This is a genomic window from Kocuria sp. HSID16901, from assembly GCF_003989425.1.
Taxonomy (GTDB): Bacteria; Actinomycetota; Actinomycetes; order Actinomycetales; family Micrococcaceae; genus Rothia; species Rothia massiliensis.
The window spans coordinates 1-56,701 of sequence record NZ_RBLM01000006.1 but is presented as its reverse complement, the minus strand read 5'-3'; the positions used below and the strand labels follow the sequence as shown (position 1 = coordinate 56,701).

At 62.3% G+C, this 56,701-nt stretch carries 51 protein-coding genes, 1 pseudogene and 1 riboswitch (1 of these 53 cut by a window edge); of the genes and pseudogenes, 32 read left to right on the top strand and 20 right to left on the bottom strand.

Annotated features, from left to right (window positions below):
• The 3 genes from D8M21_RS08815 to D8M21_RS08805 form a co-directional block, all read right to left on the bottom strand.
• On the bottom strand, positions 1-351 hold the 5' end (the start) of the coding sequence (locus D8M21_RS08815) for an acyl-CoA dehydrogenase family protein (RefSeq protein ID WP_238651236.1). The gene continues 735 nt to the left of window position 1, outside the view; only the first 351 of its 1,086 coding nucleotides appear in the window; its start codon is at positions 349-351; its stop codon lies off the left edge, out of view.
• A 990-nt stretch (positions 352-1,341) separates the two neighbouring features.
• The gene (locus tag D8M21_RS08810) at positions 1,342-1,878 is read right to left on the bottom strand and encodes a DUF4242 domain-containing protein (RefSeq protein ID WP_048681505.1); all 537 of its coding nucleotides are present in this window, start codon (positions 1,876-1,878) and stop codon (positions 1,342-1,344) included.
• A gap of 259 nt (positions 1,879-2,137) precedes the next feature.
• The gene (locus D8M21_RS08805) at positions 2,138-3,613 is read right to left on the bottom strand and encodes a peptide MFS transporter (protein ID WP_048681502.1); all 1,476 of its coding nucleotides are present in this window, start codon (positions 3,611-3,613) and stop codon (positions 2,138-2,140) included.
• Positions 3,614-3,834: 221 nt separating this feature from the next.
• On the opposite strand from D8M21_RS08805, the gene D8M21_RS08800 reads away from it, so the two are divergent.
• On the top strand, positions 3,835-5,538 hold the full coding sequence (locus tag D8M21_RS08800) for an ATP-binding protein (RefSeq protein ID WP_048681499.1): 1,704 nt from the start codon (positions 3,835-3,837) through the stop codon (positions 5,536-5,538).
• Here D8M21_RS08800 and pgm read toward each other — a convergent pair.
• Both pgm and hutG read right to left on the bottom strand, forming a co-directional pair.
• The gene (pgm, locus tag D8M21_RS08795; RefSeq protein WP_048681497.1) at positions 5,535-7,169 is read right to left on the bottom strand and encodes a phosphoglucomutase (alpha-D-glucose-1,6-bisphosphate-dependent); all 1,635 of its coding nucleotides are present in this window, start codon (positions 7,167-7,169) and stop codon (positions 5,535-5,537) included. The two genes, D8M21_RS08800 and pgm, sit on opposite strands and share 4 nt — an antisense overlap.
• 65 nt (positions 7,170-7,234) lie before the next feature.
• The gene (gene hutG / locus D8M21_RS08790; RefSeq protein WP_082156790.1) at positions 7,235-8,257 is read right to left on the bottom strand and encodes a formimidoylglutamase; all 1,023 of its coding nucleotides are present in this window, start codon (positions 8,255-8,257) and stop codon (positions 7,235-7,237) included.
• Positions 8,258-8,488: 231 nt separating this feature from the next.
• Here hutG and D8M21_RS08785 point away from each other — a divergent pair, with 231 nt between their 5' ends.
• Genes D8M21_RS08785 through D8M21_RS08775 form a run of 3 tightly spaced genes read left to right on the top strand, consistent with a single transcriptional unit; the run spans position 8,489 to position 10,119 of the window.
• The gene (locus D8M21_RS08785) at positions 8,489-8,818 is read left to right on the top strand and encodes a rhodanese-like domain-containing protein (RefSeq protein ID WP_048681492.1); all 330 of its coding nucleotides are present in this window, start codon (positions 8,489-8,491) and stop codon (positions 8,816-8,818) included.
• 13 nt (positions 8,819-8,831) lie between these two features.
• Positions 8,832-9,752, top strand: a complete 921-nt coding sequence (pheA, locus tag D8M21_RS08780) for a prephenate dehydratase (RefSeq protein WP_048681489.1) — start codon at positions 8,832-8,834, stop codon at positions 9,750-9,752.
• Positions 9,753-9,795: 43 nt separating this feature from the next.
• Entirely contained in the window at positions 9,796-10,119 is a 324-nt protein-coding gene (locus D8M21_RS08775) for a hypothetical protein (protein WP_126855814.1), read from the top strand.
• Here D8M21_RS08775 and D8M21_RS08770 read toward each other — a convergent pair.
• Complete coding sequence (locus D8M21_RS08770) at positions 10,116-11,267, bottom strand: diacylglycerol/lipid kinase family protein (protein ID WP_048681483.1); 1,152 nt, start codon at positions 11,265-11,267, stop codon at positions 10,116-10,118. The genes D8M21_RS08775 and D8M21_RS08770 overlap by 4 nt on opposite strands.
• 98 nt (positions 11,268-11,365) lie before the next feature.
• On the opposite strand from D8M21_RS08770, the gene serS reads away from it, so the two are divergent.
• The 4 genes from serS (at position 11,366) to D8M21_RS08750 (ending at position 15,366) form a co-directional block, all read left to right on the top strand.
• Positions 11,366-12,673 carry a serine--tRNA ligase gene (gene serS / locus D8M21_RS08765; RefSeq protein ID WP_048681479.1) on the top strand — a complete coding sequence of 436 codons (1,308 nt, stop codon included), beginning with the start codon at positions 11,366-11,368 and terminating at the stop codon, positions 12,671-12,673.
• Between the two features lie 144 nt (positions 12,674-12,817).
• A complete protein-coding gene (locus D8M21_RS08760) occupies positions 12,818-13,675 on the top strand; it encodes a Cof-type HAD-IIB family hydrolase (protein ID WP_048681476.1) in 858 nt (285 codons plus the stop codon).
• A gap of 64 nt (positions 13,676-13,739) precedes the next feature.
• Positions 13,740-14,540 (top strand): carbon-nitrogen hydrolase family protein, encoded by an 801-nt coding sequence (locus D8M21_RS08755; RefSeq protein WP_048681473.1) that lies wholly within the window; start codon positions 13,740-13,742, stop codon positions 14,538-14,540.
• A gap of 133 nt (positions 14,541-14,673) precedes the next feature.
• Positions 14,674-15,366: a hypothetical protein gene (locus tag D8M21_RS08750; RefSeq protein ID WP_048681472.1), complete on the top strand. Its 693-nt coding sequence runs from the start codon at positions 14,674-14,676 to the stop codon at positions 15,364-15,366.
• Here the strand turns inward: D8M21_RS08750 and D8M21_RS08745 are convergent.
• Both D8M21_RS08745 and D8M21_RS08740 read right to left on the bottom strand, forming a co-directional pair.
• Positions 15,363-17,042 (bottom strand): BCCT family transporter, encoded by a 1,680-nt coding sequence (locus tag D8M21_RS08745; RefSeq protein WP_082156789.1) that lies wholly within the window; start codon positions 17,040-17,042, stop codon positions 15,363-15,365. The two genes, D8M21_RS08750 and D8M21_RS08745, sit on opposite strands and share 4 nt — an antisense overlap.
• Before the next feature lie 180 nt (positions 17,043-17,222).
• On the bottom strand, positions 17,223-17,825 hold the full coding sequence (locus D8M21_RS08740; protein ID WP_126855813.1) for a helix-turn-helix domain-containing protein: 603 nt from the start codon (positions 17,823-17,825) through the stop codon (positions 17,223-17,225).
• Positions 17,826-17,890: 65 nt separating this feature from the next.
• Here D8M21_RS08740 and D8M21_RS08735 point away from each other — a divergent pair, with 65 nt between their 5' ends.
• Both D8M21_RS08735 and D8M21_RS08730 read left to right on the top strand, forming a co-directional pair.
• Positions 17,891-18,628 (top strand): AzlC family ABC transporter permease, encoded by a 738-nt coding sequence (locus tag D8M21_RS08735; protein WP_048681467.1) that lies wholly within the window; start codon positions 17,891-17,893, stop codon positions 18,626-18,628.
• Positions 18,625-18,969, top strand: a complete 345-nt coding sequence (locus tag D8M21_RS08730) for an AzlD domain-containing protein (RefSeq protein ID WP_053089988.1) — start codon at positions 18,625-18,627, stop codon at positions 18,967-18,969. The genes D8M21_RS08735 and D8M21_RS08730 overlap by 4 nt, the downstream gene beginning before the upstream one ends.
• Before the next feature lie 9 nt (positions 18,970-18,978).
• Here D8M21_RS08730 and D8M21_RS08725 read toward each other — a convergent pair whose 3' ends face one another.
• A complete protein-coding gene (locus D8M21_RS08725; protein ID WP_048681465.1) occupies positions 18,979-21,129 on the bottom strand; it encodes an AMP-binding protein in 2,151 nt (716 codons plus the stop codon).
• A gap of 453 nt (positions 21,130-21,582) precedes the next feature.
• Here D8M21_RS08725 and D8M21_RS08720 point away from each other — a divergent pair, with 453 nt between their 5' ends.
• The 3 genes from D8M21_RS08720 to D8M21_RS08710 are packed head-to-tail and all read left to right on the top strand — an operon-like array spanning position 21,583 to position 24,442.
• Positions 21,583-22,797: a thiolase family protein gene (locus D8M21_RS08720; protein WP_193389225.1), complete on the top strand. Its 1,215-nt coding sequence runs from the start codon at positions 21,583-21,585 to the stop codon at positions 22,795-22,797.
• Positions 22,798-22,799: 2 nt separating this feature from the next.
• Positions 22,800-23,573 (top strand): enoyl-CoA hydratase/isomerase family protein, encoded by a 774-nt coding sequence (locus D8M21_RS08715; protein WP_048681457.1) that lies wholly within the window; start codon positions 22,800-22,802, stop codon positions 23,571-23,573.
• The gene (locus tag D8M21_RS08710; RefSeq protein WP_048681455.1) at positions 23,570-24,442 is read left to right on the top strand and encodes a 3-hydroxyacyl-CoA dehydrogenase family protein; all 873 of its coding nucleotides are present in this window, start codon (positions 23,570-23,572) and stop codon (positions 24,440-24,442) included. The genes D8M21_RS08715 and D8M21_RS08710 overlap by 4 nt, the downstream gene beginning before the upstream one ends.
• Positions 24,443-24,450: 8 nt before the next feature.
• Here D8M21_RS08710 and D8M21_RS08705 read toward each other — a convergent pair whose 3' ends face one another.
• The 4 genes from D8M21_RS08705 to D8M21_RS08690 form a co-directional block, all read right to left on the bottom strand.
• A complete protein-coding gene (locus tag D8M21_RS08705; protein WP_238651234.1) occupies positions 24,451-25,377 on the bottom strand; it encodes a hypothetical protein in 927 nt (308 codons plus the stop codon).
• A gap of 213 nt (positions 25,378-25,590) precedes the next feature.
• Entirely contained in the window at positions 25,591-26,343 is a 753-nt protein-coding gene (locus D8M21_RS08700; RefSeq protein WP_048681450.1) for a pyrimidine reductase family protein, read from the bottom strand.
• A gap of 6 nt (positions 26,344-26,349) precedes the next feature.
• Complete coding sequence (gene folP, locus D8M21_RS08695; protein WP_238651231.1) at positions 26,350-27,174, bottom strand: dihydropteroate synthase; 825 nt, start codon at positions 27,172-27,174, stop codon at positions 26,350-26,352.
• Between the two features lie 123 nt (positions 27,175-27,297).
• Positions 27,298-27,762: a hotdog fold thioesterase gene (locus tag D8M21_RS08690; protein WP_048681445.1), complete on the bottom strand. Its 465-nt coding sequence runs from the start codon at positions 27,760-27,762 to the stop codon at positions 27,298-27,300.
• A gap of 97 nt (positions 27,763-27,859) precedes the next feature.
• Between D8M21_RS08690 and paaZ the strand changes: the two genes are divergently transcribed.
• On the top strand, positions 27,860-29,983 hold the full coding sequence (gene paaZ, locus D8M21_RS08685) for a phenylacetic acid degradation bifunctional protein PaaZ (RefSeq protein WP_082156788.1): 2,124 nt from the start codon (positions 27,860-27,862) through the stop codon (positions 29,981-29,983).
• A 704-nt stretch (positions 29,984-30,687) separates the two neighbouring features.
• Here the strand turns inward: paaZ and D8M21_RS08680 are convergent.
• The 3 genes from D8M21_RS08680 to paaI form a co-directional block, all read right to left on the bottom strand.
• Complete coding sequence (locus D8M21_RS08680) at positions 30,688-31,326, bottom strand: TetR/AcrR family transcriptional regulator (protein WP_082156787.1); 639 nt, start codon at positions 31,324-31,326, stop codon at positions 30,688-30,690.
• A 162-nt stretch (positions 31,327-31,488) separates the two neighbouring features.
• Positions 31,489-32,829: a phenylacetate--CoA ligase family protein gene (locus D8M21_RS08675; RefSeq protein WP_174229719.1), complete on the bottom strand. Its 1,341-nt coding sequence runs from the start codon at positions 32,827-32,829 to the stop codon at positions 31,489-31,491.
• 5 nt (positions 32,830-32,834) lie between these two features.
• Positions 32,835-33,245: a hydroxyphenylacetyl-CoA thioesterase PaaI gene (gene paaI, locus D8M21_RS08670; protein WP_048681438.1), complete on the bottom strand. Its 411-nt coding sequence runs from the start codon at positions 33,243-33,245 to the stop codon at positions 32,835-32,837.
• Between the two features lie 147 nt (positions 33,246-33,392).
• On the opposite strand from paaI, the gene paaA reads away from it, so the two are divergent.
• Positions 33,393-34,412 (top strand): 1,2-phenylacetyl-CoA epoxidase subunit PaaA, encoded by a 1,020-nt coding sequence (gene paaA, locus D8M21_RS08665; protein ID WP_048681436.1) that lies wholly within the window; start codon positions 33,393-33,395, stop codon positions 34,410-34,412.
• Positions 34,409-34,717, top strand: coding sequence for a 1,2-phenylacetyl-CoA epoxidase subunit PaaB (gene paaB, locus D8M21_RS08660; protein WP_048681432.1), 309 nt, complete (start codon positions 34,409-34,411; stop codon positions 34,715-34,717). Before paaA ends, paaB begins: the two co-directional genes overlap by 4 nt.
• On the opposite strand, the pseudogene D8M21_RS11645 reads toward paaB, so the two are convergent.
• Positions 34,704-34,769: pseudogene (locus tag D8M21_RS11645) on the bottom strand (hypothetical protein); the annotation flags it as partial. The gene paaB and the pseudogene D8M21_RS11645 overlap by 14 nt on opposite strands.
• On the opposite strand from D8M21_RS11645, the gene paaC reads away from it, so the two are divergent.
• From paaC to D8M21_RS08625, 7 genes are all read left to right on the top strand, one after another.
• The gene (gene paaC / locus D8M21_RS08655) at positions 34,750-35,550 is read left to right on the top strand and encodes a 1,2-phenylacetyl-CoA epoxidase subunit PaaC (RefSeq protein WP_353954385.1); all 801 of its coding nucleotides are present in this window, start codon (positions 34,750-34,752) and stop codon (positions 35,548-35,550) included. The pseudogene D8M21_RS11645 and the gene paaC sit on opposite strands and share 20 nt — an antisense overlap.
• A gap of 5 nt (positions 35,551-35,555) precedes the next feature.
• Positions 35,556-36,134: a 1,2-phenylacetyl-CoA epoxidase subunit PaaD gene (gene paaD / locus D8M21_RS08650; RefSeq protein ID WP_082156786.1), complete on the top strand. Its 579-nt coding sequence runs from the start codon at positions 35,556-35,558 to the stop codon at positions 36,132-36,134.
• Between the two features lies 1 nt (position 36,135).
• Positions 36,136-37,338: a 1,2-phenylacetyl-CoA epoxidase subunit PaaE gene (paaE, locus tag D8M21_RS08645; RefSeq protein WP_048681427.1), complete on the top strand. Its 1,203-nt coding sequence runs from the start codon at positions 36,136-36,138 to the stop codon at positions 37,336-37,338.
• Positions 37,339-37,360: 22 nt separating this feature from the next.
• Positions 37,361-38,131: an enoyl-CoA hydratase/isomerase family protein gene (locus tag D8M21_RS08640; RefSeq protein ID WP_048681422.1), complete on the top strand. Its 771-nt coding sequence runs from the start codon at positions 37,361-37,363 to the stop codon at positions 38,129-38,131.
• Positions 38,132-38,226: 95 nt separating this feature from the next.
• A riboswitch (SAM riboswitch) is annotated at positions 38,227-38,348 on the top strand.
• Between the two features lie 119 nt (positions 38,349-38,467).
• Positions 38,468-39,955 carry an LLM class flavin-dependent oxidoreductase gene (locus D8M21_RS08635; protein ID WP_126855811.1) on the top strand — a complete coding sequence of 496 codons (1,488 nt, stop codon included), beginning with the start codon at positions 38,468-38,470 and terminating at the stop codon, positions 39,953-39,955.
• A gap of 171 nt (positions 39,956-40,126) precedes the next feature.
• Positions 40,127-40,777, top strand: a complete 651-nt coding sequence (locus tag D8M21_RS08630; RefSeq protein WP_053089986.1) for a TetR/AcrR family transcriptional regulator — start codon at positions 40,127-40,129, stop codon at positions 40,775-40,777.
• A 152-nt stretch (positions 40,778-40,929) separates the two neighbouring features.
• Positions 40,930-42,660 (top strand): MDR family MFS transporter, encoded by a 1,731-nt coding sequence (locus D8M21_RS08625; protein WP_238651245.1) that lies wholly within the window; start codon positions 40,930-40,932, stop codon positions 42,658-42,660.
• A 120-nt stretch (positions 42,661-42,780) separates the two neighbouring features.
• On the opposite strand, the gene D8M21_RS08620 is transcribed toward D8M21_RS08625, so the two are convergent.
• On the bottom strand, positions 42,781-43,473 hold the full coding sequence (locus D8M21_RS08620) for a biliverdin-producing heme oxygenase (RefSeq protein WP_048681628.1): 693 nt from the start codon (positions 43,471-43,473) through the stop codon (positions 42,781-42,783).
• A 205-nt stretch (positions 43,474-43,678) separates the two neighbouring features.
• On the opposite strand from D8M21_RS08620, the gene D8M21_RS08615 reads away from it, so the two are divergent.
• From D8M21_RS08615 to D8M21_RS08590, 6 genes are all read left to right on the top strand, one after another.
• A complete protein-coding gene (locus tag D8M21_RS08615; RefSeq protein WP_048681417.1) occupies positions 43,679-46,264 on the top strand; it encodes an HtaA domain-containing protein in 2,586 nt (861 codons plus the stop codon).
• 112 nt (positions 46,265-46,376) lie between these two features.
• Complete coding sequence (locus D8M21_RS08610; RefSeq protein ID WP_238651229.1) at positions 46,377-47,600, top strand: heme/hemin ABC transporter substrate-binding protein; 1,224 nt, start codon at positions 46,377-46,379, stop codon at positions 47,598-47,600.
• A gap of 83 nt (positions 47,601-47,683) precedes the next feature.
• Complete coding sequence (locus tag D8M21_RS08605) at positions 47,684-48,685, top strand: FecCD family ABC transporter permease (RefSeq protein ID WP_082156784.1); 1,002 nt, start codon at positions 47,684-47,686, stop codon at positions 48,683-48,685.
• Positions 48,676-49,467 (top strand): heme ABC transporter ATP-binding protein, encoded by a 792-nt coding sequence (locus D8M21_RS08600; protein ID WP_048681415.1) that lies wholly within the window; start codon positions 48,676-48,678, stop codon positions 49,465-49,467. Before D8M21_RS08605 ends, D8M21_RS08600 begins: the two co-directional genes overlap by 10 nt.
• Positions 49,468-49,515: 48 nt before the next feature.
• Positions 49,516-49,872, top strand: a complete 357-nt coding sequence (locus tag D8M21_RS08595) for a type II toxin-antitoxin system VapB family antitoxin (RefSeq protein WP_048681412.1) — start codon at positions 49,516-49,518, stop codon at positions 49,870-49,872.
• Between the two features lie 74 nt (positions 49,873-49,946).
• Positions 49,947-50,621 carry a TetR/AcrR family transcriptional regulator gene (locus tag D8M21_RS08590; RefSeq protein ID WP_048681617.1) on the top strand — a complete coding sequence of 225 codons (675 nt, stop codon included), beginning with the start codon at positions 49,947-49,949 and terminating at the stop codon, positions 50,619-50,621.
• A 91-nt stretch (positions 50,622-50,712) separates the two neighbouring features.
• Here D8M21_RS08590 and D8M21_RS08585 read toward each other — a convergent pair whose 3' ends face one another.
• Positions 50,713-51,528, bottom strand: coding sequence for a hydroxymethylpyrimidine/phosphomethylpyrimidine kinase (locus D8M21_RS08585; RefSeq protein ID WP_048681409.1), 816 nt, complete (start codon positions 51,526-51,528; stop codon positions 50,713-50,715).
• 135 nt (positions 51,529-51,663) lie between these two features.
• Between D8M21_RS08585 and D8M21_RS08580 the strand changes: the two genes are divergently transcribed.
• Entirely contained in the window at positions 51,664-52,428 is a 765-nt protein-coding gene (locus D8M21_RS08580; protein ID WP_082156783.1) for a queuosine precursor transporter, read from the top strand.
• Here the strand turns inward: D8M21_RS08580 and D8M21_RS08575 are convergent.
• Positions 52,425-53,291, bottom strand: coding sequence for an MBL fold metallo-hydrolase (locus D8M21_RS08575; protein ID WP_048681406.1), 867 nt, complete (start codon positions 53,289-53,291; stop codon positions 52,425-52,427). The two genes, D8M21_RS08580 and D8M21_RS08575, sit on opposite strands and share 4 nt — an antisense overlap.
• A gap of 155 nt (positions 53,292-53,446) precedes the next feature.
• Between D8M21_RS08575 and D8M21_RS08570 the strand changes: the two genes are divergently transcribed.
• Positions 53,447-54,853: an amino acid permease gene (locus D8M21_RS08570; RefSeq protein WP_048681404.1), complete on the top strand. Its 1,407-nt coding sequence runs from the start codon at positions 53,447-53,449 to the stop codon at positions 54,851-54,853.
• Between the two features lie 173 nt (positions 54,854-55,026).
• Positions 55,027-56,701, top strand: a 1,675-nt coding sequence (locus D8M21_RS08565; RefSeq protein ID WP_126855810.1) for a GH25 family lysozyme, incomplete at its 3' end; no start/stop codon positions are given.

The window sequence follows — 56,701 nt, the reverse complement described above, 5'->3', positions numbered from 1 at the left end:
GTCAGCCAGGCCATCCGGCAAGGAACGGCCGACGGCGTCGAAAAACGTGATGGTGGACCGATGCGCCCAGAGGGAGAAGGCCGTGGACATGCATTCGGTCGCCAGGTCATAGATCACGGCAGCCTGCGGGAGCAGTGAGCCGTGACGTCCCTTCGTCAGCAGGCCGAGTTCTCCCAAACGCCGCAGGGTCTCGAACGGGGAGGCCTCGTCGGCGTCCACGCTCGCGGCCTGTTCCGCGGCCAAATTCAGCACGGTTGCGCGTTCGGGGTATTCGACCAGCGCGGGGACCTTGCTGTGTGACTCCGCGGTTTCGGAAGAGGTTCGGGACTGGATGCTCGGCGTGGCGGTCATGGTGTGGCTCCTAGCGATGGCCCGGGGTGTGGTTGTGGGGCCCGTTGGGTGGTGGTTGGCCGGTTGGTTGGGCGGCGGGAAGGGGCTCTTTAGTGGGGGTTACCCGGCTGGTGGGCGTTTGCCGGGGCTGGTCGGTGGCGGGAAGCGCCTATCAGGTGGCGGTTTCCAGATTGGCGTGGCGTTTTGTCTCGCTGGTCGGTGGTGGGAAGCGCCTATCAGGGGGCGGTTGCCCGTCGGGGGTTGCTGGTCGTCCTCGGTCTGGTTGGCGGGAAGCGGCTATCTGGTGGGGTTTCCCTGGTGATGTGGTGTTTACCCGCGTTGTTCGTTGGCGGGAAGCGGCTCTCAGGTGGCGGTTTCCCGGGTTATGTGGCGTTTACCCGCGTTTGGCGGGCGGCTGGGCGACGTCGTTCGGTGGTGGTTTCCCGCCTCGGGTGGCGCCTACCGCTATTAGGTGGTGCTTTAACCGTCACCTAATAGCGGTGGGCCCCTCCGAATCGGGTAACCGCCACCGAACCGGGTAACCGCCACCGCCGAGCGAGGCAACCGCCACAGGATGGGGCCGCCACCACCGCGCGAGGCAACCGGCACCGGAACGGGTCACCGCCACCGGATCTGGTCGCCACCGCCGGGCGAGGCAACCACCGCGGAATCGGGTGACGGCCCAGTTGGGCAACCGCCACGAAGGGGGCTGGGGGAGACGCCGTCTGCGCACCGCGCGTCACGCACCGGTCCAAACCGTGCGTCACGCGCCACGCCACCCCGAACGCCACACGTCCCAAGCGAAACCGTCTGCACCCCTGAAACGCCGACGTCGGCCCGTGCGCAGACACCCGGCAACCGTAGCGCTACCTCCACCGATCTTCACCGACCAGCGCAAACACTGAAGCCAACCCCGAAAATCCAGGACACAGCGAAGCGCCGGAACCCGAAACGCTCACACCCGCCGATTCGAGAAGACCGATCGAGCACGCGCCCCAGACAATGAGGGCGTTACGCGTCCAGCTTGTGCAGGCGGTCGATCGGCGTCGAGACCGCTGCGCGGGCGCGGGTCACGGCGTCTTCGTCCGGTGCGTCGTAGAAGCACAGGCACTTGACGGTGTCTTCACGCACGTAGGTGCGGAGGAACGAAACCTCCGGGACCTCGGCGTACTTGGGCGAATTGGCCTTCTTGCGGGCGAGGTACTGATCCATCGTGATCTCAGCGGGGATGTCCCACTCCACGAGGTAATCGGCGTTCTTCTTGAGCTTCTTGATGTCCTCAAGCTCGGCGCCGACCAAGCGCACGGGGTCGGGGCCGGTCACCTTTGCGCGCTCGGCGACGGCCGACTCCACAGCGGGGGTGATGGCCTCAGCCGAATCGGCCTCGACGATCACGAAGACCTGTGCGTGGTCCGCGGTGACCTGAGATTCGATGAATTCGGCGGCGACGTCGTCGGCACCCAGGGCACCCGAGACCCGCTCGATGATCTGGCCGGCCTCATCCTTGGAGGGTTGTTGCGGGGCGATTTCCAGGAGGAACAGTGACATGTGGATCCTTTCGGTTGGGGAGGCCGCATGGTGGTTCAAGCGGTCCTCCGGCTCGTTCTGCTGTTCAACCTAGGACCGCGCCGGAAAGCATTCCAAGCCTCGCGACACATAACTCAATGTTGCCTCGGCCCGTCACAGAACCCTCGGCGAGGCTTTTCTCCGCAATGTCGCGCCAGAGACGACGAACGGGCGGGACCCCGTGTGGAGTCCCGCCCGTTCGCTCTCCGGAAAGGTGCCTCGGCGACCTTGCCCGTGAGGGTTACCGCAGTCCGCGCATCATCGTGAGAATCGGCTTGCGGAAGAGCCACAAGATGATGCCCGCGATCACGCTGATCAGACCCATGGTCGCGAAGTACGGAACCTCATTGGGCTCCGAGTAGTACTTGGCGAGGAAGCCGGACAGCGCCGTGCCCATGGCGACGGAGGTCCAGTACCACGCCATCATCTGCGACTTGTGGGCCTCCGGCGAGAACCGCGTGGTGGCTGACGTTCCCGTGGGGGACAGCGTGAGCTCGGAAATCGTGCACACGAACAGGATCAGCACCAACCACCAGAGGCTCACGATGTGATGCCCGGCGGGTAGCAGGAAGATCAGGAAGGCGATGCCTACGCCGACCATACCCAGCGCAAACTTGGTCACCGTGGAGGGCTGCCGGTTGCCCAGCTTGGTCCACAGGGTCGCGAAGACGGTTCCCAAAAGAATGATGAACACCGGGTTGATCGACTGGAACAGCCCCGGCTTGAACTCCATGCCGAAGAGGTGCCAATCAAGGCGCGAATCCGAATAGACGGCCATCACCGTGAACTGCTGCTGGTAGAGGGCCCAGAAGACGGCGTTGCCGATCCACAGCGGGATGAACGCCAAAACGCGGGAGTGCTCGTCAGCGGTGGTCTGCTTGCTGCGGACCAAAATGACGCACAAGATGATCGCGCCGATCAAGGTGACACCGATGACCCAGTTGGAAATGTTGTCCGGGGTAATGAGGCCGACGGCGCTCAGGATCAGCACCAGGGCCACGATCACGACGACGGCGCCCACGAACAGCGACTTTTGCCGAGTGCTGGCCGGGTTGTTCACATAGTGCACCGATTCGGGCAGATTCTTGCGGGTCATCCAATACTGGAGCAGACCAAAGGCCATGCCGATCGCCGCGAGAAGGAAGCCGAAGTGGAAGCCGAGGGCTCCCCAGCCGAAGTTGGTCAGCAGCGGACCGAAGAGTGCGCCGATATTGACGCCCATGTAGAACACCGTGAAGCCGGCCTCGCGGCGCATGTCTTTGGTGTCGTAAAGCGAGGCGACGAGGACCGACGCGTTGGTCTTCAGGCATCCCGAGCCGACGGCGATCAGCACCAGGCCGATGATCACACCGGCGAAGTTCGGAATCGCGGACAGTGCCAAATGGCCAAACATGATGGCGATGGCGGAGTAGAACAAGGTCTTTTCGGGGCCGAAGACTCGGTCGCCGAGATACCCGCCCACGATGGCCATGAGGTAGACCATGCCGCCGTAGGCGCCGATGATTCCGGTCGCTGCGGCCTGGTCAAAACCCAGGCCTCCGTCGGCGGCCGAATAGTAAAGGTAGTACACGAGGATGCCTTGCATCCCGTAGAAGGAGAAGCGCTCCCACATCTCGACGGAGAAGAGATTGGCGAGCATGCGCGGATGGCCGAAGAAGGTCTTGCCGCTCGGATTCCGAGGGTCAACCTCCGTGCCTTCAGCGATGTGACTGGACATCGGATTGCACCGTTCATGAATAGTTGAGAATTATGCCGTTGGCAACTCTAGCTCCAATATGTGATCCGACGCATAATCGGATGACCTGCCGGTCAGCTGGTCACAACAGTTAAATCTGAAATGACCTTTACTCTCGTGCCGTGAAATACCGCCTGATCGTTGCCTCATAGTCACCAAAAATTTGGGTGACGATGAGGGACTATGTGACTAGCATCATGACTATGAAGAGCACCAAACAGCTCGTCAAGGAACTAAGAGCCGCGGGATCCGAGTCTACCGAGGTTGAGGTGAAGTCCGGTCTGCACGGGTTCCCCAAGTCCGCTCTGGAGACCATGAGCGCCTTCGCCAACGGTTCGGGTGGCACGATTTTATTCGGCCTCACGGACCAAACTTTTCGCCCCGTCAAGGGCTTCGATGCTCAGCGGGTTCACGACGCCGTCTCCAATGCGGTGCGTGCCAAGCTCACTCCTCATCCGGCCGTGGAACTTTCGGTGGAGGAGTTCGAGGGAGGTCGGGTGGTGCGGGCCGACGTCGAGGAAATGCCCTACTTCGACAAGCCGTGCTTCGTCGGCAGTAAGGGCGCCTATGGGGGTTCGTACATTCGGATCGGCGAAGGAGACCACAAACTCTCGGAGTATGAAGTCTCGCAACTGCGCGATAATCGCGTCCAGCCCGGGTACGACCGCGAACCCGTGGAAAACGGTAACCAAGAGACCTTGAATCATCAGGCCGTGGAAACCCTCTTGGACAAGGCTCGGGCGCGCACGCCGTCGGCCTTTGCTGGGGTTGAGCCGCGGATCGCCCTGAAAAGGCTGAACGTCACCACCGAAGCCACCAAGAGGGCTCGTCCCACGTTGGCCGGTTTGCTTGCGCTGGGTGTCTATCCGCAGGAATTCTTCCCGCAGCTCAACGTGACCTTCGTGGCCGTGCCGGGAACGTCCCTCGGCGAGGTGGATGCGGGCGGCGTCGCGTTCACGGATAATCAGTCCTTCAATGGGCCCATTCCGGCCCTGATCACCGCCTCCGTGGAGGCCGTACGCCGGAATTCGAATCGTGCCGCGATTATCACCGGCGAAGGGCGGACCGATGTGTACGACTATCCTGACGTCGCGGTCCGGGAAGCCATCACCAACGCCCTCATGCATCGGGACTACAGCTCGTACGCCCGGGGGATACAAGTGCAGATGGAGATGTACTCGGACCGGCTCGAAATTCGGAACCCCGGTGGTCTCTACGGCGGCGTGCGGGTCGAAGAATTGGGCCGCGTTTTCACCTCGTCGTCCCGTAATGCCGCGCTGGCCAAGCTCTTGGAAGAAGTCGAGATGCCTCGAACGGGATCATCGGTGTGCGAAAACCGTGGGTCCGGCATCGCGCGCATGGCCTTCGCCATGGAACAAGCGGGTAAGGCCGCCCCGGAATTCCGGGTGACACCCACCTCCGTGACCGTCATTCTGCGCCACGCGCCGGTACGGTCGCGGCGTCGGGAGCCAGCGTGGTCCGGCGTGGAGGAACGTGAGCCTGCGGTGGCCCCGGTCCTCGCACATGAGGTACGTGGGGCGTTGGTTTCCGTGGAGGGCGGGTATGACGACGAGCGGTCGGTCCAGACGGTCAGGCCGGCCGCTCGACGTCGCCTCCGACCGAGGGGCAGCGGAGCCCGAGCGCGAGAGGCAACACCGGTGGACCCGGGGGACTACGCGCATGAGCACGAATTGCTCGAGCTCATGAGTCGATGGTCCGGACCGGTTACGAGCCATCGGGTCCAAGATGCCTTGTGCCTGTCGCAGTCGGCGGCGAATCGGTTGCTCCGCAAAATGATCGACGCCGGACACGTGAAACCGACCGCTCCGCCGCGCAGCCACCGCCGCGCCTATGTCTTGGCTGACCCCGCCAAGGTGCGGGCCGCCCGTCGCAGCGCCGCGTTCTAGCCTAAGACGCCGTCCACGAGGGTTTTCGCCTGGTCCTGAACCTGCGCGAGGTGCTCGTCCCCGCGGAAGGATTCGGCGTAGATCTTGTAGACGTCTTCCGTACCCGAAGGGCGAGCCGCAAACCAGGCGTTGTCCGTGACCACCTTGAGCCCTCCGATGGGTTCGCCGTTGCCGGGGGCCTCAGTGAGCGTCGCCGTGATGGGGTCGCCCGCGAGTTCTGTGGCCGTGACGTCGGACGGTGAGAGCTTCTTGAGCTGTGCCTTTTGCTCCCGGTTGGCCGGTGCGTCGATCCGGGCGTAGCTGGGGGCGCCGAATTCCTCGGTCAGCTCGGCGTACCGCTGGGACGGCGTCTTGCCCGTGACGGCCGTGATTTCCGAGGCCAGCAGCGCGAGGATGATGCCGTCCTTATCGGTGGTCCACACCGAGCCGTTCTTTCGGAGGAACGAGGCGCCCGCTGATTCTTCTCCACCGAAGCCCAGGGAGCCATCCAACAAACCGGGGACGAAGTATTTGAAGCCGACCGGCACCTCCACGAGCCGACGGCCCAGCGAATCCGCAACCTTGTCGATGATCGAGGAGGACACCAAGGTCTTGCCGATTCCGGTCTCGGGGTTCCATCCGGAACGATTCCGGTAGAGGTAGTCGATGGCCACGGCGAGGAAGTGGTTTGGATTCATCAGACCCGCGTCGGGGGTGACGATGCCGTGCCGGTCGGAGTCGGCGTCGTTGCCAGTGGCAATGTCGTAGCTCGAACGGTTGGAAATGAGGGAAGCCATCGCGTTCGGGGAGGAGCAATCCATGCGGATTTTCTCGTCCCAATCGAGGGTCATGAAGCCCCACTGAGGGTCGACTTCCGGGTTGACCACGTTCATGTTCAGGCCGAAACGCTCGGAAATGGTGATCCAGTATTCGACGGAGGCGGACCCCATGGGATCGGCGCCGATGCGTAGCCCGGAATTGCGAATCGCGTCCAGATCGATGATCTCGGGTAATTCGGATACGTAGGACGCCATGTAGTCGAAGAGCCCCGTGGTGTCCGCCGTCTTGGCTTGGGCGAGGTCCACGCGCCGCACCCCGCGGAGACGGTCGGACAGGAGCTCATTGGCGCGGTTGGCGATCCAGGTGGTCGCGTCGGAATCGGCCGGGCCGCCGTGAGGTGGATTGTATTTGAAGCCGCCGTCGGAGGGCGGGTTGTGGCTCGGGGTGATGACGATGCCGTCTGCACGCGGGGCATCGGGCTGGGCGTTGTGCTTGAGGATCGCGTGCGAGAGCGCGGGGGTTGGCACGTATCCGGCATTGGAATCCAGGAGTACGGGCACGTGATTGCCGGCGAGCACCTCGAGCGCGGTGTCTTGTGCGGGCCCAGAGAGTGCGTGGGTATCCCGACCCATGTAGATCGGACCCGTATACCCTTGGTTGGCGCGATACTCGACGATCGCCTGCGTCACCGCGGCAATGTGGGCCTCGTTGAAGGATCCCTTGAGTGAACTCCCTCGGTGCCCCGAGGTCCCGAACACGACACGCTGATCGGGGTTTTCCGGGTCGGGTGCCACGGAATAGTAGGCATCGATCAGGGCATCCAGGTCGACGAGGTCTTCAGTCTGGGCGGGGGTTCCGGCACGGCTTTCCATACGTCTAACCTATCCCGAATGCGCCTCTTCGCGCGCCCACACCGTGGTGGGCGCGCGAACCATCTTTAGAGGCCGCGGGAATGCAACGCCTCCTCGCGTTGAGCCAAGACGTCCAGCTCTTCTTGGTTTCCGGCGTCGGGCGACGGACGGTTGAAAGCCTCGAGTGTGGCCCGTTCGATGAGGCGTGCACCGGCTCGAGCCGTTCGATCGTCGAGGTCCAGCTCCGGGATGAGTCCGACGACGTCCATCATGAGGAGCTTGCCGCTTTGAGCCACCTGCGTGACAACCTCTTCGGCGATGATCAGTGGAACGCCCAGACTCGACGGGACGCTGACTCCCGGAGCCTGATAACCGGGCAAGACGTCGAGGTCCAGGCTCAGGTAGATGAGGTCGAGACCGGCGATCTGCTCGGCCACAAAGGCGGCGACGTCGGCGGACTTGGTCTCCTGGCACTCGGTGTCTTTGAGGTAGCTGGCCCCAAAATTGATGGCGTGCTCGAACTGAGCGCGGACGTTGTCTGCGGTGTTGATGCCAAGAACGCTGTAGTGGAAGTCTCGGCCAGCCTTCTTCTCGTCCGCGAAAATCTGACGCACGCACGTGACCTCGCTGGGTTTGGGCGTGTTGCGCATGGCGAAGTGTGCATCCAGGGAAATAACGCCCCAGGTTTTCGCCGAGTCGAGGGCGCCGGAGGCAGCCAATCCGAGGTAACCGGCGTAGGTGGTTTCGTGTCCTCCGCCGAGCAGCACCGTCATGCGATGCTCCGGAATGATGTCGGCCAGTTTCTTCCCGGCCGCGGCTTGAGCGGACTCCATGTCGTGGTCCGTGACGGTCACGTCCCCGCGGTCGTGCACGATCTGGCCACCGTGAAAGGCGAGCTGAGCCAGAGCATGGCGCAGGTTATAGGGCCCCTTGTTCGCTCCGGGACGGCCTTGGTCGCGAATTGTTCCTTCGTGGGATGCGAATCCGCAGATCGCCAAGCCCTTGGGCTCATGCTGCCGTTGAACCTGTCCCGCATAGACCATGTGGTGCCAGCGGGTATGAACGGCCCCCGGACCTTCGTCGCGTCCCATCCACGGTGTCGTTTCCATGGTGTGTCCTAACTGTTGAAATTGGGCCCTTGTGCTTGTTGAACAAGTAACACCTTCGGGAGCTCTGTGGCAAGGGACACACGCTGGATTCCCTTCGAAAGTGGATATTCGGGGGTCGAAAGACCAGATATCGGAATCCTGTGGAGAACTTCGTTCGGTGATGCGATGCGCGGTAAGTTGTGGAGAAGAAGTACGACGAGCCGTTCACCGGCCGCTATTCAGGAGGTACCCATGGACGAGAACGTTCCCAACGTCAAGGTCGACGACATTCCGGAAGGCGCCAAGATCCTCGACGTCCGCGAAGATTACGAGTGGGAAGAAGGCCATATCGCTGGTGCTCAGCACTTGCCGTTGGATCAGGTTCCCGCACGATACGGTGAGGTCCCGTTGGACGAGGACGTCTACGTCATCTGCCGTTCCGGTGGCCGGTCCCTGCGGGCCACGGCGTACCTGAACCAGTACGGATTTGATGCGTACAACGTCGTGGGCGGAATGGGCGCCTGGCAAGACGCCGAAAAACCGATGGTGTCCGAAAACGGCCAGACCCCGCAGGTTCGGTAGGCCGGCTGCCCTCATGAAGTACACCTATTTGGGCCCGGAGGGAACTTTCTCCGAGGCCGCGTTGCTCTCCGTCCCGGAGGCGGCCGAAGCCGAACGCATTCCCTCGCATTCGGTGCCTGCTGCACTCAGCAAGGTCCGTCAGGGGGAGGTCGACGCCGCCATGGTGCCGATCGAGAACTCGGTCGAGGGTGGGGTCACCGCAACTCTCGATGCCATCGCCGCGGGCGACGACCTCCGCATCGTTGGAGAAGTTCTCGTGCCGATTCGCTTCATCCTCGTGGGTGCGCCCGGCATCCGTCTGGATGAGGTGCGCGTGGTCTCGACGCACTCCCACGCGTGGGCCCAGGTGCGCGGCTGGATGGAAGAAACTCTTCCGGGGGCCGACTACGTTCCGGCCAGCTCGACGGCCGCCGCCGCCGTCGCCCTGCTCGATGGAACCCCCGATTACGACGCCGCCGTGTGCTCTCCCATCGTGGCCGACCATCACCCCGAATTGAACGTCTTGGCGACCGATATCGGCGACAACGCCAATGCGATCACGAGGTTCGTCCTCGTGACCGCCGTAAAGGGAGGATTGCCGACGCCGGCACCCACCGGCGCGGACAAAACGACCGTGGTCATTCCACTCCCCAAGGATCGCGCTGGAGCCCTGATGGATCTGCTCGAGCAATTTGCCGCTCGAGGTGTCAATCTTTCGCGCATTGAGTCCCGTCCCACAGGCGAGGCCCTTGGCATGTACTTCTTCTCGATCGACGCCGAAGGTCATGTGGACAACTTGCGGATGCGTCATGCCTTGCGTGGGCTTCATAGAGTCTCACCCGGAGTGAAGTTCCTCGGTTCTTACCCCCGGGCCGATGGGCGCAAGCCGATTGTCGATCCGCACCACACGGACGAGGCCTTTGCCCGTGCGAATGCCTGGGTCGACGGCCTCTGAGGCCATGTTGACCCATGTGGGCCGATCCTGAACACTTAAGCTGATGAACGACTTTGGAGGCGGAATGCGGGTACCCGGTTGGCTGCAGGCGGGCGTGATCATGCTCGTCTTGGGCATTTTTGTGGGTGGCTACGGTCTCGGCATTTGGGCTCTCGAGCTTGGCCACGATACGGAAGCCGATAGCGGAGCCAAGATCGCTTCCCCCATCATGATGCTAGCGGGCATCCCCTTGCTCATCCTGGGACTCATCATGACCATCTCGGGGCTCGTGGGTGAAAAACGCGCTCGCGATCAGTTGATCGAGAAGCGGATGCAGGAGGCTGCTCAGACGTCGTCGTCGGAGAAGTCGCCTTCCCTACCGGCCTAGCGGCGCACGAGACGCCGCCAATTCCACCCGGAGCGTGAATTGCCTGCGGACTTGCTGAGGTTCGCCAAGCTCCGAAATGGAGTCATGGTTTCGGGGTAGGTATTGATGCTGAGCGTCGCGGGGAGTACCTCCGCAACCAGCCGCTCAGCGGTTCCGATGAGGTCGCCGTCGATTTCTACCGGCTGGGGATGATGACCGAAGTCGAGTACCGCTCTCGAGCCGTGAAGATGCTCGATCACCGGTAGTCCGCTCCGATTGCGCATAATGACCTGACGGGTGAGGGACGCCCACCCAATCAGGTTCCGCGGCGTCATCAAAATGAGTTCGAGCTGGCCGTCGTCGGCGGTGGATCGCGAGGCCAGGTGAATTCCGGCGGTGATTTCGCCGCAATTGGCCACAAGAACCGACTGAATCTTGCGTCGGATGGGCCGTTCGTCGTCCATTTGAAGAGAGACGGCGCTTCGAGGCGACACGAGATTCCGCAATCCCGCCTCCACGTAGGCCAACCATCCCCATCGGGACTTGAGGTCTTCGCGGGTGTCCGTCATGACCTGTGCGTCGAAACCTGCGCCGCCCATGACCAGGAACGTCGTCTCGTCGGAGGATTTGTCCGGTCGACGCACGTTCAAGCGAATTGTGTCGATCCGCCGAGGTCGACCGTGCAGGGCCGTGTCGATGGCCGAATGCAGATCCGAGATCGGCAATTCCAAATTCCGTGCCAAAAGGTTGCCGGTGCCGAGGGGCACAATGCCCAAGTTCGCCGTGGTCCCCTGAAGGACCTCTGCAACCTGCCGGACTGTACCGTCTCCACCCATCGCGATCAGGAGGTCACAGCCATCGGCCAGTGCCTGCTGGGCCATGCCGCGCCCCGGATCGTCCTCGGTGGTCTCGTAAAACCGTGGCGTCGGCCAATCGGCGCGACGTGTGGCGTGGGTCAGGGCGTCGCACGAAAAATGCGCCAGGGACTTGGTGGGGTTGTACACGACGCCCACGTAGCGGGGCTCGCCCGGCTCGAGCCGGGGACGCCACGGAACCGCTTGGGTCAAGAGGGGAGGACGACCTCGTGAAGTCGTGATGACGCTGGCCGCTGCGGCGACGGCGAGCCCGACGAAACTCGCGATGCCGACGGCTTTTCCGGGAAGGCGCATATACCCAGGTTACCGGTCGCCGTGGTGATTGCCGTGACAACGCCGGTGTGCCTCGAACCGCGCGTGGCACTTCCCCGGCGGTGCGGTAAGTTAGGGGCGTGATCGACATTAACCTGCTGCGCGAAAATCCTGACCTCTTCCGGGCTTCACAGCGAGCCCGCCGATCCGACGTCGAACTCGTGGACCAAATCCTTGAGGCCGACGCTCATCGGCGCCAATCGGTGAGTGATTTCGAGTCTTTGAGAGCCGAACAGAAGTCCTTCGGCAAGAAGGTCTCGCAAGCTCAGGGCGAGGAAAAGCAGAATTTGCTCGCCGAGGTTAAGGACCTGTCCCAGCGCGTCAAGGCCGCTGAAGCTGCCGCAAACGAGGCACAGGCGACTCAGGACGATCTCCTGTCCCGCATGGAGAACCTCATTATCGACGGCGTCCCCACCGGCGGCGAGGACGATTTCGTTACCCTCAAGACCGTTGGCGAACCTCGGGACTTCAGCACGGAGGGGTTCGAGCCGCGGGATCATTTGGAAATCGGTGAATTGGTCGACGGCATCGACATGGCGCGCGGCGCCAAGGTCTCCGGTGCCCGCTTTTACTTCCTGAAGGGAGCCGTCGCTCGCCTCGAACAGGCCCTGCTCTGGATGGCCCTCGATCAGGCCACCAAGGCCGGCTTCACCATGCTGACCTCGCCCACCCTCGTGCGTCCCGAAACGATGGCCGGAACCGGATTTAACGTCAAGCACGACGACGAAATCTACCGCCTGGAACGCGACGACCTTTACCTCGTGGGAACCTCGGAGGTTGCCATCGCGGGGTATCACGCCGACGAAATCATCGATTTCGAGAAGGGCCCGAAAAAGTACCTGGGGTGGTCCAGCTGCTACCGCCGCGAGGCGGGCTCGGCCGGCAAGGACACCCGCGGAATCATTCGCGTTCACCAGTTCAATAAAGCTGAGATGTTCGTGTATTGCCCGGTCGAAGAGGCCGAAGGCATGCACGAGAAAATGCTTGCGTGGGAAGAAGAGATGCTGGCCAAGTGCGAGCTCGCGTACCGCGTGATCGATACCGCCGCAGGGGACTTGGGGAGCTCCGCGGCCCGGAAATTCGATTGCGAAGCGTGGATCCCCACGCAAGGCACGTATCGCGAGCTGACCTCCACCTCGAATTGCACGACCTACCAGGCCCGTCGATTGAATATTCGCGAGCGTAAGCCGGATTTCGTGGACGGACAAGGCAAAACGAAAAAGGGCGGCACTCGCACGGTCGCCACCCTCAACGGGACGCTGGCGACCACGCGCTGGCTTGTCGCGATCCTGGAGACCCATCAGCAGCGGGACGGATCGGTTCGCATCCCCGAGGCGCTGCGACCCTACATGGGCGGCATGGAAGTTCTCGACGTCGTCGGCGAGTAAGAACAGTCGTTAAACCGCCCGGCCTCGCGGGGCGCGGTTCAGAACTCGAAGAATTCGCTTCCACGACGCAGTTTTTGCCGTGGGTTCACCGCGACGTCGCCGAAATGGCGTTGTCCCGTTAGGGCGGGCCTGTCGGATGAAAGCATGGAACTTATGACAGAAGAGATGATTCACCCGCCGGTGCAAGGGCACTGGCACCAAGAAGCAGGGGTGAAGTACCTGGTGGCCCTTGATGTCGACGGAACACTCGTCGATCATGACGGCCACATGAGCGACGCGGTCCGGCAGGCCGTCCAAGACGTCGCCCGCGAGGGGCACCATGTGGTCGTGTCTACGGGTCGATCGAAAGGTGCCACCCTCCCCATTGTGGAACTCACCGGGATCGAACGCGGATTTGCGGTGAGCTCGAATGGCGGTGTGACCGTGGAGATCGGCCCGGATTTTCGGGAGGGATACCGCGTGGTGGACGCCGTAACCTTTAAGCCTGCCAAGGCGCTCGCGGCCCTCGGAGACCGTCTGCCCGGCGCGAAGTTCGCGTTGGAGGCCGCCGACGGCTCTTTTTACTCCACCGCGCAATTTCAAGATCGCAGTTTTGGCATGGAGGCGCAGCAGGTTTCCTTCGAGGAGCTGCTCAAGCTCGAGGCCGTGCGTGTGGTGGTCTTCTCGAGTGAAATCGATCTGGGGACCTTCTCCGAGATCATCGACGAGGTGGGTTTGCACGGCGTGACGTACGCCGTTGGCTGGACGCCGTGGTTGGATATTGCTGCGAGTGGGGTCTCTAAGGCCTCTGCCCTTGAATTGATTCGTCGCCAGCTGGGTGTGGACCCGGCCCATACGATCGCGATGGGCGACGGACACAACGACGTCGAGATGCTCCAATGGGCCGCGCGCGGAGTGGCCATGGGTCAGGCCCCGGAAGAGGTCATCGCGGCGGCCAACGAAGTGACCGAATCGGTGTACGACGACGGCGCGGCCCGAATTCTCCGCACCATCCTCGCCTAACCGGTTCCTCCCTGGCGCGCGCACGCCGTAGTCTCGAGTGAGAACAACGGACCGGGGAGGATTCATGAAGGTAGCGATTGCGCAGATCAACAGCAGCCACACGGTGGCCGAGAACCTGACGAAGGTTCAGGATTACGCGCGACGTTCGGCCGAGTCGGGGGCCGACGTCGTCGTCTTTCCCGAAGCCACGATGACGGCGTTTGGTTCCGATCTTGCCGCGGCCGCACAGGAGCACGGCGAACACTGGAAGACCGAGTTGCAGTGGCTCGCGGCCGAAACGGAGATCACCGTGATCGTGGGCGAGTTCGCCCCCGCGGAGGACGGCAAGGTGCGCAATATCCTGGCGGTGTACACGCCGTCAGGGGAGCGGCTGGACTACGCGAAAATGCACCTTTACGACGCGTTCGGGTTTACCGAGTCCGAGACCGTGTCAGCGGGTCAGGACGTGGTGGTCGTCAACATTGCTGGGGTCAATGTGGGTCTGAGCTTGTGCTACGACATTCGCTTTCCCAAGTTGTACGCCGAACTCTCCCGGCAGGGCGCCGATGTTTGCGTCGTGAGTGCGTCGTGGGCTGGCGGAGAGGGCAAGGTCGAGCAGTGGGAGACCTTGGCGAGGGCGAGAGCTCTGGATAGCAACACTCTTGTGGTTGCGGTAGATCAGGCCGACCCCGCGGCTTCCGGGATCTCGGTGACCCCCGGCGCGCCCACGGGCGTTGGGCACAGCCTGGTCTCGGATCCATTCGGTCACGTCCTTCACAGTTTCGGTGAGGATGAGCAGTTGCGCGTCATCGAGCTGGATTTGGACGTGGTGCGTCGTGCCGAGAAGTCGATTCCGGTGTTGGAGAACGCGAAGCTGGGGTACTAGTCGGAGACGTCCAGCGTGCTGGATGCCTGTGGTGCCACGGATGGTGTTCCGAATCTTGGTCAGACCATTGACGAACCCCTGATCGATTGGAATTCTCAATGACAAGAGACGGGAAGGGCCGGAGGAGGAAGCCATGATGGACCGCTCCGTGATGGTGGGCAGATTCATCGTGTTGGCGGTGGTGGCCGTTCCGCTGATGGTGGGGTGCACCGAACCTCCCAGCGATTCGACGGTCGTCTCTCCGAGTGCCGAACCCACGGGCGCGGCACATTCTGCCTCGTCATCGGGGTCAGCCTCGTCCTCCGGGAAGTATCAGCAGCTCAGGGTCATTGACGACCCCTGCCACGACTACTGCGTGGAGGGCGGCAGCGTCGAGGTCAAACATCCCCGTTATGGACCCATGACCGTGGTGTCCTATTGGGACAAGCGTTCTGAAGGTGACGGGCCGCCGCGGGGCAACGCGGCCTACGCGCTGTACCAGAACGATAAGCCCATTGGCTACGTTGAGGACACAGACAAAGATCTCCTCTGGTTCGGAACCCGACCGGCCGAAAGCCCGACGTCCGAGAGCTGGAACGTGGAGAACGGCTCCAACGTGGACAAGTACGGCAATGTCTACCTGAGCTACAGCGGCGGCGTCACTGTTTTGACGCCCACCGACCAGGGATACAACTCCTATAACTCCATGCCCAGCGGGGTTAACGCCTACCGGAACACGGACCTTCACATCACGCCCGAGGGCGAACCCACCCTCACGGTGGAGAAGAACGGCAAGAAGACGCTCATGCACTGGGACGGCAATCAGTTCGTGCCCCAGCAAGCCTAGCGATCGACCACCTCGGGGCGATCCTGGTGTGCCTTGGGCGTGTGTCCGGGTTCGTGATCTTCGCGGAGGGCTTTGATGAGAGAGATCCCAAGGGCGGCGACGACGAGCGCGAACGGTAGAGCGGAGAGCATCGCCGCCTGTTGGAGGGCCTCCAACCCACCCACCAGGAAAAGGACGATGGCGCTGAGACCGGTGACCACACCCCACGTCGTGAGGACAGGTCGGCTCGGCTCGAGCGCCCCTCGCGAGGTCAGCATGCTCAACACGAAGGTGTTGGCATCTGCACCCGAAACGAAGAACAGGACCACGAGGAGGATTGCGACGATCGAGGTGACCGTGACCCACGGCATGTGAGCCAGGGTTTCGAAAAAAGCCGAATTAAGGTCGGTGGTCGCCGCTTTGCCGATCCCGGCGTCACCGTCCATGTCGAATTTGATCGCGGTGCCGCCGAAGATGGTGAACCATGCGAAGAATACGATGCTGGGAACCCCCAACACACCCGCCACAAACTGACGAATCGTGCGACCTCGCGAGATCTTGGCGAGGAAAACACCGACGAAAGCGCCCCAACTCAACCACCAGGCCATCATGAAGTAGGTCCAGGACTGGTACCACTGCACGTCGGCGTCGTTAGTCGGCGTCATCAGGCTGACCTTGAGGAAGTCATTGAGGTACTGCCCCAAGGACCGGAAGAACAAGTTTCCTAGGAATCCGGTGGGTCCGACAACCACCACGAAGGCCGCGAGAAAGACCGAAAGTATCGCGGTGATTTGGCTGATGTACCGGATCCCGCGGTGGACTCCCGAGAGAGCCGAAAGCGTAAAAACGACGGTGATGCCGACGATGATCGCGATCTGCACGACGGTTCCATTGGGCAAGCCAAAGACGCGTTCGAGCCCCTCGGATATTTGGGAGGCGCCGAGCCCCAGGGACGTGGTGGTGCCGAAGAGCGTTGCGATCACGGCGAGTATGTCGACGACGTGACCGGCCCAGCCGTCCATGGCTTTTCCAAACACGGGTCGCAACATCGGTGAGATGAGTCCAGTATTGCCACGTCGGTGGGTCGAATAGGCGATGGCTAGGCCAAAGACGCCAAAGACCGCCCACGCGTGGGGACCCCAGTCGAAGAACGAGAACTGAAGGGCCCGCACCGCGGCCTCGGAGGTTCCCGGTTCGGCGAGACCGTGTGGAGGCTTGGTGAAGTGCATGATCGGTTCGGCCACGCCATAACTGATGAGTCCGATGCCCATGACCGCCGAAAGGATCATGGCCAGCCAAGCCCAGGTCGAGTATTCGGGCCGGTCTTGCTCTGCACCCAGGCGAATTCCGCCAAAACGGCTCACAGCCAAATACAGCAAGAGCAGAATGCACCCAAGGGTGACGACGAGGTACGTCCAGCCAATATTTCCGGCCGCCCAGTCCATGACGGTGGTCATCGAGGTGCTGAGCGAGCTGGGGGAGAGGCCGGCCCAAAGAACGAAAACGGCTACTAGGCCTAGGGAACCCCAGAACACGACGCCCGGGCGTTCACGTAGCTTGTGGGCCAAGAGCTGATCCGGTGTCTGGCCCATGCCGAGTCTGTGGCTATCGGCGGAAGACGGCGGAGCAAGGGTCGTCGGAACGTCGGAAATTTCAGGGGTGTCGGTGGAATCCGTGGAGGGCGGCGTACTGGTCATGGGGTCCGTTTCAGGGGCTCCCGAAGCGTGGGCGGTTAGCGGGCGAGGCCGCTCGAATGCCCGGGGCCGTCCGGGCCTGGCCGGGGCCCGACGCTTCAGTCAGGGGGTGGGGCACCTACGTTAGCGCAAAACTGAACTGTGTGATGTGTATGACGACGCCGCTTGGCCGTGGTGGGCCGGTTAACTATCGATCACTTCGATGACCATCGTGCCGGGTTCGAGGGCCTCGAAACTGTGCTCGATGTCCCCGGCGTGAGTCAGGAATTCGCCCGGTTCGAGGACCACGGCCTCGCCGTCGCAGATGACGCGCGCTCGTCCCGACGTCAGGAGCAGGTGCTCCACGGTTCCGGGAGGGTGGGGTTGAGATTTCCGGGCCGGGCCGGGTTCGGCCGTAATTACATAGACATCGCGTCGCATGCCGGTGTGACCTGGGGATAGCAGCGCGGCGGAGTAGGAGGCCGAGGACGACGGCAACTGCGGAAGGTCCTTGAACCGCACCCGCGAAACCTTGGCTCGCGGCGGCTCCAAGAGCTGAGCGACTTGCACCCCGTACGCGGTGGCCAAGGCCCACATGGTTTCGATGCTGGGGTTGCCGGTTCCCGTCTCCAACTGGGAGAGCGTGGACTTACTCACCCCGGCCCTTTTCGCGGCCTCGCTGAGGCTCAAGCCCAGGCGAGCCCGTTCACGTTGCAAGGCCTGCGCCATACGAAGTTTGTGTACTTCGGGTTCCTGGTCCGCTTGCGGCTCGAGTGGGGCGTTGTTCGGAGCATAGTCGGCATCCATGTGTTCATTATATTGGAGAATCGTCTTTCTTGACGAACGATTCGACAGACGGCACTATAAAGGACATGCGTTCGTTATATAGAACGGTCTCCGGGAGGTGGCCGGAATCCCTCACGCGGGCCCATTTTCGGGATGCGGCCGCGATTGCCCTGACCATCGGCGCCGTCGGCATTTCCTATGGCACGATCTCGCAGGCATCAGGATTCGTGATGTGGCAGACCGTCCTCTTGGCCGCCCTGGCCACGAGTGGTGCGGCCGAACTAACCTTCGTCGGCGTCATCGCGGCCGGCGGTGCCCCGATTTTTGCCGTGCTGGGCGGGTTGCTGGTGAACTCCAGGAACTTTGCGTTTGGTCTCGGCGCCGGTGAATACGTGCCGCGCGGTTGGCGACGCTTTTTTGCGGCCCACCTGGTCAACGACGAGACCATCGCATTCGCTCGGTCCGTCCGCGGACGCACCCAGCGGTGGCAGCATTTTGTGCTGATGGGAGCATTGCTCTTCCCCGCCTGGGTGGCAGGCGCAGCCCTAGGCCAGTTCCTGGGGTCCATCATTGATGCGGATGCCCTGGGGCTCGACGTCGCATTCCCCATTATTCTGTTCTGCCTCGTGGTGCAGGATCTCAAGAACCCTCTCCTGGCGATCATGGCGGCTGGCGGCTCCTTGCTCGCCGTCGCTGCAACACCCGTTCTGCCGATGGGCTTGGGCGCGGTCGCTTCCTTGGTGATTCTGATTCCCGCGGCATCTTTCCTATGGACCCGTTCGCGGATCCGTCGAGACCGCACAAAGAAGGGTGACTCTGCATGAACGCGCTGCCATTTCTCCTCGCCATGTCCGGTCTTGTGATCGGGACTTACCTGCTGCGCTACTTGGGGGTGCACCTCGGCAGCTTGGCGGGATCGGGCTCGAACCCGGAGGTCGAGAGCCAATCTCCCGCTCGGATCTGGATGGACCGCGCGACCGTGGTCCTGATCTGCGCGGTTGCCGCAACCACGCTCGTCTATGAAGGGCAGGATTTCGCCGGCCCCTCGCGGGTGATCGGGGCCGGCGTCGGTATCGGGGCAGCCCTCTTCAAGGTGCCCATGCTCCTCTGCGTGATTCTTGGAATGGCCGTATGCGCGGGGCTCAGGCTCTGGGGGATGGCCTGAGATACCTGCCTAGGGCCGTGTCTCCAGGACCTCAGCGATATCGTCGAGAGCCTCTTCGTTCTGAAGTGAGGACCGATCCCCGAGCGTGCGCCCTTGGTAGAGCTCGCCCAGCAGCCGTCGAGTGATCTTTCCCGAACGTGTCTTCGGAATATCCCGGACCACGACGACGTCCTTCGGCTTGGCGATCGGCCCAATCTCCTGGGCCACGTGCGCTCGCAGCTCCTCGCGCAATGCGGCCTCGTCGACGTCGTGGCCTTGAGGAACGGTCACGAAGGCGACGGCGGCGTGGCCGGTCAATGAGTCTTCGATGGGGCATACACCTGCTTCGACGACTCCTTCGTGCGTGATCAATGCCGATTCGATTTCGATGGTCGAGAGGCGATGGCCAGAAATATTGATGACGTCGTCCATGCGGCCCAGGATGCTGATGTCGCCTTCGTCGTCGATTTTGGCGCCGTCGCCGGCGAGGAACCAGCCGCGTTCCCCGTAATGCCGCCAGTAAGAGTCGAGGTATCGCTGGGGGTTTCCCCACACGGTTCGGGCCATGGCCGGTCCGATCTTATCCACGACGATGAAGCCCTGCGTGTGAGGGGGCACGGCGTTGCCCTCCTCATCAACCACCCGAGTCGAGATTCCCGGGATGGGTCCCACCGCGCATCCGGGTTTCGACCGCAGGCGCGGTGACTCGGCGGGAAAGGTCCCGGCAGGGGCGAACTGCGGGTCGTGCGGTCGTGGAGAGCACACGGTCGCACCCGTTTCGGACTGCCACCACGTATCCACGAACGGCACCTCATCGCGGCCGACGTTCCGGCGCAGCCAGGTCCACGCTTCGGGGTTGATGGATTCGCCGACCGAGCCGAGCAGTTTGATCGAGGAGAGATTGTAGGTGGCCGGCAGGCCTTGCGGGAAAGCTCCCATGAGTGAGCGGATGAGGGTGGGGGCGGTGTAGTAGGTGGTCACACCGTATCGTTCGATGATTTCGAAGTGCCGGCCAAAGTGCGGCGTCGACGGCGTGCCTTCGTAGATCACCTCGGACACCCCGTTGAGGAGCGGCCCGTAGATCTCGTACGTGTGGGCCGTGACCCAGGCGAGATCGGCGGTGCACCAGTGGACGGCGGCGTCGACCTTCGCGGGATCATTGACCGCTGACAGTTCATCGGGCCGCAACTCGTTGCCTTCATCGAGGGTCTCCGGGAGGAGATCGAAGAGTAGGGCGTGGGTGTAAGCCGCCTGAGTGAGATAGCCGCCGGTGGTGTGCACCAGCCCTTTCGGCCGGCCGGTGGTTCCCGAGGTGTAGATGATGAAGAGCGGCGTTTCGGCATCAAAAAACTCGGGTTCGTGATGGGTTGAGGCCTTCTCGAGGAGGTCTTGCCACCAGACGTCGCGTCCCCGCTGCCACGGCACCGCGAGTTCATCCTTGGACAGGTATCCCTTGTCGGAAACGTTCAGTTTCATTCCGGACGGCGTGGTCCGGCCCGGCCGTGACGTTCTGCGCACCACGATCACGTGTTCGATGGCGTTATCGCCCTCGCACGCGGCGTCGGCAATGTGTTTGACCGGGACGACGGCGCCGCGCCGGTTTTGACCGTCGGACGTGACCAGGACCTTGGCACCGGTGTCCTCCACGCGGAAACGCAGGGCTTCGGCGGAAAAGCCCCCAAAGACCAGCGAATGGACCGCCCCGATGCGGGCGCAGGCCAGGGTGATGATCACGGTCTCGGGAATGACCGGCAGATAGATGACGACGCGGTCGCCCTTGCCGACACCGAGGGACTCCAGCGCATTGGCCGCCCGGCAGACTTCTTCCAGCAGGCGGTCGTAGGTATAGACCTCTCGGTCGCCCGGCTCGCCCTCGAAATAGAGGGCAACGTGATGGCCTCGGCCGGCCTCAACATGGCGGTCCACGCAGTTATATGCGGCGTTGAGTTCGCCTCCTTCAAACCACGCGATCTCTGGGACGGTGTATTCCGGGGCGCCTTCGGGGCTCGTGCCGGTGTGTTGGGGCCGCTCGAATCGGTGCGCGGTGTGCCACGGGCGGTTCCACGTCAGACGCCCGGCCTGGCTTTCCCAGAACTCAACCCGGGCCTCGTCGGATTCGAGGGCGGGGTTGGGTGTGGGGCGGTTCGGGTCGGAAAAGGCGTAGTCCGCGGGAAGAGGCATGAGATCACTCCATCGAAGCCTGGCTGTAGCACCACGTGGACCCGTCGTGCCGGGGTTGGCCGCCAACGGGGAGGTTGCTGCGACGTCGTCGAGCCAGGTCTCTCGGTCGCTCTGGATGGTTGTCGCGTCCAGTACATCGCGCGAGCCGCATCGCGTGCCACTTTGCACGGAGGTGTTGCGGCGGATGACCCGGCGGCTGTCAAAGTGCGTCATGGGAGCGACGGCGGCGGTCGGTCGACCAGTTGCCATCGCGGGATTTTGCGACGTCGGAGGCCAGAATCACGGCTTGAGAATTGACCTGGGTCACACTGGATGAAATATTAGTGAACGAATGGTCGGTAAATAAATCCGTGAGATGGGTCTCCTGGACCGGGGAGGCCTTGCCGACAGGGCAGTTCGACGCGCCGATCCGAGGCACGTTCGACGACTCGACAAGGAGTTCAGATGACCACCATGCCCCCAGCTTTTCTCGTCGGAGGTGTCCGCACGCCCGTCGGCCGCTACGGGGGATCGCTCTCCTCCGTGCGCCCGGACGACCTGGCCGCGCTGTGCGTCAAGAATGTCGTCGAAAGCGCGGGGATCGATCCGGCCGACGTCGACGAGGTGATTCTCGGCAATGCGAATGGCGCGGGTGAGGAGAACCGAAACGTCGCCCGCATGGCGTGGTTGCTCGCGGGTTTTCCGGACAGCGTTCCCGGGATGACGGTGAACCGCCTGTGTGCATCCGGGATGTCGGCCATCACGGTGGCCTCCCAGATGGTTGCGTCGGGTGCGGCCGACCTGGTGGTCGCCGGCGGGGTCGAGTCGATGTCCCGCGCGCCGTGGGTCATGGAGAAGCCGTCCCGGCCTTTTGCGAAGCCCGGGGAGGTGTTCGATACCTCGATTGGATGGCGGTTCGTGAACCCTCGATTTGAGAAGGGCCCGTTGTCCCGCGAGGGCAAGGCCACCTACTCGATGCCCGAAACTGCCGAAGAAGTCGCCCGGGTGGACGGAATTACCCGTGACGAAGCGGATGAATTTGCTGCGTCATCCCAGGCGAAGGCGGCCGCGGCGATCGAGGCCGGACACTTTGATGCGGAAATCCTGCCGGTGGAGGTGACTGGTCGCAAGGGCGAGGTGACCGTGGTTGCGGTGGACGAGGGCCCCAGGCCCGGCACCACGGTCGACGGCTTGGCCCAACTGCGGCCGGTGGTCCGAGGCGGATCCGTGGTGACCGCGGGAAATTCCTCCTCTCTGAACGACGGCGCGTCGGCGATCCTCGTGGCCAGCGAGCGAGCCGTCAAGAAGTACGGCCTCGAAGCCCGGGCGCGAGTGGTCGCTGGTGCCTCGGCCGGCGTCGCCCCGGAAATCATGGGCATTGGCCCGGTCCCCGCGAGCCGGAAGGTTCTAGAGCGTGCCGGGTGGTCCATCGGCGACCTCGGCGCCGTCGAGCTCAATGAAGCTTTTGCGACACAGTCCTTGGCTTCCATCCGCCGCTTGGGGCTCGATCCGGAGATCGTCAACCGAGACGGCGGCGCGATCGCCCTGGGGCACCCACTCGGTTCTTCGGGATCACGCATCACCATCACCTTGCTCAACCGTATGGAACGCGAAGATGCACGGTGCGGGTTGGCGACGATGTGTATCGGCGTCGGGCAAGGCGCCGCGCTTCTGATCGAAAGGGTATAACCATGACATTGACGGGTGACTTCACCGCCATCACGGCCCAAGAAGGTCCAGACCGACTGCATATCCGTCTCGACCGTCCGGAGGTTCGCAACGCGATCGACGCGACCATGGTCGAAGAACTCCACCGCGTGTGCGACCACCTGGAGTCCGAGCCGAAAATCCTGATCCTCTCCGGAACCGAAGTCAAGGGAAAGGGAGTATTCGCTTCCGGGGCGGACATCCGGCAGCTTCGAGAACGACGTCGTGACGACGCGCTCCGAGGGATCAATTCCCGACTTTTTGATCGACTGGCGCACCTTCCGATGCCGGTGATTGCGGCCGTCGACGGATACGCCTTGGGCGGCGGGGCGGAGTTGGCGTGGGCGGCGGACTTCCGGATCGGAACGCCCCACGTCGTCATCGGCCAGCCGGAAACGGGACTCGGAATCGTGGCCGCGGCCGGCGCGATGTGGCGGCTCCGAGAACTTGCGGGCGAACCATTGGCCAAGGAAATGCTCCTGGCCGGCCGAACCCTCGGCGCCGAGGAGGCCCTCGCGGCGCGACTGATCACCGAAATCCACGAGCCAGAGGCGTTGCTCGACGCCGCCCATGCGCTCGCGGATCGCATTGCGCGTCAGGATCCCCTCGCGATTCGCATTGCCAAGGGGGTTTTTCATGCCCCGCGTGAGGCCCACCCATACGTGGATGAGTTGGCTCAAGCCGTGCTCTTCGAATCAGAAGCAAAATTCGACCGAATGCAGTCCTTCTTGGACCGCCGAAAGGAGCGACGCTCATGAAGCATCCTGACGATACAGAGCAGGCCCTCCCGCAGACCATCGGAGTGCTGGGAGGCGGGCGCATGGGGTCCGGCATTGCGCACGCATTTCTCATTGCGGGGGCGCGGGTGGTGGTCGTCGAGGTCAACGACGACGCCGTCTCGGCCGCCCGAGGGCGCATTGAGAAGGACGTTTCGGCCTCGGTAGAACGCGGCAAAATTGAGGGCACGGCTGGTGAATGGCTTGACCGCCTGAACGTCACCACGGACGCCTCGGCATTCAGTGAGTGCGGCTTGGTGGTTGAGGCCGTCCCGGAGATGTGGGACCTCAAAGTGGAGTCGCTCCGGCGCGCCGAGTCCCAGCTGCACGACGACGCGTGGTTGGCGACGAATACGTCATCGATGTCCGTGGATGGCTTGGCGGGAGAGCTGAAGAGGCCCGAACGGTTTTGCGGCTTGCACTTCTTTAACCCCGTGCCGGCATCGAAGTTGGTGGAGGTCGTGCTGGGCCGGCGGACCTCGGAGGAGCTTCGCGAAAAGGCCCAAGAATGGGTCGCCGGACTGGGCAAGACACCGGTCACGGTGCACGATGCTCCCGGATTTGCTTCGTCTAGATTGGGAGTTGCGCTGTCCCTCGAAGCGATCCGCATGGTCGAAGAAGGCGTGGCCTCCCCTGAAGATATCGATCTCGCCATGACGCTGGGCTACAAGCATCCCGTGGGTCCACTCGCCCTCACGGATATCGTCGGCCTCGACGTCCGCCTGGGCATCGCTGAGTACCTGGAATCCCAACTCGGGCCCCGTTTCGCCCCACCGCAGCTCATGCGCGACATGGTCGAGCGTGGAGAATTGGGGAAAAAGGCGGGGAAGGGGTTTTATTCCTACGAGTAAACCGGGGTCTACTGGTACGTCACGACCCACGGCTTCGGCGTCATCTGGTAGGTCTGCTCCGGCGTCGCCATGGGAGAATCTTCGTCGTAGAAGTTCTTCCACGACATGAAGATGCCCTGCGGAAGGCCCTGTTGGAGGGCATCCCACGTCTGTTTCTTCAGCTCTTGTGAACCGTGGCCGTCGGCGTGCAGGGTCAACGCCAGTTCGGGGTGTGAGGTATTGAGAGTTTCGCGATTTTGAATCATCGATCCCGCGAATTGGTGGATGACCACGGCCTTCTGCGGCAGATCTTCACGGCGGGTGAGGTCTGCGACGTAGTCCATGGACTCGTTGAGTTCGGCGGCGGTGACTGAGCCGATCTGCTCCAACGGGCGTTGACCCGGGGCCAACCGCCATTCGGCGTCGTACCCCACTCCCACGTTCGGATCTTTGAGGATGTCCTCATATTCCTTGACTTGGCTCGTGAAGTCCTGGGCGCCCGGCTGGAAATCCAGGATCACGTACACACCGTTCTTCTTTGCAGCGTCGAGCAACGGCTTGAGGCTTTCGGGAGACAATTCGTTGGAGTAGTCCCCATCTGCTCCGGGGACGGAGTCGGCCACCGTGGCGATGACCTCAAACGCCGGAATGACGGGCTCCTTGCTGTAGGGGTCGTATTGCTTCGCCAGCTCCTTGACCCTCTGGACCGATTCTTCCGGGCCCTGTTCACCGAGCGCTCCGAGGTGTGGATCATTCGGTGCACCGTAGAGGGCCACCATGCGGCGATCGGGAAATACCGTTCTTCCTCCACCGATCAACTCCGATGGTTTATGGGACTCTCCATCTGAGGGAGATGAGCTCTGCCCCGACGAGCTCTGACCGGATGCGCTAGCGGACCCTTGAGCATCTGGGGAATCGGAGGCGCATCCACCGAGCAGGAGGCTAGATAAAGCCAAGGCTCCCAGGCAAAGGTAGGTGGGCAGGGTCCTGCCGAAACTGGGCATACTGTGGTTCTCCGACGGTGTGCGAGGCGTGGTTCTGACGAATGTGTCGGAACCACGATAGCCATTCGCGACCAGACTTACCAGCGAGTATACTCTTGCGAATTTCAACCTCGTGAAGGCGTTTTTCTCCGTCTTGGCTGAGGCCTTGAGGTGCCGAAGTTCTGCCTACGAGGTCTCTGGTGTTCGCGTGTACCGCAGGAGCAACTCGTCGCCCGCCTGGAGCGCCGAAGAGAGTCGCATCCGTGTGGCGACGGCGCGTTCGGCATGACCGATGCGGCTCGCTTTTCCGGCCGTCAACGTCGGGGAGAGGGTCAAGCAGAGTTCGTCGACGGCGTCGGCGGCCACGAAGGCCCCAAAGAGCGATGGCCCGCCCTCGCCGTGGACGGTGCGTAATCCCCGCTCGTGAAGGAGCCTCCGGACCTGAAGTGGCTCGACGTCGTCTCTTCCGGCGGAAACGACATCAGCAACCTCGTCGAGTTCCCGTCGCCGCTCCTCGGGCGCCTCCGTGACCGTCAGGATTACGGGCCGAACCGGCGCCTCGGCAAAGATGGGCGAGCGCGGATCGAGGTTCAAGGTACGGGAAACCACGGCAAAGACTGGGTGGTCGGCCAGCCCCCGCTTGCGGCGCCAGGTCACGGCCTGATCGTCGAGTCGCATGGCACCGTACCCCTCGTGGCGTACGGTCCCCGCCGCCACGAGCACCGCGTCGGCCGGGCGGCGCAACAGATTGAGAACCCGCTGGTCCGCATCGTCCCCAAGACCGCCGGACGCTCCATCCAAGGTTGCGGCGCCATCGAGGGACGCTATGAAATTCATGCGGACCCACGGGCGGTCGTCGGGAAACGCGTAGGTGTCCAGTAGGGCCTCATCGTCCAGGGCCGGGGTATTCGTCGCGATGCGGTGGATCGGTGTGCTCATGAGGCCTCAGACATTGTGGGTGGGGTGAGTGTTGTGCTCGAGACGCGCGGGCTCGCGCAGGCCCAAAATTGCTTCGGTCATGCGGACGGCGTCGAGGGTTTCGGCGACGTCGTGCATGCGAACGATCCGCGCTCCCGCAAGGATGCAGGCCGTCATCGCCGCGAGCGAGCCGACTAGCCGTTGTCCGGCTGGGCGGTCGATGGCTTCGCCCACGAAGTCTTTATTGGAGACGGCGACCAGCAGCGGAGGTCCCAGGGACGTCAGCTCTTCCAGTCGGCGGGTGATCTCAAGGGAATGCACGGTGTTCTTGTCCAAGTCATGCCCGGGATCAACGATCAGCTTTTCGGCGGGAATTCCCGCTTCTGTGGCCCGTCGAATCTGGGCTGTTAAGGAATCGCGGACGTCCGCGACGACGTCGTCATATTGGGCGGCGGGTTTCTCCACGCGCGGGCGGCCGGCGCTGTGGCACAACACCACGTGGGCGCCGCCCTCGGCGATGACTTGCGCCATCGCGGCATCGTGCAAACCGCTGGTGTCGTTGATGACTCCAGCGCCCGCCGCCATAGCTTCACGTGCAACCTCGGCGCGGTACGTGTCCACCGAAATGATCGCTTCCGGGCGTTCCGCTAGTACCGCCTTGACCACGGGAATCACCCGTTCGATCTCATCCGCGGTCGAGACCGCAGGGCCGCGACCGAAGGGAACGCCGCCGATGTCGACCCAATCGGCTCCGAGATCGATGGCGTTCACCGCGCTCGAGACGGCGCTGTCCAGCGCGAAGGTGCTCCCACGGTCGTGGAAAGAATCCGGCGTGCGGTTCACGACGGCCATGATCGACACTCGATGAGTCAGGTCGGTTCCACGAGGGCCCGAGCCCTTTCGCTCCATGCCATGCGCCTTTCCTGCGTCGTCGGTCCCCGCCACGGGGTCTGACCCCAAAAGTAGCACCGGCGTCTATTGGTCGAAGAAGCCTTCGGGGGCATCTTTCAAGTAATTGCTGATTCTTACCGTGCAGAGCCGACGGTTGGTTTCGAGGTGCGTGATCACCACTTCGTGGCTGGTCATGGTGCGTCCGAGCTTGATGGGAGTGGCGACGGCGCGGACGGTTCCCTCCGTGGCGGACGAGTGGTGCGTCGCGTTGACCTCGGTGCCCACCGCGATTTTGCCGAATTGCGCCGCGTGAAGCACGGCGGCCCACGAACCGGCGGATTCGGCCAGCGCAATCGACGCGCCGCCGTGAAGGATTCCGTGGCCCTGGCGATTGCCTTCCACGGGCATCTCGGCCACCACTCGCTCGACCGTCTGTTCGAGGTAGGTCATGTGCATGCGGTGATCGAGTTCGCCTGGGTCGATCCGCCCGATCCAACCCTCGGCGGGGGCGCGGCCTTCCTGCTGCGACTTCTCGGAATCGTTCTGCATGCATCTCTCCTCATGACATTGGGTGCGCTCTTCGTGTGGCGCGCCACATTCTTGTGGGCTATCCTGACACAAATACTGACCGAACGTTCGGCTAGATATGTCCAGGAGGGACCCGCTCGTGACCACCTCAATCCAGTATGAACCCCAGACGCTCGACGCCGCCCCGATTTTGCCGAGTTATGTGAGGGGCCAATGGTGGTCACCGGATGCCCCCGAGAGCGCCGTCGGCGTGGTGGATGCGGGAACCGGGGAAGCCGTGGCTCGCGTGAGCACCGAGGGCCTGCCGACGCAGGACGTCATCCGGTACGGCCGGGAGGTTGGCCACCGGAGCCTCGATGCGCTGACGATTCACGACCGAGCGCTCATCATCAAGCACCTCGCGATGTACCTCAACGAGCACAAACAGGAGCTATATGAGGTTTCGTTCCGAACGGGCGCGACCGCTCGAGACCACCTGATCGACACCGACGGCGGCATCGGAACCCTCTTCACCATCTCGTCCAAGGCTCGCCGCGAACTGCCGAATTCCAACGTCGTGCTCGACGGCGCCGTCGAGCAACTCTCCGGGGATGGGAGCTTTCTGGGCGAGCACATTTACACCCGGCTGCCCGGCGTCGCTGTGCAGATCAACGCCTTTAACTTTCCCGTGTGGGGGATGCTCGAGAAGTTTGCCCCCGCTTTCATCGCCGGGGTTCCAAGCGTGGTCAAGCCCGCGACGCCGACCGCTTACGTCACCGAAAAATGCGTACGGCTCATGCAGGAATCCGGCCTGTTGCCGGAAGGTTCGTTGCAGCTGATCAGCGGTTCCGCCCGTGACCTGCTGGATCACTTGGACATGCGGGATCACGTGGCCTTCACGGGGTCGGCGGCCACCGCCAACGCCCTGCGGCAGCATCGCAATGTTCTGGAAGGCGGAGTTCGTTTTACCGCCGAGACGGACTCCCTCAATGCCGCGATCATGGGCCCAGACGTGACCGAGGAGTCCGCGGAGTTCGAGGCCTTTATTAAATCCGTGGTTCTCGAGATCACGGCCAAGGCGGGACAAAAGTGCACGGCGATTCGTCGGGTGATCGTGCCAGACACGATGCGCGCCCCGGTGATTCGAGCGCTCGCGGAACGGATTGCCGAGCGCGGCGTCGTCGGCCCGCCCCGGGAGAAGACCACCACGGTGGGCGCGCTCGCGTCCCCGGAACAGCGCGATGAGGTGCTCGCTTCGGTGCGTCGGCTGATTCAAGCCGGTGGGCAGGTGCGCGTTGGCGGTCCGGATGCTTTGGACACCGTGCCAGACGAAGGTTCGTTTTTCCCCGTGACTGTTCTCGAATTCGACGACCCGCGGACCACGGCCATTCACGAGGTGGAAGCCTTCGGCCCGGTCACATCGGTGATGGGCTACTCGGGTGAGGTGGAAGACGCCGTCGAGATCGCGGCCCTGGGAGGCGGCTCTCTGGTGGCGACGGTGTGCACCCACGAGCCTGACGTCGCCGCTCGCTTTGCGGCCGGAATTGGCGCTCACCACGGGCGCGTGCTGTTCTTGGACCGCGACGACGCCAAAACCTCGACCGGCCATGGCTCGCCGATGCCGCATTTGGTGCACGGTGGCCCGGGTCGCGCTGGCGGTGGCGAGGAACTGGGTGGCGTCCGCGGCATCAAGCACTACATGCAGCGCACCGCAATTCAAGGGTCGCCCGACCTGCTGACCGGGGTGACCGGCGTCTGGCATTGGGGCGCGACGGCGCAGACCGTGACTCGGGAGGATGTCGAGTCTGGCAAGGGGGTGCACCCGTTCCGGAAGTCGCTGGCCGAGTTGAAGATCGGCGACCAGTTCCGTTCCGACCTGAGGACGGTTTCATTGGACGACATCACCGAGTTCGCGGAGTCGACCGGCGACACGTTTTACGCGCACACCAACGAAGAAGCGGCAAGTGCGAACCCGTTCTTTCCGCGCCGCGTCGCCCACGGGTACCTGCTGGTTTCGTGGGCTGCGGGACTGTTCGTCGAACCCGCGCCGGGGCCCGTTCTGGCGAACTACGGCCTGGAGAACTTGCGGTTCATTACGCCGGTCACGTACGACGACGCCTTCCGCGTGACCTTGACGGCGAAGCGCATCACCCCGCGCGTGACCGATGACTACGGCGAGGTCGCATGGGACGCCCGCCTGACCAACCAGAATGACGACGTCGTGGCGACGTACGACGTCTTGACGCTGGTCGCCAAGGAGTAAGGCGACGGCGGGGGGGGCGTCCGGTGGGGTGGACGGGGTGGAGTCCGGTGTGGACCCTGCGCCGTCGTTCCTTGTGGGTATCGTCCTCGGCATGGTTGGCGTTGGTCCCGTGGGCGGCTGCTTGGCTGGCGTTGGTCCCGTGGGTGGTTGTTGGGGCGGGGGTGTTGGGTGGTGGTTACTCGATCCGGTGTAGGTTGCCGGGTTCGGTGGCGTTTTCCGGCCGATTCCGCCCGGTTTTGGCCGTGCGATCGATGGTGTTGAGTGGCGGTTCCCCCATCTGGTGGGGACTACCGCAGTTAGGTGGCAGCTAGTTCACCACCTAACTTGGGTAGGCGCCCCACAACCGGGAAACCGCCACTCTAGGGGGTGCGTCGGATGGCCTGGGCGCCGTCGTTGGAGGGCGGCAGCCGACTCACAACTGGGTAACCGCCCCACAAGTGGGTAAGGCCTCGCAACGGGGGACGCCGTGTGAATCGGGCGGCGTCGTCAGTCCGTGGTTAACGCCTCTCAAGTGGGTTATCGCCACGCAACTGCGCACGCCTCCGCCGAGCACGACGCCGGCCCACACGCCCCGCCATCACCTGCTCGCCGCGCGACGCCGACGCCCCGCAGCCCCGCCGGCACCCCGCACGGCGCCGCGCACCCCGCTCCTCGCCGCACGACGCCGGGCGCCCCCACGGCCCGCCGCGAAGCCCCGGCCGTTCTCAGACCCGCAAACCGTCCAGAACCATTTTGACGGCCGTATCCGCCACCTGTTCGACGGTTCCCTGCCCCTCGGGGTGGTACCAGTCCACGATCGAGTTGATCATCCCGAGCATCAGTCGCGGCGCCGACTTTCCGGAAATATCCGTGCGCAAGCTGCCTTCATCCTGCGCCGCGCGGACCAGGCCTTCCACCGCGCGGGTGATGCGACGACGTCGTTCGAGGGCCGCGAGCTCGACCTCGGAATTGCCGCGCAAGCGTAGCAAGAGGGTTACGTATGGCATCTGGTCCACGAGCACGCGCACCGTCCTGCGGATCACGCCCTCGAGGGTTTCGATGGCTGGGGCGTCGGCGGCCAGGACGTCGTCGATGGCGCTTTCCAGTGAGTCCAACGCGCGCAGCAAGGCCTCTTCGAGGATCTCTTCCTTCGAATTCACGTGGTGGTAGATCGCCGATTTGGAGATTCCCAGGTGGCTCGAGAGTGTGCCCATCGACGTGGTGTCGTAGCCGTGCTTATTGAAGACCTGGACGCACACCGCGATGAGCTTGTCCCGGTCATATCCCGGGCGTCCACGGCGGGCGCCGCCGGTGGAGGAATCCGTGGGGCGGTCCGTATCGGCGCGTGCGGGTGAGGTGGTCATGAATGCTCGGCTTTCGTCTAAAGGGTCCTTTTGAGGTTACCCGAGGCCACGAATGGCACGAGATTGCGCCGATCACACATGCCGACGCCGCGACCGAATTCACGACGATGCCCCGACCCGACATGCAGTCCGGGCCGGGGCATCGTCGTGAGAGTCACAGTGCTATTTCTTGGTCCGGTGATCGTACACGCGACGGATTTTCCCTGAGGACCGTGCGAGGGTTCCGGGTTCCGCGATATCGATGATGGCGGTCGAGCCGATCTTGGTCTTGATCTCCTTGAGCAGGGCGGTTCCATCAGCGACCGCCTCCTCCCGGCTCGCCTCCTCACGCCGCTCGATGTGGATGGTCATCTGGTCCATCCGGTGGGGGCGCGAGATTTCCAGGGTGAAGTGCGGTGCCAAGGAGGGTAGCTGCAAGGCGAGCTCTTCAATCTGCGAGGGGAAGAGATTGACGCCGCGAAGAATGATCATGTCGTCAGAACGTCCGGTGATGCGACCCATGCGTCGGTGACCCGGTCGCGTGGTGCCCGGCAAGAGGCGGGTGAGGTCGTGCGTCCGGTAGCGGATGATCGGCAGGGCTTCCTTGGTCAGCGAGGTGAACACCAGCTCGCCGGGTTCGCCCAAATCGCAGACGCGGTCGTCGAACGGGTCGATAATCTCCGGGCGGAAGTGGTCCTCCCAAATATGTGAGCCGTCCCGTGACTCGGCAGACTCTCCGGCGACGCCGGGGCCCATAACCTCCGAGAGTCCGTAAATGTCGCAGGCCGTGATGTTGAAGGTCCGCTCGATTTCGCGACGCATTTCCTCCGTCCACGGTTCGGCACCGAGAACGGCGTGTTTGAGCGACGTCTCCCGGGGGTCCATCCCGGCCGCGTGAAACCCGTCCGCAATCGCCAAGAGGTACGTGGGGGTGGCCAGAATCGCGTCGGGTTCAAAGTCGCGAATCAGCTGAACCTGCTTCTCGGTTTGCCCGCCGGACATGGGAATCATGGCACAACCAAGCTTCTCGCCGCCGTAGTGCGCACCGAGTCCGCCGGTAAACAGGCCATAACCGTAAGCGTTATGAATTTTCTCGCCGGGTTGTACACCGGAGAACCGAAGGCACCGCGCGACCAAGCGCCCCCACGTGTTGAGGTCCTGTTCGGTGTACCCCACGACCGTGGGTAGCCCCGTGGTCCCCGACGACGCGTGGATGCGACGAATATCGCTCATCGGTACGGCGAAGGATTGGAAGGGGTAGGCCTTCCGGAGGAATTCCTTGTCGGTGTACGGAAATTTCTGGAGGTCTTCCAGGGCCTGAAAATCGCGGGGGTGCACACCGTGCTCGTCGTAGAGCTCCCGGTAGGCCGGGACGTTTTCGTAAGCGTTGTGGATGGTCCACCGCAGGCGGGCGAACTGAAGGGCCTCGATCTCGTCGCGGCTCATCAGCTCTTCGGGGTCCGGCCGTGAGGGATCCTCCGAAGCCACGGGGGAGTACGGGTTGGCGATGGAACAGGTGGTCATGGGATTCACGCTTTCTGACGATGGGGGATGGTTCGGCTGCGTCCGCGGAATAGGGCCAGTACGGCACCGTCGTCGGCGGTGACGGTGATGTCGTAGACCCCGCTCCTTCCCGTGCGGGCAACCTCTCGTGCTTCGGCGGTCAGTTCCTGGCCGAGAGACCCTGAACTGATGAAGTTGATGTCGACCCCTTGGGCAACGGTGATTGTGCTTCCGTCGCCGTCGGGATCATTGCAAGCCATGGCAAAACAGGTGTCGGCCAGGGAAAACACCATGCCACCGTGGGCAATGCCAAAACCGTTCAGCATCTCCTCTCGCAACGTCATGCTGATGACCGCGTGCCCGGCGTCGGCTCGGTGAACCCGGATCCCTAGCCATTGGGCGGTGCGATCGTTGGTCAGCACCGGATGGTGTGGCATGTTGTGCTCCTCACAATATATGACCGAATGGTCAGTAGGGAATCGTTAATGACGTCGGCCTGTCAAGAGCGCCCCTGTGTTGACGGTCACCCATCCTCCCGATATTCTGAACGAACGTTCGGTAATTATTCCTTTTGGAGGGACGTCATGACCACCACAGACGACGCCGTCGCCCTCGGCCAGGAGCACTTCGACGCCCTGATCGAGGAGGACTCGCGCATCGAGCCTCGCGACTGGATGCCCGAGGCCTACCGCAAGACCCTCACACGTCAGGTCTCCCAGCACGCCCACTCCGAGATCATCGGCATGCAGCCGGAGGCCAATTGGATCACTCGGGCCCCGAGCCTCAAGCGGAAGTCGATCCTCATGGCCAAGGTGCAGGACGAAGCCGGACACGGCCTGTACCTCTACTCGGCGGCCGAGACCCTGGGGACGCCCCGCGTTGAACTGAACGAGCAATTGCTCAGCGGTCGCGCCAAATATTCCTCGATTTTCAATTATCCGGCTCGGACTTGGGCGGATATGGGAGCCATCGGGTGGCTCGTGGACGGTGCCGCGATCTGTAATCAGGTTCCGCTGTGCCGCGCCTCGTACGGCCCTTACGGCCGCGCGATGGTGCGCATCTGCAAAGAGGAATCCTTCCATCAGCGCCAGGGCTGGGAAATCTTGTACGAGCTCTCCCACGGAACTGAGGCTCAACACAAGATGGCGCAGGACGCCGTCAACCGTTTCTACGGTCCGGCCCTGCAGATGTTCGGGCCGCCAGACGAAGATTCCCCGAACTCTCAGCAGTCCATGGCCTGGAATATCAAGCGATTTTCCAACGACGAATTGCGACAGCGCTTCGTCGACATGATCGTTCCGCAGGCCGAAGCCCTGGGCTTGAGCCTCCCGGACCCCGATCTCGTGTGGAACGAAGAGCGTGGTCACTACGACTACGGCGACCTCGACTGGGATGAGTTCATGTCCGTGATCAAGGGCCGTGGCCCGTGCAGCGTTCAGCGCATGAAGCGGCGTCGTGAGGCTCACGAAAATGGTGCCTGGGTGCGCGAAGCCGCGGCGGTCTACGCCGAACGTCAAGCCCAGGTAGCCGCACAATCCTCCGACGACCGCCAGGACCATGCCGCAGCACGTCCGGCGTCACCACTGATGGGAGCTTCCGCATGACCGAGAATTCCGAACAGCAGGCCGGCCACGCCTGGCCCTTGTGGGAGGTCTTTGTCCGTTCTTCCCGCGGACTGTCCCACGTCCACGCGGGTTCCTTGCATGCACCCGATGCGACCATGGCCATTCGCAATGCGCGGGATCTCTACACCCGGCGCAACGAGGGAACCAGCGTATGGGTCGTCGAAGCGGAGGCCATCACGGCGGCGGACCCGGACTCAAAGGGTGGATATTTCGAGTCCGCGCAGGGAAAGGCCTACCGCCATGCCACGTATTACACCAGGTCTGAAGGGGTGAAGCACCTGTGAGCACCTTCGCCTCGCACGAATCCGCCACCAAAATCAGCGCCGGTGAATCCATCAGCGCCGAGGAGATTGCGGCCTCAGGCGCCCGGGCCTCCGACGCCGTCGCACGCTATGCCCTCCGTTTGGGCGACGACGCCCTGATCCTCTCCCAGCGGCTGGGTTGGTGGATCACGCGTGCCCCGGAGCTGGAGGAAGACATCGCGATGTCGAATATCGCCTTGGACTTGATCGGGCACGCGCGCTTCCTGCTCACCTACGCCGGCTCGGCCTGGGGAAAAAGCGAAGACGACCTGGCCTACTTCCGCACTGAGGAGGAATTCCGCTCGTGCCGCCTCGTCGAGCAGGAGAACGGGGACTTCGGTCAGACCATGGCCCGCCAGCTCATTTTCTCGATGTACCAGTACCACCTCTACACCGCTTTGCAGGGTTCGGCCGACTCGACCCTGGCCGCCATCGCGGATAAAGCGGTCAAAGAGGTCGAGTATCACGTGGACCACGCCTGTCAGTGGGTTCTTCGTTTGGGCTTGGGAACCGAAGAGTCCAAGCGGCGTCTCGGCGCGGGACTGATGTCCATGTGGCCGTACGTTGAGGAATTGTTCACGGATGATGCCCTGATCGACGAGCTCGACGGCGTCGCGGTCCGACCCTCGACCCTGAAGGAACCGACCCTGCGCTCCATCGAATCCCTTCTGACAGAGGCCCACATGCCCGTGCCCGACGTCGCCCAAGCGCGGCTATCGACCGAGCTGCGCGACGGGGCCTACTCCGAATTCCGGGGGTACATTCTGGCCGAGATGCAATCGCTGGCCCGGCAACACCCCGGCGCGACGTGGTGAGCTGAATGCCCACGACCTTTAACACCGCACCGGATCAGCAGGCGGCCCATCTTGACCGCCCGCTACCGCTTGGGCCCTCGAAGCGACCAGCGGATCCCGCCGATGCCGCGCTGTGGGACTTGGCCGCGACCGTCTGCGACCCCGAGATCCCCGTCCTGACTCTCGCCGACTTAGGGGTCTTGAGGGATGCCTACGTGGACGGGCGCGGAGCCATCGTCGTCATCACGCCAACCTATTCGGGGTGTCCGGCCATGGACGCGATGGCCGAGGACATCGTGGCCGTACTCTCCCACGCGGGGTATGAGCAGATCCGTATTGAGAAGGTCTTGCGCCCCGCCTGGACCACCGACTGGATGAGTCCCGACGGTCGCGACAAGCTCACGGAATACGGCATCGCTCCGCCCAGCGGAGATTCCGCACCGGGACACCACAGCGGCCCGGTCCGATTGAGCCTCTCCGTCAAATGCCCCCACTGCGGCTCCCTCAAGACCCGCGAGATGACCCGCTTCGGCTCGACGTCGTGCAAGGCCCTTTGGGTGTGCTCCGAATGCCTCGAGCCCTTCGACTACTTCAAGGTTCACTAACATGAGCATTTCCCCCTCGGAACAGACCCCGGCCCCCACGAAAGACGCCGCCTCCCCGGCCCCCCGACGTCGGGCCACCTTCAACAGCCTCCCCGTGACGGGTCTGCGAAAGCTGACCCAAGAATCCGTCGAGGTGACGTTTGGGGTGCCCGAGGAACTCGTCGATGACTACGACTACCTCCCCGGGCAGTACGTGGCATTGCGCGCCGATATCGACGGGCGAGAGGTGCGTCGGTCCTACTCGATCTGCGCGGAACCCAAGCCGGGCGAACTTCGCGTCGCGATCAAGAAAGATATGGGCGGCACCTTTTCTACGTGGGCCAATGACGAGCTAGCGGTCGGCGACGAGGTGGAGGTCATGAACCCGCAGGGTGCCTTCACCTCAATATCCACGAAGCTCACCTCGATGAATCACCCTCAGGAGTTGGCACAGGAAGAGGTGCGCAAATCGCCACGGGCTCACGTCGTCGCCGTGGCCGCCGGTTCCGGCATCACGCCGATTATGGCGATCGCGCGTTCATTGCTGGCGGCCTCGGATCACACCACCTTTGACCTCATCTACGCGAATCGTTCGGCCATGGACGTGATGTTCGCCGAGGAATTGGGCGACCTGAAGGACAAATACCCGTCCCGCTTCGCGGTGCATCACGTGTTGTCTCGCGAACAGCGCATTTCTCCCTTGCTGTCGGGCCGAATCGATCCAGAGAAATTGGAGGAACTGCTAGATCGTGTGATTCAGGTCGAGACCGTGGACGAGTGGTTCCTCTGCGGACCGTTTGACCTGGTCCAGCTGTGTCGTGACGCGCTGGGGCAACGGAGCGTCTCGGAGGAATCGGTCCGTTTTGAACTGTTCACCACCGGCAAGCCGGAGAAGCCCTCCGGACAACAAGGCCGTGAGGTTCGAGCCGACCCGAAGGGACAAAATTTCCAGATCACCTTCACGCTGGACGGTAATTCGGGAACTGTGGACACACCCGTGGACGCCCAAGAGACCGTGCTGAACGCCGCCTTGCGTGTTCGCCCCGATGTTCCTTTCGCGTGCGCCGGCGGCGTCTGCGGCACATGCCGGGCCAAGGTGGTGCGCGGGAATTTCACGATGGAGGAAAACTTCGCTTTGGAGCCGGACGAGGTCGAGGCCGGATATGTGCTGACCTGCCAAACCAGACCCACGGCCGACGGCCTCGAGGTCGACTACGACGCATAACCACCCATCGGAAGGATCCCCAGTGATCGAGCTGACCATCGCCGACGACGTCGCCACCATCGTTCTCAACGCACCCCGCAAACTCAACGCGCTCAACATGGACGACCTCGAAGAACTGTCCCGGGTCTACCTGGAAGCCGAACGGGCCGAGGTTCGCGCCCTTGTCGTGCGAGGAGAAGGCCGGGCCTTTTGCGCGGGCCGTGACATCTCGGAGGTGGACCCCGCGCACGACGACGTCGAGGCCTACCTCGGACAGCGTGCCGAATCCCTCTTCCGCCAGATGGCGGGTTTTCCGGCACCGACCTTCGCGGCCGTTCACGGCGCCTGCCTGGGAGTGGGTTTGGGGTTGGCGATCTCGACCGACGTCGTTTACGTGGCGGAGGACGCCAAGATCGGCTCACCATTCGCGAACCTTGGGGCGACCCTCGACTCAGGTGGACACGCCTTGTTCTACGAGCGGCTGGGCGCGCACCGGGCCTTGGACCTCATCTATACGGGCGACATGATGAGCGGTGCGGAGGCCGTCGCAGCGGGGCTTTTCTCTCGCGCCGTCCCCGCGGACGAGCTCCTCGAATTCACCATGACCCGCGTGAACCGGGTGGCGCAGGGGGCGACACATGCCTATCTCGCGTCGAAGGGGCTCGTGGCACAGCTGCGCGACCGTCGGGTTGGCCTATGGGAGTCCATGGAGGCGGAATCAGGGGAGCAAGCGAGGTTGTGCTCGACGGAAGACTATGCGGAAGGGTTCGCCGCCTTCCAGCAGAAACGGACCCCCACGTTTCGGGGGAAGTAGCGCACGCCGTCCTGACATGTAACACGGCGAAAAATCGGTAATACTCCTGCACGGTGTGGTTCGAGGACTAGCACTTCCATAGGCTGGACCACAGAGATCAAGAGACCCAACGAGAAGCTCTGGCTAGTTGGGCGGCAACCCTCTCCCGTAGCGGGGTGCCCCAGATGATGATCGGGCTCCGCCGGCCTCACCGCAGGCGGCACAGCAAGTACGGCGCGCAGTCATTCGGCGCCACCGCGTGAAAGATTGTGCCGGTTATCCACACCATCGGGATTCGGCCGCAACGCTTCGGGCATGCGGAGACCAGGAGAGCATCCAGGCACCGAAAGGACTCCGATGTCGGACAAAAAGCGAATCGCGATCAACGCCTTCGATATGACCTGCGTGGGTCACCAGAGCTTCGACCTCTGGCGTCACCCGCGCTCGCGGGCCACCGAATACAACACGCTAGAGTATTGGACCGACCTGGCCAAGACCCTGGAAAAGGGCCTTTTCGACGGCGTCTTCCTCGCCGACGTCGTGGGCATCTACGACATCTACCGCAATTCTGCGGCTCCCTCGATCCGTGGCGGCGCACAGGTCCCGGTCAACGATCCATTCACGCAAATCTCCGCGATGGCGGCGGTCACCGAGCATCTGGGCTTCGGCATCACGAGCGCGGTCACCTATGAGCAGCCGTACACGCTGGCCCGAAAATACGCCACGCTGGATCATCTGACCAAGGGGCGCGTCGGTTTCAACGTCGTGACCTCGTATCTGCCGTCTGCGGCGGAAAACCAGGGGCTTCCGCGGCAGATCGAGCACGATACTCGCTACGAGATCGCCGAGGAGTTCCTCGACGTCTGCTACAAGCTGTGGGAAGGATCGTGGGAGGACGACGCCGTCGTGGCCGACCGTGAGGCCGGCGTGTATGCCGATCCCGCGAAGGTCCACCCCATCCAGCACCGCGGTGAGTATTTTTCCGTGCCGGGAGCATCCCTTACGGCGCCGTCCCCGCAGCGCACGCCCGTCATCTTCCAGGCTGGGGCTTCCTCACGTGGCCAAGCTTTCGCCGGGCGGCACGCCGAGGCCGTGTTCGTGGGTGGCTTGCGCCCAGACCTGACGCGGTACATGACAGACAAGATCAGGGACGAGGCCGAGGCGGCCGGACGCAATAGGGACGACGTCAAAATCTTTGCAATGCTCTCCGTGATCGTGGATGAAACCGACGAGAAGGCCCAGGCCAAGTACGAGGATTACCTTCAGTACGTTTCCACGGAAAGCTCGCAGGCGATCATCGGCGGTTGGTCCGGAGTGGATCTCTCCGAATTCGGCGAAGACGAGGTACTTAACTACGTCAAGACAGACTCGATCCAGTCCTTCTTGACCCCGTTTACGTTGCAGTCCAAGGACAAGGAATGGACCCGTGAGGAGATCGCCAAGCATTGCGCGATTGGTGGCATGGGTGACGTGATCGTTGGTGGCCCGGAAAAGGTTGCCGACGAGTTGGAGCGGTGGATCGACGAGGGAGGGCTCGACGGCATCAACCTCGCGTACCACGTGACGCCGGGATCCTTTGAGGACTTCGTGGAATTCGTGGTACCCGAGTTGCAGAAGCGCGGCCGCTACAGGACGGAATACGAGGGTTCGACATTCCGCGAGAACTTGTATGGCGCGGGTCGCACGAGCATTTCGGGCGATCACCCAGCGGCAACCTACCGAGGCGCGTATGAGGGCATGCCATCAACCGCCGATACCGCCGCCCGCGACCTCAGCGGACAAGCTGAAGCCCCCGCCGACGGGCAGTCGTTGCGTCCGGCGGAGAAAGCAGTAACGGGCTCCTAGGAGTCGAAGATTCGGTACCACGCGGCCGGCGTTCCTCTCCTGATGAGGAGGAACGTCGGCCGTTGTCGTCGTCTGGGGTTGATGTCAATACATAGGGCCGCAAAGTAAATGAGAGGAATTCCACACTCGGTGCAGTTGTGCATATTTTGCAGTACTGCATAAACTGCATGGGTGCCTTCAACCGAACCATCTCTCAGGGAACGACGTCGCGAGCGGACGTGGAATGCCATCCACTCGGCCGCACGACGTCTTGCGACCGAACGCGGGCTCAAGCAAACGACCGCGGAGGTCATCGCGGAAGAAGCGGGGGTTTCCCCGCGCACGTTCTTCAACTACTTCGCAACGAAGGAAGACGCCGTCATTGGGCTGCGTCCTCCGGAGATGACAGAAGAAATTCTCGCGTCGGTTGAGGCGGATAGCTCGGAAGGTCTTCTCGCACAGGCCTCCCAATTGCTCGCCAAGGTCGTGTACGGCTCCTTCGGGGACGACATCGTGGAAGTCGCCAAGGAGCTGGTGAAGGATCACGAGGAGCTTCGGCAACGCCTGAAAATTCACATGTTGCGTTGCGAGCAGAAGCTCACGGACTACCTGATGGGCCTCGACTGGCCTACGTATCGGTCCACGGGTGAATTTGTCCCTCGCGAACCTGCGGAGTCGGAGCCGGACCCGGAGCAAGAGGAGCGCATTCGCGCGGTCGTCTTGATGGCCACGGCCGTCCTTCGGTACCTCGAATTTGGGGCGCGGTCCACGCCCGAAGAGTATTCCGCGTCGATCAAGAGCACCGTTACTTTGTTTTCCACTATCGTCAAGGAGCCTCGTTGAGTACTTCATATTCACCGCGCCATGCCGTCGGGCATGGTTCGAACGACGTCGGGGGTGCGAGCTCAAAACCTGCGTCGTCTGAGAGTGCTACGCCGAGCTCGGCGCACTCTGCGGCTCAGGGTGGCTACGGCCAGCCGACCCCCCACACGAATATTCCTCTGTTGTTCATCGGCCTGATGATCATCATGTTGATGTCGTCGCTGAATCAGACCGTGCTGTCGCCGTCATTGCCCACCATCGTGGGCGAGCTCAACGGCGTCGAGCACATGAGCTGGGTCATTACCGCCTTCATCATGGTCTCGACGATCATGATGCCGGCCTACGGCAAGCTGGGTGACCTCTGGGGCCGCAAGCCCTTACTGGTTTTTGCGATCCTGGCCTTTATGGCGGGGTCCATTACGGGTGCCGTCGCGCAAGACATGAATACGCTGATCATCGCCCGCGGCCTCCAGGGCCTGGGCGGCGGTGGCCTCATGATCCTCTCGCAGTCCGTGATTGCGGACGTGATTCCCGCTCGCGAACGCGGAAAATACATGGGCGCCCTCATGGGTGTGTTCGCCTTCTCGTCGGTGGCGGGCCCGCTGCTTGGTGGCTGGCTGACCGAGGGACCCGGCTGGCGCTGGGCCTTTTGGATGAACCTCCCCTTGGGTATTTTGGCTCTCGCCGCGACGATCTTCCTCATTCCGCACACCAATAAGTCTGCTCAAGAGCACCGACGAAAAGTGGATGTTTGGGGCATGATGTTCCTCGGCGCCGCGACGGCGTGCTTGGTGCTGGCGATGACATGGGGTGGCAACCAGTACGACTGGGGTTCGCCGACCATCATCGGTCTGTTGATCGCCGTCGTGGTCTGCGTGGCGATCTTCATTCCCATCGAAGCTAAGGTCTCCGAGCCGGTTATGCCGCTCGCGCTCTTCAAGGATCGGAACTTCAATTTGGCGACGGTCGCCAACCTCTGCCTGGGCATTGGCATGTTTGGTGCGGTGGGCTATATGCCGACGTACATGCAGATGGTGCTCGGTGTGGATGCGACGCAGGCCGGCCTGCTCATGATTCCGATGATGGGCATGTTGCTCGTTACCTCCATCTCGGTGGGATTCATCGTGTCGAAGGTCGGGCGCTACAAAGTGTTTACGGTGGTCGGTTCGCTCTTGTTGGCTCTGGGGCTCTTCCTCCTCTCGCATCTTGAGGTGGACACCGATACCTACATCATCTGCCTGGACCTGGCCGTGATCGGTCTCGGCTTGGGAATGTCGATGCAGCTGTTGACCCTGATCGTGCAGAACGCCTTCCCCATCAGCATGGTGGGCACCGCAACCGCGGCCAATAACTTCTTCCGCCAGGTGGGCGCGACCATGGGCTCCGCCCTGGTTGGTGGCCTATTTACCACGCGCTTGAAGGATTACCTCGCCGACCGCATGCCTCCTCAGGCCATGAAGGCCACCGGTGGTGGGTCGAATTCCTTGACTCCCGCGTTGGTCAATGGATTGCCGGAGCCGATCAAGGGGATCATCGTGGGCTCGTATAACGACGCCCTCGTGCCGATCTTCCTGTGGATCGCCCCGTTGGGCGTGTTGGCCGCCGTGGCCCTGCTGTGCATTCGTGAGAAGGCACTTGCGACCAGCGTTGCTGGTTCGGGCAAGACCGGCGATGTAAAGGCGGAGGGAACCTCGGCGAAGGCGACCCCTGCTGAGGGCCACGGCCATGCATCGAGCTCTACGGATGTGGATTCCAGTGATTCGCACACGGCCTCCGGAGCTGGTGGTAGGCACCGCGCTGAGACCGCCGAGGATGAATCTGCCGAAGCCGAAGTTCGTCCGCGAACCGGGGAAATTCCCTTGCCGGAAACAGGTTCACTCATGAACGTCCGGAAGAAGCACTAACTATCGGATGCCGGGGCCAAAAGCCCCGACATATAGCGCGACGGCACGACGCCGTCTGCTCACCGCCTCATGGAGGGTGAGCAGACGGCGTCGTTCGTTAACCCGTCGCAGGCGGGTGGCTCAGGCGCTCACCGGGCTCGGCTCGACTGAAGCATCGAGTTCCGCGAAAACTGCTGCGTTCAAGTCAAACCCGACGATGGCCTCGTCAAGGAAGGCTTGGCGCTGAAGGTCCGTCAAGGGGGCCTCGTCGAGGAGACTCCGGTATTCGTCCTTGAAGACTTTGGGCTTGGGGAGCTCCGTAAATCGGTACATGCTCAGGCCCTCGGCCGGAATGTCGTAGTGGCGGGCCATGAGTGCGGCAACGGCTTGCCCTCCGGATAGATCGCCCAAATACCTCAGATAGTGATGTGCCAGGAAACGCTCGGGCTGTTCGGCGGTTCTCTGGATTCGTTCGACATACCGCTGCGTCGCCGGGAGGCATGGGGTGCTGTTCTCTCCCGCCAACGTGTGAAGATCCGAACGAATCGAAGCGAGGCGGTCCAGGCCAGGGCGGTTAAACGGTTCGGTGAGCCTCTCTCCGGTGCGGCGATATGTGGCTGCGATCTGCTCAAGGGCTTCATAGATGTATTCGTACTGGGCCAAGAGTCGTGTGTATGCCGCCGCGACGAGTTCTCCCTTCATCAATCTCGTCATAAATGAGGAGTTTTCCGCCTTGGAGTGTCGTTCCGCCGTTGCGGCGCGAACCGTTTGAGAGAAGGGCGTTGAGAGGGTCTCGTCCGTGATTTCCCCGGAAACATGGGGTGATGCACTCATGGTGAAGCTCCAGTAGGTCATGACGGTGACTCGGTGTCACGACGTCGTTGGTGACATGATGTCACCAAATTTGGCGAGGTTCAATAGGTTAGTCTTGATTATAAGGAAGGGTAACCTTAACTTGTTAGATGTGGAGACTGGGTAGACAACATGGCGACCCTAAGTAATCCACGCATCTATCACTTCGCACGAGAGTAGAGAAAACATGAGCAGTCCATCCACGTCGCGTCGATCGCAAGCTGTTTTGGCGGCCGCCGTCATTGGCTTCTCGGGTGTGGCAAACCTGCCAGTCGCCCATGCCCTCGAAGGGGCTCCAGCGGATCGTCTCGTTACGGCAGGGTCTGGAAGCGATGCTGCGACGTCCTCGAGGCAGGACATTCGAGATGTCGTGATGACTTGGGGCGTCAAGGCTTCCTTGGTGAGGTACGTAGGAGGCCCGGAGAAAGTTAAAACTAAGGTGGTCCAGCGTCAAGGGCAGACCTTCACCTGGACCAAGGGCTCTGGATGGTACGAGAACGGGCGCGGGGAGATCTCTCTCAAAGGGTCCATGCAGTTCTATGCATTCGGCGGCATGTTCAATGTGAAGATCATCGATCCGAAGGTCACCTTTGATGGTGATACCGGCGAACTTACGGCGAAGATCTACGTGCCGCACGAGGACACGGGGAAGTTGACGAGTCAGGGGCGAGTGAAGCTCTTTGACGTGAGTCAGTTGCAGGTGAGCGCTGATAACGGCGAGCTGCGTCTGACTCAAGGGACGACGAAGCTCACCACCAAGGGTGCTGAACTCTTGGCGTACTACACGGCCGGGCAGGAATTCGACCCGATTAACCTCAGCGCCACATTGGTGAGTGCCCCGAAGCCGGAGGCCGCGAAGCCTGAAGCTGCGAAGCCGGAGACGAAGGAAACCGTCGCCCCGAAGAGCGACGAATCCTCGACGTCGACCTCCGAGTCGGAGGCATCGCAGAAGAAGCCCGTGGAGTCGGAACAGCCTCAGGCCAAGGCCGAGGAGTCCGCAGAGACCTCGAAGTCCACCGCGGAAAAGGTCGAAAACACCGATCTGGTCTCGACTCCCGATGCTCAGCAGCCGTCCGCGACGACCACGGAACAGGCGGAGTCCACACTGCGCAATGTCGTGTCCAGCAAGCTGTCGTGGGGCGTCAAGGAATCGTTCCGCAAGTACCTCAAGAGCCCGTTGGCCGGAGGTGCATGGACACTCACCGATGTTGAAGAGAACGGTGGAAACTTCACCTGGGGCAAGTCTTCGGGTCAGTACGACTCTGCCACTCAGTCGGGTGAGGTGAAGTACTCCGGTCAACTGCACTTCACGGGTCACCATGGAACTCTGGACCTCAAGATCAGCAATCTGACTCTTCAGATTGCCGGTGGCCAAGGAACCTTGAAGGCTGACGTCGTCTCCAAAGACACCTCCGGGAAGGTTCACGATACCCCTGGGATTGCACTGGCTTCGGTGGATCTGGCCGGATTGACCGTGACCGGAAACGAATTGGCCGTGACCGATGCTCCCGCGACGTTGACGGCGGAGGGTGCCTCGGCGTTCGGTGGATTCTACAAAGCGGGAGCCCAGCTTGATCCGCTGAACTTCCAGGCCCAGCTGGGTGAAGCCACCACGCCGCCTACAACGGATATGCCGGCGGATTCCGCATCTTCTGATGCCCCAGCAGAAACTCATTCCGATACTCATGCCCATACCCATGCCGAGGCAGAATCTGATGCTCAGGTTGATGCCCGCATGGAGGATCAGTCCCAGGCTCAGGTCGATGCACCAGCGGATAACACCGCCGACGCCAAGACCGATCACGAGGTCCAGCAGGCCGAGAGCTCCTCCGAGACGAATGAGCCCGCTCAGACGGACCAAGCCTCGGCTGCAGCACCGGCACCTCACCACGAGGTTGTTCCATCTCAGAACGCGTCCACCGATCCCGGACACGCGAACCTTCAGTGCCTCCCGGTGAGCGTTCCCCAGCCGGCCAAGTCTTCAGCGCCCGTCGTTGCGGATGGCCAGGCTGTTACACCTTCCGCTCAGGGAACGGTTTCTGCGGCGAGCCTTAACTGGGGCGTCAAGTCGTCGTACCGCAATTACATTTCGGGTGGCATCGCTCAAGGGAAGTGGGATCTTACCGATACCCAGTACTCCAATGGAGCGTTCACTTGGAGCAACGGCTCCGGATCTTATGAGAACGGCTCGGGCAGTGTGAGCTTCCCCGGATCGGTTCACTTCACGGGTCATCACGGACTTCTCGATCAGCTGATCTCCAACGTGAAGCTCGAATTCGCCCAAGGGGAAGGCCGGATCATTGCCCAGGTGTCGTACAAGGACATGCAGGGGAAGCAGCACAACGACCTTCAGATCGCCTTGGCTCGTGTCGACCTCTCCAGCCTGAAAGTTGATGGAGGCAAGATCTCGCTCCACGCCGCAAAGACCTCGCTCACCAAGGAAGGCGCCGATTTCTTCGGCGGATTCTACTCCGAGGGTCAGGAACTCGATCCGTTGACCTTCACGGGTGAGTTTGCCGGCGACCAGGGTGGGGCGCCGAAGGCCGGTGAGCAAGCCGCCGCTCCCGCTGAGGCGGTGGCAACCCAGGCGGCCGCCCCCGTCCAGACCGCTGCTCACTCCGACTCCGGATGTGACAACTCCCAGCAGCAGGCTCAGGGACATCTCGCTGAGACGGGTGCCACTTCGCCGTTGGCCTTTGCCGGCCTCGGAATGGCGATTCTCGCTCTGGGCTCCGGCGCAGTGCTGTTCGCCCGGCGTCGTGTGAATTCCTAACCCCGTTCGTTGCCCGGACCTGCGGATTTGCGTCGGTCCGGGCAACGGCATTCTTCCCACGAGGCACAGATCCGGGTGCCTCACCGTAGCCCTTCACCCCGTAAAGAACCCCATGAAACGACTTTCCCCACATGTGCGACATCACCCTCATCGCTTCGCTCGTCTGACGGGGCGGTCCACGTCGTCGCACACCAGACGCCGTGGTGCTTTCGCGAGCCTGACGGCCGCCGTCCTGACCGCGACGATGATGCTGACCGCTTGCGGGCAGGGCAACGGAGCCCCCTCACAGGCCCAGCCCTCCGCTCAGGCCTCCGTGACAACCACCCCACTGACGAAGCTCGAGAAAGAGCTCACCGACCATGCTGTGTCGGACCCTCACACCGTCAAAGGTCCGACGACGGCGTCGAGCGTCCCAGAAGTGCAACCCCTTGAGGACCCTCAAAAACCGCAGCTACCAGTGACCGTCACGGATGAGCAGGGAACTCAGGTTAAAGTTGCCGACGTTTCACGCATACTGGCCCTCGACATCTACGGGACCTTGGCCGATACCGTGATCGGGCTCGGCCTGGGAGATCGATTGGTGGGCCGGGTGACTTCATCGACCGCGAGTTCTCTGTCGTCCCTTCCCGTGGTCACCGAGGGTGGGCACGATCTTAACGTCGAAAAGATTCTGTCCCTGCGTCCGACGTTGGTGCTCATGGACACCACCAACGGACCGCGGGAAGTCACCGAGCAACTGCGTTCGGCCGGAGTGACCGTGGTCCACTTCAGCCCGGATCGCTCCATCGATACGGTGGTTCCACAGATACAGCAGGTTGCCCAGGCCCTCGGCGTTCCCGAGTCCGGTAAGCGTCTGGGAGAGCGCGTTCAGCAGGAACTCGATTCGGTTCAGCGGGCCATTGCCTCGGTCGCGCCTCAGGAGGCCGACCGACGGCTCTCGATCGCGTTCCTGTATGTCCGCGGCACTGCGGGAGTGTTCTTTGTTCTGGGCCAAGGATCCGGAGCCGACGGCCTGATTAAGGCCCTGTCAGGCGTCGATGCCGCAGGTGAGGCCGGCGTGAAAGACATCAAACCTGCGACGAGCGAGGCTCTGGCGACACTCAACCCCGACCTTATTCTGGCCATGAGTAAGGGTGTCGAATCAGCCGGTGGCGTTGACGGGCTGGCGTCACGTCCCGGGATGGGTGAGACGACGGCCGGAAAGAATCGGCGCATCGTGGACATGGCCGACGGTCAGATCCTTTCCTTTGGGCCGAATGCGCCGGCGGTACTGCTCTCACTGGCCCGGGCCATCTACGCTCCCGATACGACCACGTCAGCTCGGCCGAACCCGTGATTCGTGGACGACAATCCCCCGGGTCTCGGGGGACAGGGAGTGGGCCTTCTCGGCGAGTACGAGTGGCCGCGGTGGTCTGTCTCATGATGTTCGGCGTCCTCGGAGTCTCTGTCTTTTCATCGATGGTTGGGCAGTTCGAGATTCCGGCTTCGGACGTCATTCGAGCCGTCGCCAGGAAATTCAGTGGGGGAGCTCCTGAGGGCGGCGATCTCTTGAGCGATTCCGTCCTGTGGAACGTCCGCTTTCCGCGGATCGTATTGGGCCTCGTCGTCGGGATGGCTCTGGGTGCCTCAGGCGCGATGATGCAAGCCGTCTTCGGTAACCCATTGGCGGAGCCGGGAGTGGTCGGCATCTCGGCGGGTGCGGCTGTCGGGGCCTGTGTTGCCATCGTTCTCGGTACGACCATCGCGGGAATCTTCACGGTTCCCCTCTTCGCTTTCGTTGCGGCATTGGGGGTCACCGCGGTGGTGTATTGGTTGTCTCGAACCGATGGCCGGGCCGGGGTCATCGCCATGATTCTCACGGGGATCGCCGTCACCGCGGTCGCCAATGCCGTGATCGCGATGCTCGTGTTCATGGCCGATAGCTCAGGGCGAGACCAGATCGTCTTCTGGCAAATGGGTTCCTTGAACGGTGCTACCTGGACCGCCGTCGCCTCATCGCTTCCAGCGGCGGCCATCGGCTTGGTCGGAGCCCTCAGCATCGCCGGTTCGCTGGACCTCCTCGCTTTGGGGGAGAGGGCTGCTCAGCACTCGGGTATTCATGTAGAGCGCCTCCGCGGGATCGCCATCGCGTGCACAGCTATCCTCACCGGAACCGCGGTCGCTCATGCGGGGATCATCGCATTCGTTGGATTGATCGTCCCCCACGTGTTGAGACTTGCCCTGGGGCCATCGAATCGGATTCTGATCCCGGCATCGGCGGTGGGTGGGGCCTTGTTGATTGCGGCATCTGATGTGGCTGCCAGAACAGTGGTGCCCTTCGCCGATCTGCCGATCGGCATCTTCACGGCACTCGTCGGCGGCCCCACTTTCTTCGTGCTGCTACGACGTTCCCTGCGACAGGGGGAAGCCGCATGGAGCTAGTGGAGATTGACGGGGTTGGTCTCACCGTGGGAGGCCGTGCCATCCTGCGCGATGTCTCCTTTGAGGTCCGGTCTGGAGAGGTGATGGCCCTCATTGGACCCAACGGTGCCGGAAAATCCACGATCCTCTCCGTGATCGCTGGGGATCTGCGCCCGGACTCAGGCTCGGTCCGGCTCGAGGGGCGAGACGTTCATGGTGGATCACCGCGCGAACTCGCGAGGCGCCGAAGCGTTTTGCCGCAGACCACGTACGTCAGTTTTGGGTATCGCGTGCGTGAGGTGGTGGCCATGGGGCGTACCCCGTGGAAAAACACCACACATCAGGGTGACGACGACGCCGTGATTCATGAGTCTCTTCAAGAGACGGAGACGATCTCGTTGGCGGACCGCGACATCACCACCCTCTCGGGAGGTGAGACCGGTCGGGCACAGTTCGCGCGGGTCCTCGCTCAAAGGACTCCTCTCGTGCTCCTCGATGAACCGACCGCGGCTCTAGATATCAGGCATCAGGAACGTACGTTGCGCACCTGTCGGAAGTTGGCGGATGCCGGTTCAGGCGTCGTGGCCGTCGTGCACGATCTCGACCTCGCCGCAGCGTATGCCGACCGAGTGGTGCTCTTTTCCCAAGGGCGATTGGTGGCTTCAGGGTCTCCCGCCGAGGTCATGACCTCGGAGCGGCTGAGCCATGTCTATGGCTGGCCGATCGACGTGATGCACCACCCCGTGAGTGGGAGGCTTATGGTCCTGCCCGTCCGCGAATCGGGGGATGACCTGCGCGAATGATGTGATGCATCGCTCGTTTCGGGCGGGTGGGGGTTTAGGATTGACGACATGATCTTTAAGGCGGTTGGTGAGTCTCGGCCATATCCCGATCATTCGTTCACGAGCCAGCGCGAATGGGGAACTATTGCGCCGACCCAGGTGCGTCTCGACCGCCTCATCACGACTCAGCGCATGCTCGACCTCTCCACCCTCTTCGGGGAGGACAGCACCTTTTACGGCGACTTATTTCCCCATGTTGTTCAGTGGAATGGGCAACTGTATCTGGAGGAGGGGGTCCACCGAGCGCTGAGAACAGCTTTGCAACACAGACCCATCATGTACGCGCGGATTCTGGACTTGGATGCGCGCCTGAGGTGTGCTGAAAATGAGAGGGATGGGGATCAAAGCCCTGGTCAGGAGAGCTGAGCGTCCCCTGGCAGATGCCTGAGATCTTGCAGGTGGGCACCGTATTTGGTGACACCCGTGCGTATACTGTCAGCATGCCTCGTATTTCCGCCGCCTCTAACGCCGCTCAGCGGGAGAACACTCAAAACGCGATTCTGAAATCCTTTGGGGAACTCCTCTACACCCGCGGCCTCACCGGTCTGACCATGACCCACGTTGCTAAGAACGCGGGAATCGGCCGGACCGCCGTGTACAACTATTTTGCCGACATGGGCGAACTCCTGGTTGCTTATGCCCTCGATGAGACCGAGCGGTTCATCAACGATCTACGTCACGAGCTGACGAGCGTCATCAACCCCATCGACCAACTGGCGGTCTACGTGCGCATGCAGATCGAAGACATGTCCCGCCGGCATCTTCCTCCCGGACCTGCCATGAGGTCGGTGCTCTCACCGGAGTCTTTCGAAAAGTTGGGCCACCACGTCGGTGAGCTCCAGGCGGTTTTGGCGCGCATTCTCAGGGCATGTATCGACCAGGGCTACCTCGCCCCATCGGACATCACCGAGCTGGCACAATTGGTGCACGGCTCGTTGAGCTCGGCCGCAGACCGCGGTAAGAACGAGGATGAAGCCGAGCGCGATCAGCGGATTCGTCAGACCACGAAATTCATTCAATTGGGCCTCGGAGCCCAATTCGACGCGGAGGGCCGACCCGTGGCCGCATACCGGGACGAGCTGAAGGAGCCGGTGCTTCGACCGGTGGCCTCCTAGGCTGAAATTAACGACGTCGCCCCACCACGGTGTGTGGTGGGGCGACGTCGTTAATCCGGGCGTCAGAGGAGGCAGCCGAAGGCTGGGAGCCCTAGGAGGCCTGGTTGATCTGCCGCAGGGAATCGAACGGAGCGTGAGAGGTGATCCGTTCCTCGATACCTTGGCTCACAAACTGCTTGGCCTGGCGCGCCGCATCGAGGGGCGTGCGGCCCTTTGCGAGTTCCGCGGTGACGGCGGCAGCCAGAGAGCAACCGGCGCCCGCGACGGCAACATCCCCAATTTTGGGTGCCGAGAGAACCTCGAGGGTCGTGCCATCGTAAAAGACGTCGATCGCGTCAGCGCCGTCCAGCCGAACGCCACCCTTGGCGAGAACGACCGCCCCGGATGCATCGTGAATGCGGCGGGCCGCCTCTTTGAGGTCCTCGACCGTCGAGATGTCATCCATCCCGGAGAGTGACAGGGATTCGAAGTGGTTCGGGGTCACGAAGTCCGCCAACGGGAGGATTTCGGACTTGAGTGCGCGGTCGGTGTCCAGTGCGGCTCCCGGTTCCTGGCCTTTGCAGATCAACACCGGATCCAGCACGATGTTCTTCGGTCGAGTCGTGCGGAGAGTTTCCGCGACGGTACGAATGGTCTCGGGGGAGCCGAGCATGCCGATCTTCACGGCATCCAGCTCGTAGACGGTGGTGTTAACTTCGAGCTGATTCTGAAGAGTCTGCTGATCGATCGGCGTGACGCGGTGGCCCCAATCGTTCTGCGGATCAAACGCGACGATGCACGTGAGCGAGAGGCAACCCGAGACGCCGAGCGCCTGGAAGGTCTTGATGTCCGCGAGGGCTCCGGCGCCGCCGGTGGCCTCCGAACCTGCGATAGTCATCGCGACGGGATGTTCATTGGTCGTAGTCATCCCCCTATTATTCAACCGCCAGGTAAGATTTTCACGGCTCGGGTGGCAGACGGGCCCGGCGAGTCGATCTCGCCCTTCAAACAGTCGAACCACGGCCCCTCGCAAAGGCCGCGTTAATACAGATTGGTGACCTTCATGAATTCCACCCCATCCCGCCGCGAGCCTGCGCCAACGGCGCCTGAAATGCCGGCCGATGCCCCGACAACGCTCCCGCACGCACCCCGGTATGCTCAGCGCCCCCGCACGTATTTCGACCTTCTGCTGGCGCTGTATTGCGTGCTCCTCATCCTGTCGAATATCGGAGCCACCAAGGGCGTGGCTTTTGGACCGATCTTGACCGACGGCGGGTTCTTTCTGTTCCCTCTCGCCTATGTTCTGGGCGACGTCGTGACCGAGGTGTACGGATTCAAGGCCGCGCGGCGGGCGATCATCGCGAGTTTCGTGGCCGGGGCCTTGGCTTCGCTGAGCTTCTGGCTGACGATGATCCTGCCGGCCGCGGACTTTTACGAAAATCAGTCGGCCTTCGAAGCAGTGCTGGGGCCGGTCCCGAGAATCATCGGTGGCTCGTTGCTCGGATTCCTCGTGGGCCAGCTGTTCAACGCCTGGGTCATGGCTCTGCTGAAAAAGTGGACCGGTGAGCGGTACATGTGGATCCGCCTCATCGCGTCGACCCTGGTGGGAGAGTTCTTCGACACCTTGATCTTCTGCACCATCGCCGCTCCCATCCTGGGGATTCAAGAGTTCGGCGACTTCGTGAATTACCTGTTCGTCGGCTACTTCTACAAGTGTTTGATCGAGGTCGTCCTGCTACCGATCACGTACCCGGTGATCGGGTGGTTCAAGCGCCATGAGCCAACATTCCCGGCAGGTCCCGTGGTGCCGAGTCACACGGCCCGCTAGTCGGTGAAGCCGGCGATCTCGCCGATGTCCATGAGGTATGCGAGCTGAGCCTTGAGGGTTTTCAAGGCCGGTCCGCGGACCTGGTCGGGCACGTGAGCGTAGATGTCGTCGGTCAGCGCAGTCGCGGAGGGGCCGAGATCGTCGTTGGCCGCCTTGAGCCGGAGCCGCAAGTCATGGATTCGGGTCAGCCGGTGTTCCAGCAGCCGGTCGCACGCTTCCTCCAGGAACTCTCCGTGGGGACCGTGGGCTGGAAGCACGGTGAACCCCGGTTCCTCTTTGAAGACTCGGAGGGTGTCGAGGTAATCCTCGAGGTCGCCGTCGGGATAGTCGAGCATCGTCGTGCCGCGGCCGAGGATGGTGTCTCCGGTCATGATGACGCCGTCGTCGAAAATGCTGAGGGCGATGGAATCGGAGGTGTGACCGGGGGCGTGCCACACGCTGATCTCCACGCCGGTAGCGTTGAGCACTTCCTCGTCTTGGAGAGGGAGCGCGTCTCGGCATTGGTCTTTATCCCACGCCCGAACGTGTGCGCCGGTGAGCTCGTGGAGACGGTCCACGTTTCCGGTGTGATCTTTGTGCCGGTGGGAGACGACGATGAGGTCGACATCCACGGCATCGACGATTCTCTGAGCGTGCTCGGCGGAATCTGGTCCAGGATCCAAGACCACGACCCGTGGTTTTTCCTCGTCGCCGAGCGGGGGGAAGTTTTCGCCGAGAACACCGACGACGTACGTGTTGGTGCCCTCGAGAGTCATGGAACTGGGATTGTCGACCGTGAGATACGCGGTGTGTTGACTGGTGCGAACCCACGTGTGGGAAACCTCGCTGTGCGGTGCGGCTTCAAAGTTCGACGATGCGCTCATGGAACTAGTTCACCACATACCCGGGGTTTGTAGGCCAGCGAAGATCTCGATGACCCCCGTGCGTCCGCATACTGGGCAGTGTGCGTAACGGCTGAACATTGGGTGATAATTGTGGTCAATTCACTCGTATTCTGCCTGAGGGGCTAGAAGGTTCTATGGGAAAAAATTCCACACAAGGGTCGCTGACTCGTTCGCTATCGCACGAGCAGATGACCATGATTGCGCTTGGCTCGGCGCTCGGAACGGGGCTGTTTCTCGGATCCGGCGCTGCCATTGGCATTGCAGGACCGGGCGTCATCGTGTGTTACGCCATTGGGTCCGTCATCGCGGCCATCATTGCGTGCGCGGCCGGTGAAATGGCCGTTAAGTATCCGGTTCGCGGGGGATTCGGCACGATGGCCGGTCGGTACCTCGGTGCCTTCGGCGGTTTTGTGACCCGCTGGGCCTACTGGGCCACCACGGTCTGCGTGGCCGGTGCCGAACTCGTGGCTGTGGCGACGTACCTGAAGTTCTGGTGGCCGCAGCTTCCGTTGTGGGTTGGCATCGTGGTGTTCGCGGTGATCGTCGTCGGCCTGAATGCTTCGAGCGTGAAGTCCTTTGGCCTCGTCGAATTTTTCCTGTCGGGAATCAAGGTCATCGCGGTGATCGCGTTTATTTTGATCGGCTTGCTGATCGTGTTCTTCGGTCTGCCGAATCATCCGGCCGAAGGGTTGGGGCATCTCACGGAACATGGATTCTTTCCCAACGGGCCCAGCTCCATCTGGCTCGGTATGGCGGCGGTGATGTTCTCCTTCGGCGGCGTCGAGCTGATTTCGATTTCGGCTGCCGAGGCCAAGGACCCCATCCGTTCGGTTCGCAGCGCGGGCAAGGCGACGATCTGGCGCCTGGCATCGTTTTACGTTCTGGCATTGTTCGTGGTCATGGCGATCATGCCGTGGTCAGCGGCGTCGGCTACCGGAGATCTTTCCTCGAGTCCCTTTGTGATGGTCTTCTCGGACGTTGGTATTCCCGCCGCGGCCGCTGTCATCAACTTCATTGTTCTGGTTGCCGCACTTTCTGCGGCGAACGCAAACGTGTACGCGGGTACTCGCCTGATGCACTCGCTCTCTCACCAGGGCATGGCGCCTCGCGCGTTGGAGCGGACAACGTCGCGAGGTATTCCCCTGGGTTCTCTGGCGGTTTCCTGCCTTGGAATTCTGGTGGTGGTCGTCCTCGCACTGGTCACGGAGGACGTTTTCATGATCATGATGTCCGTGATTACGACCTTCATCCTCGTGGTGTGGATGCTGATCTTGGTCTCGTACATCAGGTATCGCCGAGAAGCTGGTGCCACCTCCGAATTCCGGCTTCTGGGCGGAATTCCTATGGCCGTCGTCGGAATCTTGGGATTGTTGGCGATTGTTTTGGCGGTATTCTCCAGCGAGGACATGCGCTTGCCTGGAGTCGTCGCGTTGTGTTGCTACGCCTTCTTGACCGTGGTGTATTTCGTCGTGGTTCGTCGTCACGTCGGAAACGAGCAGGATGCCTTTGATGAAGCTGAAATTGCTCGTGCCGAAGGGTAGCTAGAACTTTCATTATGCCTAAAATTCATAGCTGAATTAAACAAACCGGGCTACTGTGAGTGCGGGGAATCCTTCCCCGCACTCACTCGCAATCATTCACGCGTACACATGTCGCTGCCTTCAGCACATTGTGTGCTGCTGAGTGAATCCTGAATTGTAGGGAATCCTTCAGTATGAGTTTTACCCGCCCGGTTTCCTCCGGCCGCACCACTGCGCGGAAAATCGCCGTCGTCACGCTCGCGTGCTTTGGTCTCTTGACCGCTCAAGCGCCGTCGCTTGCCGCGCCTCAACCCAGCGCCTCGCCCACACAGCCGTCTTCCGCATCGGATGCCACGGTGACGGGCACCTCGACATCGTCTCTCGCTGCCATCACGAACGGTCGTGAAAACGACCACGTCAAGAAGCTGGTTCCCGAAACTGACGTGTTGACGCAACCGGCATTGGGCACGACGCCGCCCAGCAGTGGCGGTTCGAATCCGGGCGCCACGTTGGGGCAGGGGGGCAAACCTCTGGAATCGACCAGCCATCTTTCCTCGGCCTCCCTGAAATCGGCGGCGCAAGATCTGGAAAAGGCTAAGACGGGGCAGGCCGTGGACCCGAATCACTCGGCCGCCGTCGCCGGCACTGAGAAGGAATCGGTGACGGGGGCTGCGGCCGCCGGCACTGGCGTTCAAGGCATGGATGTCTCCGGTTGGCAGGACAACGTCAATTGGAATTCCGAATACGCCAATGGTGCTCGATTTGCCTCGATCAAAGCGACCGAGGGCATGGAGTATGTTTCGCCGCAGTTTTCCTCCCAGTACAGTGGCGCGACCAGTGCGGGGATGTACCGCGGCGGCTACCACTTCGCGTTGCCCTCCGTTTCATCCGGAGCGGCACAGGCCGATTTCTTCGTCAATAATGGTGGCGGTTGGACCCCAGACGGCCGTACGCTGCCAGGCCTGCTCGACGTCGAGTTCAATCCGTATCAATCCTTGGGCGATTCATGCTTTAACATGTCGACGGCCCAGATGAATGCGTGGATTTCATCCTTCACCACACAATATAAAAACCGTACGGGCCGTTATCCCACGATTTACACCAACTCCTCGTGGTGGTCCATGTGCACGGGAAATACGACTCTCTTCAATTCGATGCCTTTGCACATCGCGTACTATTCCTCCACTCCGGGGCCCATGCCGGCCGGATGGAGCACGTATGACATTTGGCAGTATTCATCGACGGGCCCTTACTCGGGCGACTCCAACGTCTTCAACGGTGATTCAGCCGGCTTGAGGGATTACGTGACCAATGCCAATTACCGGCCGCAAGGTAACCGTGGAGGCGGATCAGCATCGGATACCTACACGGCCGCCAACGGAAGATTCGTCAAACTGAATGTGGCGATTGGCGGACTCTGGAATGGTAATAGATCCAAATACGGGGAGCCCGTCAATAACGAAACCTGCGGCTTGGTCGGCGGGGGTTGTTATCAGACCTTTTCCAACGGGTACACCATCTACTGGGCACCCAACGGTCGTGGCGCACACGCGGTCTTCACCTGGGGCGCCATTGGTCAGAAGTGGATTCAGGCTGGTTATGAGCGGGGTTATGGGTATCCGGTGAATGATGAGCAGTGTGGTTTGATCGGTGGCGGTTGTTTCCAGGCTTTTTCGAATGGTCAGACGGTGTATTGGACGCCGAATAGCAATGGGGCTCATACGGTGAAGACTCGTGGTGCGATTGGTCAGAAGTGGATTCAGGCTGGTTATGAGCGGGGTTATGGGTATCCGGTGAATGATGAGCAGTGTGGTTTGATCGGTGGCGGTTGTTTCCAGGCTTTTTCGAATGGTCAGACGGTGTATTGGA

Excerpts from the sequence above, each read along its gene's own strand:
- D8M21_RS08800 (WP_048681499.1), top strand. The coding sequence starts at position 3,835 with ATGAAGAGCACCAAACAGCTCGTCAAGGAACTAAGAGCCGCGGGATCC.
- D8M21_RS08690 (WP_048681445.1), bottom strand. The coding sequence starts at position 27,762 with ATGCAGAACGATTCCGAGAAGTCGCAGCAGGAAGGCCGCGCCCCCGCC.
- pgm (WP_048681497.1), bottom strand. The coding sequence starts at position 7,169 with ATGGAAAGCCGTGCCGGAACCCCCGCCCAGACTGAAGACCTCGTCGAC.
- paaD (WP_082156786.1), top strand. The coding sequence starts at position 35,556 with ATGCCCACGACCTTTAACACCGCACCGGATCAGCAGGCGGCCCATCTT.
- D8M21_RS08745 (WP_082156789.1), bottom strand. The coding sequence starts at position 17,042 with ATGACCAGTACGCCGCCCTCCACGGATTCCACCGACACCCCTGAAATT.
- D8M21_RS08595 (WP_048681412.1), top strand. The coding sequence starts at position 49,516 with ATGATCTTTAAGGCGGTTGGTGAGTCTCGGCCATATCCCGATCATTCG.
- D8M21_RS08755 (WP_048681473.1), top strand. The coding sequence starts at position 13,740 with ATGAAGGTAGCGATTGCGCAGATCAACAGCAGCCACACGGTGGCCGAG.
- D8M21_RS08590 (WP_048681617.1), top strand. The coding sequence starts at position 49,947 with ATGCCTCGTATTTCCGCCGCCTCTAACGCCGCTCAGCGGGAGAACACT.
- D8M21_RS08710 (WP_048681455.1), top strand. The coding sequence starts at position 23,570 with ATGAAGCATCCTGACGATACAGAGCAGGCCCTCCCGCAGACCATCGGA.
- D8M21_RS08680 (WP_082156787.1), bottom strand. The coding sequence starts at position 31,326 with ATGACCACCTCACCCGCACGCGCCGATACGGACCGCCCCACGGATTCC.
- D8M21_RS08580 (WP_082156783.1), top strand. The coding sequence starts at position 51,664 with ATGAATTCCACCCCATCCCGCCGCGAGCCTGCGCCAACGGCGCCTGAA.
- paaI (WP_048681438.1), bottom strand. The coding sequence starts at position 33,245 with ATGCCACACCATCCGGTGCTGACCAACGATCGCACCGCCCAATGGCTA.
- D8M21_RS08615 (WP_048681417.1), top strand. The coding sequence starts at position 43,679 with ATGAGCAGTCCATCCACGTCGCGTCGATCGCAAGCTGTTTTGGCGGCC.
- paaZ (WP_082156788.1), top strand. The coding sequence starts at position 27,860 with ATGTCCAGGAGGGACCCGCTCGTGACCACCTCAATCCAGTATGAACCC.
- D8M21_RS08760 (WP_048681476.1), top strand. The coding sequence starts at position 12,818 with ATGGAACTTATGACAGAAGAGATGATTCACCCGCCGGTGCAAGGGCAC.
- D8M21_RS08750 (WP_048681472.1), top strand. The coding sequence starts at position 14,674 with ATGATGGACCGCTCCGTGATGGTGGGCAGATTCATCGTGTTGGCGGTG.
- D8M21_RS08610 (WP_238651229.1), top strand. The coding sequence starts at position 46,377 with ATGAAACGACTTTCCCCACATGTGCGACATCACCCTCATCGCTTCGCT.
- D8M21_RS08725 (WP_048681465.1), bottom strand. The coding sequence starts at position 21,129 with ATGCCTCTTCCCGCGGACTACGCCTTTTCCGACCCGAACCGCCCCACA.
- D8M21_RS08720 (WP_193389225.1), top strand. The coding sequence starts at position 21,583 with ATGCCCCCAGCTTTTCTCGTCGGAGGTGTCCGCACGCCCGTCGGCCGC.
- D8M21_RS08740 (WP_126855813.1), bottom strand. The coding sequence starts at position 17,825 with ATGGATGCCGACTATGCTCCGAACAACGCCCCACTCGAGCCGCAAGCG.
- folP (WP_238651231.1), bottom strand. The coding sequence starts at position 27,174 with ATGGCCGTCGTGAACCGCACGCCGGATTCTTTCCACGACCGTGGGAGC.
- D8M21_RS08600 (WP_048681415.1), top strand. The coding sequence starts at position 48,676 with ATGGAGCTAGTGGAGATTGACGGGGTTGGTCTCACCGTGGGAGGCCGT.
- D8M21_RS08805 (WP_048681502.1), bottom strand. The coding sequence starts at position 3,613 with ATGTCCAGTCACATCGCTGAAGGCACGGAGGTTGACCCTCGGAATCCG.
- D8M21_RS08585 (WP_048681409.1), bottom strand. The coding sequence starts at position 51,528 with ATGACTACGACCAATGAACATCCCGTCGCGATGACTATCGCAGGTTCG.
- D8M21_RS08715 (WP_048681457.1), top strand. The coding sequence starts at position 22,800 with ATGACATTGACGGGTGACTTCACCGCCATCACGGCCCAAGAAGGTCCA.
- pheA (WP_048681489.1), top strand. The coding sequence starts at position 8,832 with ATGAAGTACACCTATTTGGGCCCGGAGGGAACTTTCTCCGAGGCCGCG.
- D8M21_RS08775 (WP_126855814.1), top strand. The coding sequence starts at position 9,796 with ATGAACGACTTTGGAGGCGGAATGCGGGTACCCGGTTGGCTGCAGGCG.
- D8M21_RS08785 (WP_048681492.1), top strand. The coding sequence starts at position 8,489 with ATGGACGAGAACGTTCCCAACGTCAAGGTCGACGACATTCCGGAAGGC.
- D8M21_RS08575 (WP_048681406.1), bottom strand. The coding sequence starts at position 53,291 with ATGAGCGCATCGTCGAACTTTGAAGCCGCACCGCACAGCGAGGTTTCC.
- D8M21_RS08620 (WP_048681628.1), bottom strand. The coding sequence starts at position 43,473 with ATGAGTGCATCACCCCATGTTTCCGGGGAAATCACGGACGAGACCCTC.
- D8M21_RS08735 (WP_048681467.1), top strand. The coding sequence starts at position 17,891 with ATGCGTTCGTTATATAGAACGGTCTCCGGGAGGTGGCCGGAATCCCTC.
- paaB (WP_048681432.1), top strand. The coding sequence starts at position 34,409 with ATGACCGAGAATTCCGAACAGCAGGCCGGCCACGCCTGGCCCTTGTGG.
- D8M21_RS08570 (WP_048681404.1), top strand. The coding sequence starts at position 53,447 with ATGGGAAAAAATTCCACACAAGGGTCGCTGACTCGTTCGCTATCGCAC.
- D8M21_RS08635 (WP_126855811.1), top strand. The coding sequence starts at position 38,468 with ATGTCGGACAAAAAGCGAATCGCGATCAACGCCTTCGATATGACCTGC.
- D8M21_RS08770 (WP_048681483.1), bottom strand. The coding sequence starts at position 11,267 with ATGCGCCTTCCCGGAAAAGCCGTCGGCATCGCGAGTTTCGTCGGGCTC.
- D8M21_RS08700 (WP_048681450.1), bottom strand. The coding sequence starts at position 26,343 with ATGAGCACACCGATCCACCGCATCGCGACGAATACCCCGGCCCTGGAC.
- D8M21_RS08675 (WP_174229719.1), bottom strand. The coding sequence starts at position 32,829 with ATGACCACCTGTTCCATCGCCAACCCGTACTCCCCCGTGGCTTCGGAG.
- D8M21_RS08730 (WP_053089988.1), top strand. The coding sequence starts at position 18,625 with ATGAACGCGCTGCCATTTCTCCTCGCCATGTCCGGTCTTGTGATCGGG.
- D8M21_RS08810 (WP_048681505.1), bottom strand. The coding sequence starts at position 1,878 with ATGTCACTGTTCCTCCTGGAAATCGCCCCGCAACAACCCTCCAAGGAT.
- D8M21_RS08605 (WP_082156784.1), top strand. The coding sequence starts at position 47,684 with ATGATGTTCGGCGTCCTCGGAGTCTCTGTCTTTTCATCGATGGTTGGG.
- paaA (WP_048681436.1), top strand. The coding sequence starts at position 33,393 with ATGACCACCACAGACGACGCCGTCGCCCTCGGCCAGGAGCACTTCGAC.
- hutG (WP_082156790.1), bottom strand. The coding sequence starts at position 8,257 with ATGGAAACGACACCGTGGATGGGACGCGACGAAGGTCCGGGGGCCGTT.
- paaE (WP_048681427.1), top strand. The coding sequence starts at position 36,136 with ATGAGCATTTCCCCCTCGGAACAGACCCCGGCCCCCACGAAAGACGCC.